General features: G+C 74.0%; 51 protein-coding genes and 1 pseudogene (1 of these 52 only partly in view). 20 read left to right on the top strand and 32 right to left on the bottom strand.

What is annotated here, in order from left to right:
- On the top strand, positions 1-619 hold the 3' portion of the coding sequence (locus tag ABZ862_RS31480) for an ATP-dependent Clp protease proteolytic subunit (RefSeq protein ID WP_360965538.1). 29 nt of this gene lie to the left of the window's left edge; the window shows 619 of its 648 coding nt (coding positions 30-648); its start codon lies beyond the left edge, outside the window; the stop codon is at positions 617-619.
- Between the two features lie 2 nt (positions 620-621).
- Positions 622-1,222, top strand: a pseudogene (locus tag ABZ862_RS31475) (ATP-dependent Clp protease proteolytic subunit).
- Between the two features lie 299 nt (positions 1,223-1,521).
- Here ABZ862_RS31475 and ABZ862_RS31470 read toward each other — a convergent pair.
- Complete coding sequence (locus ABZ862_RS31470; protein ID WP_360965535.1) at positions 1,522-1,959, bottom strand: helix-turn-helix transcriptional regulator; 438 nt, start codon at positions 1,957-1,959, stop codon at positions 1,522-1,524.
- A gap of 346 nt (positions 1,960-2,305) precedes the next feature.
- On the opposite strand from ABZ862_RS31470, the gene ABZ862_RS31465 reads away from it, so the two are divergent.
- Complete coding sequence (locus ABZ862_RS31465) at positions 2,306-3,145, top strand: SigB/SigF/SigG family RNA polymerase sigma factor (protein WP_360965664.1); 840 nt, start codon at positions 2,306-2,308, stop codon at positions 3,143-3,145.
- Between the two features lie 87 nt (positions 3,146-3,232).
- On the opposite strand, the gene ABZ862_RS31460 is transcribed toward ABZ862_RS31465, so the two are convergent.
- Positions 3,233-3,685 (bottom strand): ATP-binding protein, encoded by a 453-nt coding sequence (locus tag ABZ862_RS31460; protein WP_360965532.1) that lies wholly within the window; start codon positions 3,683-3,685, stop codon positions 3,233-3,235.
- A gap of 276 nt (positions 3,686-3,961) precedes the next feature.
- Here ABZ862_RS31460 and ABZ862_RS31455 point away from each other — a divergent pair, with 276 nt between their 5' ends.
- The gene (locus ABZ862_RS31455) at positions 3,962-5,254 is read left to right on the top strand and encodes a streptophobe family protein (RefSeq protein WP_360965529.1); all 1,293 of its coding nucleotides are present in this window, start codon (positions 3,962-3,964) and stop codon (positions 5,252-5,254) included.
- A gap of 48 nt (positions 5,255-5,302) precedes the next feature.
- Here the strand turns inward: ABZ862_RS31455 and ABZ862_RS31450 are convergent, their stop codons facing one another.
- Both ABZ862_RS31450 and mgrA read right to left on the bottom strand, forming a co-directional pair.
- Positions 5,303-5,713: a hypothetical protein gene (locus ABZ862_RS31450; RefSeq protein WP_360965526.1), complete on the bottom strand. Its 411-nt coding sequence runs from the start codon at positions 5,711-5,713 to the stop codon at positions 5,303-5,305.
- A gap of 329 nt (positions 5,714-6,042) precedes the next feature.
- Positions 6,043-7,035: an L-glyceraldehyde 3-phosphate reductase gene (gene mgrA / locus ABZ862_RS31445; RefSeq protein WP_360965523.1), complete on the bottom strand. Its 993-nt coding sequence runs from the start codon at positions 7,033-7,035 to the stop codon at positions 6,043-6,045.
- A gap of 110 nt (positions 7,036-7,145) precedes the next feature.
- On the opposite strand from mgrA, the gene ABZ862_RS31440 reads away from it, so the two are divergent.
- Complete coding sequence (locus tag ABZ862_RS31440; RefSeq protein ID WP_360965520.1) at positions 7,146-8,039, top strand: LysR family transcriptional regulator; 894 nt, start codon at positions 7,146-7,148, stop codon at positions 8,037-8,039.
- A 73-nt stretch (positions 8,040-8,112) separates the two neighbouring features.
- The gene (locus ABZ862_RS31435; protein WP_360965517.1) at positions 8,113-8,628 is read left to right on the top strand and encodes a DinB family protein; all 516 of its coding nucleotides are present in this window, start codon (positions 8,113-8,115) and stop codon (positions 8,626-8,628) included.
- A gap of 164 nt (positions 8,629-8,792) precedes the next feature.
- Here ABZ862_RS31435 and ABZ862_RS31430 read toward each other — a convergent pair whose 3' ends face one another.
- The 4 genes from ABZ862_RS31430 to ABZ862_RS31415 all read right to left on the bottom strand — a co-directional run bounded on the left by ABZ862_RS31430 (position 8,793) and on the right by ABZ862_RS31415 (position 11,016).
- Positions 8,793-9,734 carry a M48 family metalloprotease gene (locus ABZ862_RS31430; RefSeq protein WP_360965515.1) on the bottom strand — a complete coding sequence of 314 codons (942 nt, stop codon included), beginning with the start codon at positions 9,732-9,734 and terminating at the stop codon, positions 8,793-8,795.
- Positions 9,731-10,147: a BlaI/MecI/CopY family transcriptional regulator gene (locus tag ABZ862_RS31425; protein WP_360965512.1), complete on the bottom strand. Its 417-nt coding sequence runs from the start codon at positions 10,145-10,147 to the stop codon at positions 9,731-9,733. The genes ABZ862_RS31430 and ABZ862_RS31425 overlap by 4 nt, the downstream gene beginning before the upstream one ends.
- Positions 10,148-10,248: 101 nt before the next feature.
- Positions 10,249-10,674, bottom strand: a complete 426-nt coding sequence (locus ABZ862_RS31420) for a hypothetical protein (RefSeq protein ID WP_360965509.1) — start codon at positions 10,672-10,674, stop codon at positions 10,249-10,251.
- A gap of 174 nt (positions 10,675-10,848) precedes the next feature.
- Positions 10,849-11,016: a hypothetical protein gene (locus ABZ862_RS31415; RefSeq protein ID WP_360965506.1), complete on the bottom strand. Its 168-nt coding sequence runs from the start codon at positions 11,014-11,016 to the stop codon at positions 10,849-10,851.
- A gap of 277 nt (positions 11,017-11,293) precedes the next feature.
- On the opposite strand from ABZ862_RS31415, the gene ABZ862_RS31410 reads away from it, so the two are divergent.
- A complete protein-coding gene (locus ABZ862_RS31410) occupies positions 11,294-12,823 on the top strand; it encodes an SDR family oxidoreductase (protein WP_360965503.1) in 1,530 nt (509 codons plus the stop codon).
- A 464-nt stretch (positions 12,824-13,287) separates the two neighbouring features.
- On the top strand, positions 13,288-14,667 hold the full coding sequence (locus ABZ862_RS31405; RefSeq protein WP_360965500.1) for a deoxyribodipyrimidine photo-lyase: 1,380 nt from the start codon (positions 13,288-13,290) through the stop codon (positions 14,665-14,667).
- Between the two features lie 32 nt (positions 14,668-14,699).
- On the opposite strand, the gene ABZ862_RS31400 is transcribed toward ABZ862_RS31405, so the two are convergent.
- Positions 14,700-15,689: a MerR family transcriptional regulator gene (locus tag ABZ862_RS31400; protein ID WP_360965661.1), complete on the bottom strand. Its 990-nt coding sequence runs from the start codon at positions 15,687-15,689 to the stop codon at positions 14,700-14,702.
- Between the two features lie 180 nt (positions 15,690-15,869).
- On the opposite strand from ABZ862_RS31400, the gene ABZ862_RS31395 reads away from it, so the two are divergent.
- Both ABZ862_RS31395 and ABZ862_RS31390 read left to right on the top strand, forming a co-directional pair.
- Complete coding sequence (locus ABZ862_RS31395) at positions 15,870-16,517, top strand: sigma-70 family RNA polymerase sigma factor (protein WP_360965497.1); 648 nt, start codon at positions 15,870-15,872, stop codon at positions 16,515-16,517.
- Between the two features lie 30 nt (positions 16,518-16,547).
- Positions 16,548-17,132 (top strand): sigma-70 family RNA polymerase sigma factor, encoded by a 585-nt coding sequence (locus tag ABZ862_RS31390; protein ID WP_360965494.1) that lies wholly within the window; start codon positions 16,548-16,550, stop codon positions 17,130-17,132.
- Positions 17,133-17,443: 311 nt separating this feature from the next.
- Here the strand turns inward: ABZ862_RS31390 and ABZ862_RS31385 are convergent, their stop codons facing one another.
- Genes ABZ862_RS31385 through ABZ862_RS31365 form a run of 5 tightly spaced genes read right to left on the bottom strand, consistent with a single transcriptional unit; the run spans position 17,444 to position 22,923 of the window.
- A complete protein-coding gene (locus ABZ862_RS31385; protein WP_360965491.1) occupies positions 17,444-18,274 on the bottom strand; it encodes a DUF1295 domain-containing protein in 831 nt (276 codons plus the stop codon).
- Positions 18,262-19,581: a cyclopropane-fatty-acyl-phospholipid synthase family protein gene (locus tag ABZ862_RS31380; protein WP_360965488.1), complete on the bottom strand. Its 1,320-nt coding sequence runs from the start codon at positions 19,579-19,581 to the stop codon at positions 18,262-18,264. The genes ABZ862_RS31385 and ABZ862_RS31380 overlap by 13 nt, the downstream gene beginning before the upstream one ends.
- Positions 19,578-20,864 carry a cyclopropane-fatty-acyl-phospholipid synthase family protein gene (locus tag ABZ862_RS31375; protein WP_360965485.1) on the bottom strand — a complete coding sequence of 429 codons (1,287 nt, stop codon included), beginning with the start codon at positions 20,862-20,864 and terminating at the stop codon, positions 19,578-19,580. The genes ABZ862_RS31380 and ABZ862_RS31375 overlap by 4 nt, the downstream gene beginning before the upstream one ends.
- Entirely contained in the window at positions 20,861-21,634 is a 774-nt protein-coding gene (locus tag ABZ862_RS31370) for a DUF1365 domain-containing protein (protein ID WP_360965482.1), read from the bottom strand. The genes ABZ862_RS31375 and ABZ862_RS31370 overlap by 4 nt, the downstream gene beginning before the upstream one ends.
- The gene (locus ABZ862_RS31365; protein ID WP_360965479.1) at positions 21,631-22,923 is read right to left on the bottom strand and encodes an FAD-dependent oxidoreductase; all 1,293 of its coding nucleotides are present in this window, start codon (positions 22,921-22,923) and stop codon (positions 21,631-21,633) included. The genes ABZ862_RS31370 and ABZ862_RS31365 overlap by 4 nt, the downstream gene beginning before the upstream one ends.
- 203 nt (positions 22,924-23,126) lie before the next feature.
- Here ABZ862_RS31365 and ABZ862_RS31360 point away from each other — a divergent pair, with 203 nt between their 5' ends.
- Positions 23,127-23,564, top strand: a complete 438-nt coding sequence (locus ABZ862_RS31360; RefSeq protein ID WP_360965476.1) for an SPW repeat protein — start codon at positions 23,127-23,129, stop codon at positions 23,562-23,564.
- Positions 23,565-23,669: 105 nt separating this feature from the next.
- Here the strand turns inward: ABZ862_RS31360 and ABZ862_RS31355 are convergent, their stop codons facing one another.
- Positions 23,670-25,124: a hydrolase gene (locus ABZ862_RS31355; RefSeq protein ID WP_360965473.1), complete on the bottom strand. Its 1,455-nt coding sequence runs from the start codon at positions 25,122-25,124 to the stop codon at positions 23,670-23,672.
- A 281-nt stretch (positions 25,125-25,405) separates the two neighbouring features.
- Here ABZ862_RS31355 and ABZ862_RS31350 point away from each other — a divergent pair, with 281 nt between their 5' ends.
- Positions 25,406-25,669, top strand: a complete 264-nt coding sequence (locus tag ABZ862_RS31350) for a GlsB/YeaQ/YmgE family stress response membrane protein (protein ID WP_360965470.1) — start codon at positions 25,406-25,408, stop codon at positions 25,667-25,669.
- 500 nt (positions 25,670-26,169) lie between these two features.
- On the opposite strand, the gene ABZ862_RS31345 is transcribed toward ABZ862_RS31350, so the two are convergent.
- The 3 genes from ABZ862_RS31345 to ABZ862_RS31335 all read right to left on the bottom strand — a co-directional run bounded on the left by ABZ862_RS31345 (position 26,170) and on the right by ABZ862_RS31335 (position 29,341).
- The gene (locus tag ABZ862_RS31345) at positions 26,170-26,952 is read right to left on the bottom strand and encodes a GNAT family N-acetyltransferase (RefSeq protein WP_360965468.1); all 783 of its coding nucleotides are present in this window, start codon (positions 26,950-26,952) and stop codon (positions 26,170-26,172) included.
- Between the two features lie 122 nt (positions 26,953-27,074).
- A complete protein-coding gene (locus ABZ862_RS31340; protein ID WP_360965465.1) occupies positions 27,075-27,929 on the bottom strand; it encodes a GNAT family N-acetyltransferase in 855 nt (284 codons plus the stop codon).
- A 728-nt stretch (positions 27,930-28,657) separates the two neighbouring features.
- On the bottom strand, positions 28,658-29,341 hold the full coding sequence (locus ABZ862_RS31335) for a chaplin family protein (protein WP_360965462.1): 684 nt from the start codon (positions 29,339-29,341) through the stop codon (positions 28,658-28,660).
- 234 nt (positions 29,342-29,575) lie between these two features.
- On the opposite strand from ABZ862_RS31335, the gene ABZ862_RS31330 reads away from it, so the two are divergent.
- Positions 29,576-30,673 carry a chemotaxis protein gene (locus ABZ862_RS31330; protein WP_360965460.1) on the top strand — a complete coding sequence of 366 codons (1,098 nt, stop codon included), beginning with the start codon at positions 29,576-29,578 and terminating at the stop codon, positions 30,671-30,673.
- A gap of 138 nt (positions 30,674-30,811) precedes the next feature.
- A complete protein-coding gene (locus tag ABZ862_RS31325; protein ID WP_360965457.1) occupies positions 30,812-31,837 on the top strand; it encodes a Gfo/Idh/MocA family oxidoreductase in 1,026 nt (341 codons plus the stop codon).
- Positions 31,838-31,866: 29 nt separating this feature from the next.
- On the opposite strand, the gene ABZ862_RS31320 is transcribed toward ABZ862_RS31325, so the two are convergent.
- Positions 31,867-32,292, bottom strand: a complete 426-nt coding sequence (locus ABZ862_RS31320; RefSeq protein ID WP_360965455.1) for an SsgA family sporulation/cell division regulator — start codon at positions 32,290-32,292, stop codon at positions 31,867-31,869.
- Between the two features lie 469 nt (positions 32,293-32,761).
- Between ABZ862_RS31320 and ABZ862_RS31315 the strand changes: the two genes are divergently transcribed.
- The gene (locus ABZ862_RS31315) at positions 32,762-34,237 is read left to right on the top strand and encodes a SpoIIE family protein phosphatase (RefSeq protein WP_360965452.1); all 1,476 of its coding nucleotides are present in this window, start codon (positions 32,762-32,764) and stop codon (positions 34,235-34,237) included.
- Here ABZ862_RS31315 and ABZ862_RS31310 read toward each other — a convergent pair.
- The gene (locus ABZ862_RS31310; RefSeq protein WP_360965449.1) at positions 34,234-35,727 is read right to left on the bottom strand and encodes a hypothetical protein; all 1,494 of its coding nucleotides are present in this window, start codon (positions 35,725-35,727) and stop codon (positions 34,234-34,236) included. The two genes, ABZ862_RS31315 and ABZ862_RS31310, sit on opposite strands and share 4 nt — an antisense overlap.
- A gap of 232 nt (positions 35,728-35,959) precedes the next feature.
- Between ABZ862_RS31310 and ABZ862_RS31305 the strand changes: the two genes are divergently transcribed.
- Both ABZ862_RS31305 and ABZ862_RS31300 read left to right on the top strand, forming a co-directional pair.
- Positions 35,960-37,087: an aminoglycoside phosphotransferase family protein gene (locus ABZ862_RS31305; protein WP_360965446.1), complete on the top strand. Its 1,128-nt coding sequence runs from the start codon at positions 35,960-35,962 to the stop codon at positions 37,085-37,087.
- Between the two features lie 273 nt (positions 37,088-37,360).
- Entirely contained in the window at positions 37,361-39,340 is a 1,980-nt protein-coding gene (locus ABZ862_RS31300) for a peptidoglycan recognition family protein (RefSeq protein ID WP_360965444.1), read from the top strand.
- 38 nt (positions 39,341-39,378) lie between these two features.
- On the opposite strand, the gene ABZ862_RS31295 is transcribed toward ABZ862_RS31300, so the two are convergent.
- The 6 genes from ABZ862_RS31295 to ABZ862_RS31270 all read right to left on the bottom strand — a co-directional run bounded on the left by ABZ862_RS31295 (position 39,379) and on the right by ABZ862_RS31270 (position 44,466).
- A complete protein-coding gene (locus ABZ862_RS31295; protein ID WP_360965441.1) occupies positions 39,379-39,876 on the bottom strand; it encodes a hypothetical protein in 498 nt (165 codons plus the stop codon).
- 188 nt (positions 39,877-40,064) lie between these two features.
- Positions 40,065-40,310, bottom strand: coding sequence for a DUF397 domain-containing protein (locus ABZ862_RS31290; RefSeq protein WP_360965439.1), 246 nt, complete (start codon positions 40,308-40,310; stop codon positions 40,065-40,067).
- Positions 40,311-40,440: 130 nt separating this feature from the next.
- Complete coding sequence (locus ABZ862_RS31285) at positions 40,441-41,607, bottom strand: thiolase domain-containing protein (RefSeq protein WP_360965437.1); 1,167 nt, start codon at positions 41,605-41,607, stop codon at positions 40,441-40,443.
- Positions 41,604-42,653 carry a thiolase domain-containing protein gene (locus tag ABZ862_RS31280; RefSeq protein WP_360965434.1) on the bottom strand — a complete coding sequence of 350 codons (1,050 nt, stop codon included), beginning with the start codon at positions 42,651-42,653 and terminating at the stop codon, positions 41,604-41,606. The genes ABZ862_RS31285 and ABZ862_RS31280 overlap by 4 nt, the downstream gene beginning before the upstream one ends.
- On the bottom strand, positions 42,650-43,597 hold the full coding sequence (locus tag ABZ862_RS31275) for an OB-fold domain-containing protein (RefSeq protein WP_360965431.1): 948 nt from the start codon (positions 43,595-43,597) through the stop codon (positions 42,650-42,652). The genes ABZ862_RS31280 and ABZ862_RS31275 overlap by 4 nt, the downstream gene beginning before the upstream one ends.
- A gap of 62 nt (positions 43,598-43,659) precedes the next feature.
- On the bottom strand, positions 43,660-44,466 hold the full coding sequence (locus ABZ862_RS31270) for a crotonase/enoyl-CoA hydratase family protein (protein WP_360965428.1): 807 nt from the start codon (positions 44,464-44,466) through the stop codon (positions 43,660-43,662).
- 183 nt (positions 44,467-44,649) lie between these two features.
- Here ABZ862_RS31270 and ABZ862_RS31265 point away from each other — a divergent pair, with 183 nt between their 5' ends.
- Positions 44,650-46,269, top strand: coding sequence for an acyl-CoA synthetase (locus tag ABZ862_RS31265; RefSeq protein ID WP_360965425.1), 1,620 nt, complete (start codon positions 44,650-44,652; stop codon positions 46,267-46,269).
- A 156-nt stretch (positions 46,270-46,425) separates the two neighbouring features.
- Positions 46,426-47,718, top strand: coding sequence for a phenylacetate--CoA ligase PaaK (gene paaK / locus ABZ862_RS31260; protein ID WP_360965422.1), 1,293 nt, complete (start codon positions 46,426-46,428; stop codon positions 47,716-47,718).
- Positions 47,719-47,782: 64 nt separating this feature from the next.
- Here paaK and ABZ862_RS31255 read toward each other — a convergent pair whose 3' ends face one another.
- The 6 genes from ABZ862_RS31255 to ABZ862_RS31230 form a co-directional block, all read right to left on the bottom strand.
- Positions 47,783-49,333: an acyl-CoA synthetase gene (locus ABZ862_RS31255; protein ID WP_360965420.1), complete on the bottom strand. Its 1,551-nt coding sequence runs from the start codon at positions 49,331-49,333 to the stop codon at positions 47,783-47,785.
- Positions 49,330-50,448, bottom strand: coding sequence for a nitronate monooxygenase family protein (locus ABZ862_RS31250; protein ID WP_360965417.1), 1,119 nt, complete (start codon positions 50,446-50,448; stop codon positions 49,330-49,332). The genes ABZ862_RS31255 and ABZ862_RS31250 overlap by 4 nt, the downstream gene beginning before the upstream one ends.
- A 60-nt stretch (positions 50,449-50,508) precedes the next feature.
- Entirely contained in the window at positions 50,509-52,116 is a 1,608-nt protein-coding gene (locus ABZ862_RS31245; RefSeq protein ID WP_360965415.1) for an NAD(P)/FAD-dependent oxidoreductase, read from the bottom strand.
- A gap of 70 nt (positions 52,117-52,186) precedes the next feature.
- Positions 52,187-53,032 carry an oxygenase MpaB family protein gene (locus ABZ862_RS31240; RefSeq protein WP_360965413.1) on the bottom strand — a complete coding sequence of 282 codons (846 nt, stop codon included), beginning with the start codon at positions 53,030-53,032 and terminating at the stop codon, positions 52,187-52,189.
- A gap of 9 nt (positions 53,033-53,041) precedes the next feature.
- Positions 53,042-54,220: an acyl-CoA dehydrogenase family protein gene (locus ABZ862_RS31235; protein WP_360965410.1), complete on the bottom strand. Its 1,179-nt coding sequence runs from the start codon at positions 54,218-54,220 to the stop codon at positions 53,042-53,044.
- A 197-nt stretch (positions 54,221-54,417) separates the two neighbouring features.
- Positions 54,418-54,843 carry a ferredoxin gene (locus ABZ862_RS31230; RefSeq protein WP_360965407.1) on the bottom strand — a complete coding sequence of 142 codons (426 nt, stop codon included), beginning with the start codon at positions 54,841-54,843 and terminating at the stop codon, positions 54,418-54,420.
- Between the two features lie 131 nt (positions 54,844-54,974).
- Between ABZ862_RS31230 and ABZ862_RS31225 the strand changes: the two genes are divergently transcribed.
- Positions 54,975-55,334 (top strand): DUF6479 family protein, encoded by a 360-nt coding sequence (locus tag ABZ862_RS31225; protein WP_360965404.1) that lies wholly within the window; start codon positions 54,975-54,977, stop codon positions 55,332-55,334.
- Positions 55,335-55,494 lie beyond the last annotated feature (160 nt).

The raw sequence follows: 55,494 nt of genomic DNA, 5'->3' as shown, positions 1-55,494 counted from the left end.
CGCCCCGCGCGCGGAGGACGGCGACACCCCCGTGACGCGCTTCGACGAGCAGCTGGCCGCCCAGTTGCTCGCGCAGCGCATCGTCCTGCTCGGCACCCAGGTCGACGAGGTCTCCGCCAACCGGGTCTGCGCCCAGCTGCTGATCCTCTCCGCGGAGGACCCGCACACCGACATCGCCCTGTTCGTCAACAGCCCGGGCGGCTCGGTGCACGCGGGGCTCGCCGTCTACGACACGATGCGGCTGATCCCGAACGACGTGTCCACGCTCGCCATGGGCTTCGCGGCCAGCATGGGCCAGTTCCTGCTCGGCGTCGGCGCCGCGGGCAAGCGGTACGCCCTGCCGAACGCGCGGATCATGATGCACCAGCCGTCGGCGGGCATCGGCGGCACCACCGCGGACATCGAGATCCAGGCGCAGAACCTCGAGTTCACCAAGCGCACCATCGAGCGGATCACCGCCGAGCACACCGGTCAGTCCCCGGAGACCATCTCCCGGGACGGCGACCGCGACCGCTGGTTCACGGCGGAACAGGCGCGGGAGTACGGGATCGTGGACCGGGTGGTCGAGTCGTTCGCCGAGGTGCGCCCGGCCGCCTCGAGGCGACGGACGGGACTGTGACCATGGGGAGCTACACCATTCCGAACGTCGTCGAGCGCACCCCGCAGGGCGAGCGGTCCTACGACGTCTTCAGCCGGCTGCTGTCGGAGCGCATCATCTTCCTCGGCACCGAGATCGACGACGGCGTCGCCAATGTCGTCATCGCACAGCTGCTCCACCTGGAGTCGGCGGCTCCGGAGCAGGAGATCGCGATCTACCTCAACTCCCCCGGTGGCTCGTTCACCTCGCTCATGGCCATCTACGACACGATGACCTTCGTACAGGCACCCGTCTCCACGTTCTGCGTGGGTCAGGCGGCGTCCACGGCTGCCGTGCTGCTGGCGGGCGGGGATCCGGGACGGCGGTTCGTGCTGGAGCACGCGCGTGCTGCTCGGCCAGCCCGCCTCGGGCGGCAGCCAGGGCACGGTGTCCGACCTCGCCCTGCGGGCCCAGGAGATGGTACGCATCCGCGCGCAGGTGGAGGAGGTGCTGGCACGGCACACCCGTCACGACGTCGCCACGCTGCGCGCGGACATGGACCGCGACAAGGTGTTCACCGCCGGGGAGGCGGTGGCCTACGGCCTGGCCGACGAGGTGCTGAGCCGCCGCCTGGTACGGGTCTGACCGGTCCGGTGGCCACGCCGGTGGCCGGGGACCCCGCGCCGGACGGCCGGACCCCGAGGTCACCCCGCCGGGTGACCGCCGGTGACGTCACGGATCGAGCTGCCGGAACCCGCGGTCGGCGGCGGTGTCGCGGCGCGGCCGACCGGTCGGCTCGCCCCGGCAGGCGCCTCGTGCACGGCCGGCCCGGCGAAGACCGCCCGGATCCTCGTACCGGCACGCGTGACGCCCGGCCCCCGGCACCGGACACGACTCCGGCGCGTCGTGTCCGTCCGGCGGCCGGGCGGCCCGGCGGCTGCCGGTCAGGCTGCCAGGCAGAGCCCGTCGTGCGACGACGCGGACGGGCGGCGGACGGGCCGGGACGGCCGGCCACCGGTCCGCGTCAGCTCGCCGCAGGCCAGCGTCAGCAGGTCCCCCAGGCCGAGCCCGAGAGCCCGGGCGGCTGCCGCGAGGACCTCCGAGGAGGCCTCCTTGCGGCCGCGCTCGATCTCCGAGAGATACGGAACGGAGATCCGCGCCTCCTCCGCGACGTCCTTCAGTGTCCGCTCCTGCGCCTGACGCCGGCGCCGCAGCACCTCGCCGACGAGGTCGCGCCACAGGGGTTCCCGGGGCGCGGGCGCGGTGGGTGCGCCCGGCACGGCAGGGGGTGCGGCGGGTCCGGGCGCTCTCCGGCCCGCGGGCGGCGCCGCGGAACGGCGGAGGGGGATGACTCGGGCTTCGACGGGCTCCTGATGGGTCACCGTCCCAGCCTAGGAATCCGGCGCCCGGCCGGAAGGGACCGGCGTTGCGCCCTCAGAGAAGCGGCGGGCGGGCCGCGGGTGGCGGACCGGAACAAACCGGAACAACCCCCGCGCCGTGCACTGACCGCTGGAGGAGCGGTGCCGCGGGCATACGGTTCGAAACCGGCAGGCATGGGATGCCGCGTACCGGGTATCCGCACCCTCACGAATTTCTTCACACGGACCAAGGCCCGCAAGGACGCGGGGCCCGCACGGCAGAGGACGTCACAGGCGATCTTCGTGGGAGAGGCAGATGAACACCGGCACCGCCACCACCGCCACCACGGTGACCAGGACGTACGAGACGATGACCGTCGGCACGGACGACGCCGGGCTGCCAGGGGTGGCGGAACCGCGGACCGTGGCACCGCGTGACGCGCGGGCGCTGTCGCGCCAGTTCTTCCACCGGCTCACCGAGCTGGAGGAGGGCACACCGGAGTACCAGTACGCCCGCAACACGCTCATCGAGATGAACATGTCGCTGGTGCGGTTCGCGGCGGGCCGCTTCCGCAGCCGCGGGGACGACATGGAGGACGTCGTCCAGACCGGCATGATCGGTCTGATCAAGGCCATCGACCGCTTCGAGATCTCGCGCGAGGTGGAGTTCACGTCGTTCGCGCTGCCGTACATCGTCGGCGAGATGAAGCGGTTCTTCCGGGACACCACCTGGGCGGTGCACGTGCCGCGCCGGCTCCAGGAACTGCGGGTGGAGCTGGCCAGGGCCCGCGAGGAGCTGTCCAGCAGGCTGGACCGGGACCCGACGGTCGCCGAACTCGCCACGCTGATGAGCATCTCCGAGAGCGAGGTGGTCGAGGCGCAGCTGGCCGCCAACGGCTACAACTCGTCGTCGCTGGACGCCGCCCTCACCGGCGACGGCGCCGAGGAGGGCGAGGCGGTGCTCGCGGACTTCATCGGGGTCGAGGAGGAGCGGATGGCGCTGGTGGAGGACTTCCACGCGCTGGCCCCTCTGATGGCCGGCCTGGGCGAGCGCGACCGGCAGATCCTGCACATGCGGTTCGTGGAGGAGGCCACCCAGGCGGAGATCGGGGAGCGGCTCGGCTGCTCGCAGATGCACGTCTCCCGCCTGATCAAGCGGATCATCACCCGGCTGCGGCAGGGAATGCTCGGGGAACTGGGCTGCGCGTAGTCCTCCCCCGGCGCCCCGCCGGGCACCGGTCCTGTTCGGCCGCCGACCGTCGTCCGGTCGGCGGCCGAACAGGACGGCGGCGGACGGTCAGCGGCTGAGCAGGACGAAGGCGGAGACGCGCTTGCCGACCGGGACGCGTTCGGCGCGTACGTCGGCGGCCAGCGCGTGGACGATCTCCAGGCCGTGCCGTCCGATGCGCTCGGGGTCCCGGGGGAAGCGCCGCGGCAGGGCGACACTGCTGTCGAGCACGGACACCGCGACCGCGCTGTCCGTGCCCTCCAGCTCGAGGATGTACGGGCCGTTGCTGTGCCGGTCCGCGTTGGTGACGAGTTCGCTGACCACCAGCAGCAGTTCCCCGCAGGCCCGCTCGTCGATCTCGGCGCACCATTCGGTCCGGAGCTGGTCCACGAAGCGCGCCGCGAAGGCCCGCGCCTCGGCTATGCAGCCCGGCTCGCCGGTGTAGTGGGCCGCCCGCCGGAGCGGTTCAACGGGCACGTCGAAACCAGTCGGTATCACTGCCCCGTCCAGGTCTTCGGTCATGCGTTTCTCTCTCGGAAACCGGTCCGGAGGCGGCTCACCACCGGCACCGGCACTCTTACCCCACGACTGCTCGTACCCCGAGCGGCGCGCGACAGTCCCCCTCATCCACAACGACCGCGGGCCACCGCGGCAGGCCGCCGGTTCACCCGGTTACGTCCCTTTCGTCGGCCGGCCCTTTCGTCCGCCGTACGTTCCGTCGCCGACCGGGGCGGCGGCGGGGACGCGGGCGGCCCTCCCGGCGCGCGGGGCGTCCGGGTCCTGCTTAGCGTGGCAAGGGTGAGCCCGCCGAACCCGTCCGGCCCCGCCGACCTGGCCGCGGCCCGCGGGGCCCGGCACGGCTGGCCCCAGGCGCTGGCCGCGGTGCTGAGCGGGCTGGCCGCCATGGTGCTGGTCGCCTCGCTAGGACTGTGGGCGGCGGGCGCGGCGGACCTGCCGGACGCGGCCTTCCCGCGGGTCGTCGCGGCGACGCTCGTGACCGCGGTCGGCGGCACCGTCCGGCTGTCGGGCAACGCCGGCTCACTCGCCGAGACGCACGCCGGGCTGACCGTGCTGCCGCTGTCGGTGACGCTCACCGGGGCGGTGGTGCTCGCCGCGGGTTTCCTGCGCCCGCTGCGGCACCGGGCCGTGGCCGGGCCCCGCGGACTGACGGGGTGGGCGGCGCGGCTGGCGGTGCTGTGGCTGCTCGCGCTGACCGGCCTCGCCCTGGGGGCCCGCCAGACCTTCGCCGTCGATCTCGGCAACGGCACGCTCGGCGACCTCGGCGACTTCCTGGGCCTGACGCCCGAGGTCGGTTTCGCCGCGGCCGTGGTACCGACGGTGCTGTTCGGGCTGCTGTGGCTGGCCGGGGTCCTCGTGGTGGCGCTGCTGGTGGCGCGGGACGCACCGCTGCCGGCCCGGCTGCTGCGCCTTCGGACCTCCGCGCGCCCGGCGGCGCGCGCGATGGTCGTGCTGTTGTTCGCGTACGTCGTCCTCGGCGCCGTGACCGGTCTGGTGGTGGCGGCCACGCGCGGGCACGCGCCGGCCACGTTCGCGACGCTGCTGCTCGGGTTGCCGAACCTGGTGTGGCCCGCCCTCACCCTCGGTCTCGGCGCCACCTGGCACGGCAGGGTGGACGGCCCGTTCGGGCTGCCGATGCCGCAGCTGCTCGACGAGGTGCTGCGTACCGGGGACGTCTCCACCGTGAATCTGCGTACGCTCGCCGCGCACGACGGCCGGGTGTGGTGGCTGCCGGTCGTCGCGGGGGTGCTGCTGCTGGGGGTGGCGTTCCTGGCGGCGGTCCGCTCCCCGGCCGGGACACGGGCCTGGCGGCACGCCGTGCGTCTGGCGGTGGCACTGGCCCTCACGGTGCTCATGATCTGTCTGACCTGCCGTGTCGACGCGCACTACGGCCTGTCCCTGTTCGGCATCGGCGATCTCGGCGGCAACCTGTCGGGCACCGTCTTCCTGGACCCCGAGGTGTGGCCGGCGCTCGGCCTGGCCCTGCTGTGGGGGCTGGTCTGCGGTTTCCTGGGTGCCCTGCTCGCCCGCGCGGCGGGGAAGGCCCGGCCGGCGGCGAGGACTGCGGCGTAGCGGCACCCGCGGGTGCCGGACCGGGTACGGGGCGGCCGGCCCGGCGGGTCAGGCGACCGGGACGACCAGGGTGGGCAGGGTGCGCTGCATGCGGAGCGCGTCCACGGACTCGGCGAGCAGTTCGTACTCGGTGGTGTCGTCGGCGGCCGCGACCCGCACCAGGCGTCCGGCGGCCAGTATCTCGGCGACGAGTTCCTGCCGTACGTCGTCGCCGCACCAGGCTCGCAGCACCTCCGGCACGTCGGGCACCGAGGGGCCCACCGGGACGAGGGAGTTGGGCGGGTACTGGGGGCGGTCGGGCTGCGGGTCGAGCCGGTCGGCGATCCACAGGGCCCGGTCGCGCAGCCACCACAGGGCCAGGGCCAGGGTGGGCGCCCGGTAGGTGCCGAGCGGTACGCCGATGCGCATGCCGTCGCAGACGCCGTACGCGGTGACATGACACAGGAATTCGTCGTGCACGATCCACTCCCCCGCTGCCAGGCTCGTCAGCCGGTGTGCCGGCCCCTCGCTTTCCGTACGGCTCGGAATGTCCCGGGTGGGGCGCCCGTAAAATCCAAGGTGAAGTTCCCTGGTAGTCGAGTATGTTCACTTCTGAACCACTGTCACCACTTCATTTTGGCCAGTCTCCCGGGCAATGCGGCGTGGTTCTTGGCCGGAATGCGCACCCCGTCCCCGAGAGGGTCCGATGCGCCGGGGGAACGCTACGGCGCACGCGGGCGCGCGAAAAAGGGGGCGCTTTCCGGTGGCCCGGGAAGCGCCCCCTTGCGGGTGCGGAGAACGGTCTGCCGCTACGGCGCCACGATCGCGTCGATCCGCGCCAGTTCCTCCGCGTCGAAGTCCAGGTTGCCGATCGCGGCGACGCTGTCCTCGATCTGCCGCGGGCTGCTCGCGCCGACCAGGGCCGAGGTGACCCGCCCGCCGCGCAGCACCCAGGAGAGCGCCAGCTGCGCCAGGCTCTGGCCGCGGGACTTGGCGATCTTGTCGAGGGCGCGCAGCTTGCGGACGAGGTCCTTGGTGACCGCGTCGGAGCTCAGGAACGGGCTGTCGCTCGCCGCGCGCGAGTCCTCCGGGATGCCGTCGAGGTAGCGGGAGGTCAGCAGCCCCTGCTCCAGCGGGGAGAACACGATGGAGCCGACCTGGAGCTCGTCCAGCGCGTCCAGCAGGCCCAGCTGCTCCGGGCGCCGGTCGAGCATGGAGTAGCGCGGCTGGTGGATGAGGAGGGGGGTGCCCAGCTCGCCCAGGATGCGGGCGGCCTCCCGGGTCTGCTCCGCCGAGTAGTTGGAGATGCCGACGTAGAGGGCCTTGCCCTGCTGCACCGCCGTGTGCAGGGCGCCCATCGTCTCCTCCAGCGGAGTCTCCGGGTCGGGGCGGTGCGAGTAGAAGATGTCGACGTACTCCAGGCCCATGCGCTTCAGGCTCTGGTCGAGCGACGACAGGACGTACTTGCGGGAGCCCCATTCGCCGTACGGGCCGGGCCACATGAGGTATCCGGCCTTGGTGGAGACGACCAGCTCGTCACGGTAGGGCGCGAAGTCCGCCTTGAGGGCCTCGCCGAAGGCCGACTCGGCGGCGCCGGGCGGCGGGCCGTAGTTGTTGGCCAGGTCGAAGTGGGTGACACCCAGGTCGAAGGCGCGGCGCAGGATGGCGCGCTGGGTCTCGACCGGGCGGTCGGGGCCGAAGTTGTGCCACAGTCCGAGCGACAGCGCGGGAAGCTTCAGACCGCTGCGTCCGGTGCGCCGGTAGGGCATGTCCGCGTAACGGTCGGGGTGTGCGGTGTACAACGCGACTCCAGGGGGTTGGCACACGATCTACCGGTGCCACTCTTCACCAGGGACGCGGCAGCGGTCCAACCGGAGAATCCGATGGAATTCAGCGGATAAGCTTCTCAATCATGGAACTGCGTCACCTCCAGCACTTCGTCGCGGTCGCCGAGGACCAGCATTTCACCCGGGCCGCGGAGCGGCTGATGGTGTCCCAGTCCGGTCTGTCGGCGTCGGTGCGGGCGCTGGAGCGGGAGCTGCGCGCGCCGCTGTTCGTGCGGACCACCCGGCGGGTGACGCTCACGGAGGCCGGGCGCGCCCTGCTCGTCGAGGCGGAGCGGATCCTGGCCCAGGTCAGAGCGGCGCACGAGGCGGTGGCGGCGGTGCAGGGCGTGCTGCGCGGCACCTTGGTCCTCGGCACCGAGCAGTGCATCGCCGGGGTGCATGTGGCGGGGCTGCTGGCCGCGTTCCGGCGGTGCCATCCCGACGTGGAGATCCGGCTGCGGCAGACCGGCACGGGCGCCCTGGTGGAGGAGGTCGCGGCCGGGCGGCTGGACCTGGCGTTCGCCTACCGCACCGAGGAGGGCACCGGGCCGCTGCGCACGGTGGCGCTGGCCGGTGAGCCGATGACGCTGCTGTGCCATCCGGGGCATCCGCTGGCCGGTGCCGCCGCGGTGACCGCGGAGGAGCTGGACGGCGAGGTGTTCGTCGACTTCCACCCCGACTGGGGCCCGCGCCGCGCCACGGACGCCGCGTTCAGCGCGTGCGGGATACGGCGCACGGTCGCCCTCGAGGTCAACGACGTGCACAGCCTGCTCGACCTGGTGGGCGAGAACCTCGGGGTGGCGGTGGTACCGGCGCACTTCCGGCACAAGCGGCCGTCGCTGACCGCGCTCCCGGTCAAGGGCACCGACGAGACGGTGTACGAGACGGCGGCCCTGCTGCCGCCCCCGGAGGCCACCAGTCCGGCGGCCCGCGCGCTGATGGCGCTGCTGGAGAGCGGGGACGTGGCGCGCTGCCGCTGAGCCGGGCCCTGCCCGCCGGCCGGGGTCCGCGGTGCGGACGACAGCGGTGGGGCGGATGCGCGAAGGTGGACCCATGCATGCGCAGGAGATCCTCATCGACGGCTTCGGCCGTGTCAGGGAAGAAGTCCATGCCACCGTCGGCGGTCTGGCGCCCGACGTGCTCAACACCGGCCCGGGTCCCGGCGCCAACTCGATCGCCTGGCTCGTCTGGCATCTCACCCGGGTCCAGGACGACCATGTCGCCGACGCCTTCGGCCTCGACCAGGTGTGGCTCACCCAGGGCTGGGAGAAGAACTTCGGGCTCGCCCTGCCGTCCCACGACACCGGGTACGGCCACGGCCCGGCGCAGGTGGAGAAGGTGCGCGTCGGCTCCGCCGACCTGCTGACCGGGTACTACGACGCCGTCCACGAGCAGACGCTCCAGGCCCTGGGCGGTCTCGCGGCGGAGGACCTGGAGCGCGTCGTGGACGAGCGGTGGGACCCGCCGGTCACCCTGGGCGTCCGGCTGGTCAGCGTTCTCTCCGACGACCTCCAGCACATCGGGCAGGCCGCCTACGTGAAGGGCCTGGCGGGGCGCCCGGCCACCTAGTGCCGCGGCAGGCAACGTTCGCCCCGTCGCGGGGCGCTGCCCGGGTCCCCGCTCCTCAAGCGCCGGGGGAGCTGTCCCCGGCCTGTCGGGGGACGGCCGCGACCGGGGGCCGCGGCCTTCGGGGGCGGGAAGCGGCTGCGGGGGCGGGTGGTCCCGCCGACGGGTCAGCCGGGCTCGTCGCCCTGGGCGACCTCCACGCGGTGGTGCACCTCGATCATCCCGGTCGCCGACGCCCCGAAGGACAGCACCGTGCACGCGGCGAGCAGCACGGCGATCCCGGGGACGGCCCGCCGCGGGGCGCGCGGCGCGGCCAGCAGCGCGGTGACCCGCCGGGGCACCGGCCCGGAGGTCGCGGCGGCCACGAAACCCGGCCGCGCCCCCTCGGCCGCGTGCCCGGCGAGCGCGGCACGCGCGATGGCACGGGCGGTCAGCCGCCGGTCGCCCACCACGGTGGCGGCGGCCTCGTCGGCGGCGCGCTCGGCGGCGAGCCGGACGGCCTCCCGGACGGGGCGCAGGGCCGGGTGGCAGAGGGCGGCGAGCTCGGCGGCGGCGAGGAAGTAGTGGTGGCCGCCCGCGTTGTGGGCGCGCTCGTGGGCGAACAGGGCCTCGCGCTCGCCGGGGTCGAGGCTGCGCAGCATGGCGGTGGTGACGACGATGCGGTGCGGACGTCCCGGCAGGGCGTAGGCGTCGGGACGGGCCGAGTCGACGACGCACAGATCGCCCGCCGGGGGCCGGTGCCCGGCCTCGGTACGGGCCGCGCGGAAGGCGCGGGTCTGGCGCAGCACCGAGCGCGCCAGGGCCCAGCCGCACACCGCGAGGGCTCCCACGGAGGTCGCGGCGGCGGGGACGACGAAGGCGTCCCAGGTGGTGCGCAGCGGGTGGATCAGCTCGCCGAGGGCGGCGAAGAAGGGCATCTTCAGCAGCCCGACCAGCACGAAGGCGCCCAGCGCGGCGAGTGAGGAGCCCGCGAGGACGACCGCGCCGACGACGAGCAGCCACAGCGCGGCGGCGGGCGCCAGCCGGTCCACCGCGCGCCGGGCCAGCGGCGGTACGACGCACGGCACCGCGAGCGGCAGCAGGAGCAGCAGAGCCGGGAGGAGGGTCATCGGCGGTCCGGGGGGCCCGGGTGATCACGATGGTCCGGGTGATCGGGGTGGTCCGGCTCCAGCAGGTCGCGCAGGATGCGCTCGTCGTCCGCGCTGAGCTGGGCGACGAAACGGGCGAGCACCGTCTCCCGGTCGCTGTCACGGTCCAGTTCGGTGTGCATCCGCCGGGCGGTGAGGCCCTGGGCGTCCTGGACGGGCCGGTAGGCGTAGCCGCGGCCCTGGCGGCTCCGGTCCACGACGCCCTTGTCGTACAGCCGGGTCAGGATCGTGGTCACGGTGGTCCGGGCCAGGCCCGTGCCGAGGCTGCGCTGGACCTGGCCGGGGGTCTGGGGCACGCCCGCGGCCCACAGCGCGGCCATGACGCTGGCCTCCAGTTCGCCGGCCGGGCGGCGTTCGTCCTTCGCGTCGACCATGGACGCCCCTCACCTCACCCTGCTCCACCGGTCCGGTACGGACCCGGCCGCAGCTCGTACGACGGGCCCGGGCGCCGCCGGTACGACGGTTCCCGCACCCATTATCGCCGTACGCGCCGGACACGGTCCCCGGGGTTTCCGGACGGTCGCGAATCCGGGGCCGGTCGCGTGGGTCGGTCCGCGTGCCCGAACGGCCGCAGCTCGACGGGAAGGGTGGTGGCGAGGGCGGCCTTCCGGGCCCGGCTCAGGGCCTCGTCGCGGTCCGCCGCGCTGATCAGGCAGAGCCCGGCCAGGTACTCGTCGCCGGGCGGGGCCCGGGGACCGTCCGCCACGCGTACGCCGTCACCGCCGGGGCGCAGCACGGTGGCCGTCCCGGGGCCGTCCAGGCCCCCGGCGAAGACCATGGCGCCGGCGTCGCGCAGTTCCGTGTCGAACGCCTCGACGTCGCGCGTGATCGCGTCGAGCCGCTCGGCCGCGGGCGGCTGTCCGCCGGCGGGCTGGACGACACTGAGCAGGTGGTACGGCATGGCGTCCTCCTGGGGGCCGCGTCGGGGCGGCCGTCGGGATGCGGTCCCGGTGCGGGTGGCCGCGGGCCCGGCGGCCGACGGCGGGACGGACCCCGCACCGGCCGGTACCCGGCCCGCTCCGACCATGGCACCGCACGACCCGCCCGGCGCGCACGCCGGGACGTCCCGGCCGGGTCAGTTCTCGTCGCGCGGCGGCACGACCACCAGGAACGCGTCCGACTCGAGGTCCATCACCACCGTCGCCGGCTGCCCCTCGGCCCGGCGACGCGCCGCGTACTCCTCCGCCGGCCACGATCCACGCGGAGCTCCGGCGGGGAACCGCTGCAACACCTTCGCACCCATCCGACGTACACCTCCTGCTACCGGTTGCCGACCGCGGGTCACCTCCCGCGCCGGGGCCGTGAGCGGCCCGTACGCCCCGTCTGCCCGCCGGCGGCGCGCCCATGCCCGCCGTGCCGGACGTCACGGCGCCGCGGGACGGACGAGGGCTGCGCAGCGTCGCCCGGGAAGCCGTCCGGCAGAGCCGCATCCGGTGTGACCGCCGCCGATGAAGGAACTCGTGTCGGACCGGCCCCGGAACCGGCGGCCGGCGGACGCGGGAGAGACGAACGGTGAACCGATGAACGACGACGGACCGCGGGACCGCCCGCTCTGCCTGGTGACCGGCGCCACCGGGTACATCGGCGGCCGGCTCGTGCCCGAGCTGCTCCGCTCCGGGTACCGGGTGCGCTGTCTGGCGCGCTCCCCCGGGCGGCTGCGCGACCAGCCGTGGGCGGGCGAGGCCGAGGCCGTACGGGGCGACGTCACCGACGCGGCCTCGCTGGACGCCGCCCTGCGCGGCGTGGACGTGGCGTACTACCTGGTGCACGCCCTGGGGACCGGCCCGGACTTCGAGGAGACCGACCGGCGGGCCGCGCGGACCTTCGGTGAGCGGGCCAGGGCCGCCGGGGTGCGCCGCATCGTGTATCTCGGCGGGCTCACCCCGGCGGGCGTGCCCGAGGCGGAACTGTCGCCGCATCTGCGGTCCCGGGCGGAGGTGGGCCGCATCCTGCTGGCCTCGGGCGTGCCGACGACCGTGCTGCGCGCCGCGGTGATCATCGGATCGGGTTCGGCGTCGTTCGAGATGCTGCGCTATCTCACCGAGCGGCTGCCCGTGATGGTCACCCCGCGCTGGGTGCGGACCCGGATCCAGCCGATAGCGGTACGGGACGTGCTGCGTGTCCTGGCCGGCTGCGCGGCCCTGCCGGACGACGTGAACCGGGCCTTCGACCTCGGCGGGCCGGAGATCCTGACGTACCGCGAGATGATGACGCGGTACGCGGCCGTGGCCGGGCTGCCGCGCCGGCTGGTGCTGCCGGTGCCGGTCCTCTCCCCGGGTCTGTCCAGCCACTGGGTGGGGCTGATCACGCCGGTGCCCGCGGGTATCGCCCGGCCGCTGACCGAGTCGCTGCGTCACGAGGTCGTCTGCCGCGAGAACGACATCGCCCGGTACGTGCCGGACCCGCCGGGCGGGCGGATCGGCTTCGACCGGTCGGTGCAGCTCGCCCTCCAGCGGGTGCGCGAGGCGAAGGTCACCACCCGGTGGTCCAACGCGTCGGTGCCCGGTGTGCCCAGCGATCCGCTGCCCACCGACCCCGACTGGGCGGGCGGCAGCCTGTACACCGACCGGCGGGAGCGGGCCGTGGACGCCTCGCCGGAGGCACTGTGGCGGGTCATCGAGGGCATCGGCGGCGAGAACGGCTGGTACTCCTTCCCGCTGGCCTGGTCGCTGCGCGGCCGGCTGGACCGGGCCGTCGGCGGGGTGGGGCTGCGCCGCGGGCGGCGGGACGCGCAGCGGCTGCGGGCGGGCGACTCCCTGGACTTCTGGCGGGTGGAGGAGATCGAGCAGGGACATCTGCTGCGGCTGCGGGCCGAGATGCGGCTGCCGGGGCTCGCCTGGCTGGAGATGTACGCCGAGCGGGAGGGCGACGGCCGGGCCCGCTACCGGCAGCGCGCCCTGTTCCACCCGCACGGCCTGCTCGGCCACGCCTACTGGTGGTCCGTGGCCCCGTTCCACGCGATCGTCTTCGGCGGCATGGCCCGCAACATCGCCCGCGCCGCCACCAGGACCCCGGCCGCCCCCGCCGGGGAACCGGTCCGGAGCCCCTGACCCGTCCGGCCGCCCGCCCCGGCCGTACCCCGCCCGGAGCCGCCCGTGATCACCCCGACGCACCCGCGAGCGCCCCCGTCGTGCCACGCCGCCGGCGGCTTCCGGGGCACGCCCCGCCGCCGGAGCCCCGCCGCCGGCGTCACCACCGGGCCCGGCGGCCCGACCGGTACCCCGGGCCGGTCCGGCTCCCGGCAACCGGCCGCGCTCCGCCCGTGCCGTGCCCACCCGCACGGCCACCGCCCCGGCGGATCCCGCCTGCCCGGCCGGTCCGCGCCCCGGCGACAGCGCCCCGGCATCGGCCGGCCCTCCGCCCTCCCTTCGTCCTCTGCTCTCCCCTCCCCTCCCCTCACCCGGCCGGGCGAACGGCCGCACGCTCCGCTGACCCCCGCATCCGCCGGTGCGGGCGGGACGGAAGCACCTCGGCGTCCGTTCCGTCCAGCCCCGTCCGCCCCAGGAGCAGCCTCATGAACGTCAACGTCTCGGTCGTCCTGTTCACCGCCGATCTGCGGCTGCACGACCATCCGCCGCTGCGGGCCGCGCTGGACGGCGGGCGGCAGGTGGTGCCGCTGTTCGTGCGGGACCGGGGGGTGACGGAGGCGGGGTACGGGGCGCCGAACCGGCTGGCGTTCCTCGCCGACTGCCTGCACGACCTGGACGCCGGGCTGCGGGAGCGCGGGGGCCGGCTGGTCGTGCGGTCCGGGGACGTCGTCGACGAGGTCGTCAAGGTGGCCGCCGAGGCCGACGCCGACGAGGTGCACCTGACCGCCGACGTCAGCGCCTACGCCCAGCACCGGGAGGCGCGGCTGCGCCGGGCGCTGGAGGCGGACGGCCGGCGCCTGCACGTGCACGACACGGTGGCGTCGGCCGTGCCGCCGGGGACGGTGACACCGTCCGCCTCGGACCACTTCGCGGTGTTCACGCCGTACTACCGGCAGTGGGCGCAGCAGCCGTTGCGCGACGCCCTCAGCGCGCCCCGCGCGGTACGCGTCCCGGACGGTGTCGGCTCCGAGGAGCTGCCCTCCCGGGCCGGGGTGACCGGCGTGTCGGAGGGGCTCGCGCGGGGCGGCGAGGCGGAGGGCCGCAGACGGTGGGCGAACTGGCTGCGCGGCGGGATCGCCCGCTACGAGGAGCGGCACGACGACCTGGCCGGTGACGCCACCTCACGGCTCTCCCCGCATCTGCACTTCGGCACCCTCTCCCCCGTCGAGCTGGTCCACCGGGCCCGCCGGGCGGGCGGCCCGGGTGCCGAGGCGTTCGTACGGCAGCTCGCCTGGCGGGACTTCCACCGGCAGGTGCTCGCGGCCCGGCCGGGCGCGGCCCGCGCCGACTACCGCACCAAGCACGACCGCTGGCGCACGGAACGCACCGCCCACGACGACATCGAGGCCTGGCGCCAGGGCCGTACCGGCTATCCGGTGGTCGACGCGGCGATGCGGCAGCTGCGCCACGAGGGCTGGATGCACAACCGGGGACGGCTGCTCGCGGCGAGTTTCCTGACGAAGACGCTGTACGTCGACTGGCGGGTCGGCGCACGGCACTTCCTCGATCTGCTGGTCGACGGGGACGTCGCCAACAACCAGCTCAACTGGCAGTGGATGGCCGGCACCGGCACGGACACCCGGCCCAACCGGGTCCTCAACCCCGTCACCCAGGCCAAGCGCTACGACCCCGACGGGGCGTACGTGCGGCGCTGGGTCCCGGAACTCGCGGGTCTCCCGGCACCGGCGGTGCACGAGCCGTGGCGGCTGCGGGGCCTGGACCGGGCCGCCGTGGACTATCCGGAGCCGGTGGTCGACCTGTCGGACGGCCTCGCCCGGTTCAGGAGGGCCCGCGAGCGCGGGTGAGCGCCTCTCGCGGCGCGGGCCGGGAGTGCGCGTCAGGACGGTGCCGGGCCGTACGCGCCGGACAGCACGGCCAGGGCGTCGCCCAGGGTCGTGGGGCGCGGCATAGCGGGCGACCGGGTCCCCGTCCAGCCGGGGCCGCCGAGCATGACCAGCGGCCGGGTGCGGGCGCCCCGTACGCCCCAGCGGGTGCCGCCCAGCTGACGGGCCAGGGCAGGGCTCGCGGTGGAACGGGCCTGGGACCACAGCACCACGGCCGCGGGCCCGAGCCGCCCCACCGCCGCCGTCAGCGCCTCGGCGGGGACGGCGGCCCCGAACATCCTGGTGGGCAGGCCCAGTTCGGTCAGGCCCGCGTTGAGCGCCTCCAGGGGCAGGGTGTGCTGCTCACCGGGCACACAGGCCAGTACGACGGGGGCCGCGGCCGGTTCGCCGGGCGCGCTGGCCGGGCGGGTGCGGCGGCGCAGCACGGTCGAGACGTGCCAGGACAGCAGATGCTCGACCTCGACGTAACGGTCCCCGGAGGACGCCCACTTGCGGCCCACGGCGTGCAGCGTCGGCACCATCACCTCCTGCCAGGCGACGGCCACGCCGTACTCCTCGACGGCCGCGGCGAGCCGGTCCTCGACGGCGGGGGCGTCGAGCCGTACGGCGGCGCGGGCCAGCCCCCGGCATTCCTGGCGCACATCGCCCAGCGGCAGCGGACCGGCGGCGCGGGAGCGCGGGGGCGGCGGCGCGGCGGGCCGGGCGGACGGTGTGTCGTCCGCGGCCTTCGCGAGGCGGGCCGCCTCGGCGGGCGGCACCCCGGCCGCGGTGAGGCGGCACATCTCCTCCAGTACGGCGATGTCGCGCGGGCTCCAGCGGCGGTGCCGTCCGTCGGCGCGCTCGGCGGGGCCGAGGCCGTAGCGGCGGTCCCAGGAGCGGACGGTGGTGGGCGACACGCCGAGTCTGCGGGACAGGGCGCCGGTGGTCAGGCCCGCTTCCGCCGGTCCTTCGGGCGCCTCCCGCGGTGCCACGGTCCCGGTCATGCCGCTGATGTCGCTCATGTCCCGACTCTACGGCCTGTGCGCGTCATACGACGCAGAATCGATGCAAGTTGATCCGTTTGCTCGGCTCCTCGCACGATGACGGCACCGGATCGACCCGGTAGGCCCGGGTTCGTCCGGTACCGCAGCACCGCCGCACCGCCGCGACAGGGAGCCGTCGTCATGAGCCCGCACCCCACCGCCGTACCGGCCCCGGCCTCCGCGCCGCCGTCCGTCCCGGCAGCCGTACCGGCGCCGCAGCGCCCGGCGGCCGAGCCGCTCGCGGACGACGATCTCGCGCGCGGACTCGTCGCGGGCGACGACGCCTGTCTGACCGCCGCCTACCAGCGCTGGTCCGGTCTGGTGAACACCTTGGCACGGCGCTCGCTCGGGGACCCCAAAGAAGCCGAGGACGTCACCCAGCAGGTGTTCCTCGGTGTATGGCGCGGCCGGGGCGGCTACCGGCCCGACCACGGGCCGGTGGCCGGGTGGATCGTCGGCATCACCCGGCACAAGATCGCCGACGCGCTGTCCGCCCGCACCCGGCGCGGCGACCTGGTCACCTCGGCGGGCGCCGCCCTCCAGCTCGCCGACCCCGCCGCCGGACGCCCCGAGGCCGCCCTCGACCGGGTGCTGATCCGGCACGAACTGGACCTGCTCCCGGCGGCCCAGCGCCAGGTGCTGAGCCTCGCCTTCTACGAGGACCTCACCCAGACGCAGATCGCCGACCGCACCGGCTGGCCGCTGGGCACGGTCAAGAGCCACACCCGGCGCGGCCTGCACCGGCTGCGCCACCGGCTGACCGGGGAGCACCCGTCGCCCGGCAGCTGACCGACCGCCCGCCCTCCACGAAGGAACCCCGTGAAAGAAGCCGTGTCCATCGGCAGCAGGACGACGTCGGAACCGGATCTCCAGGAGCTGATCGGCAGTGTGGCCCTCGGCGACCACGACGCCTTCGCCGCCGTGTACGACGCGGTGGCCGGTCCCGTGCTCGGTGTGGTGCGCGCCGTGCTGCGCGACCGGGCACAGTCGGAGGAGGTCACGCAGGAGGTGCTGGTGGAGGTGTGGCGCACGGCGCCCCGTTACCGTCCCGAGCGCGGTACGGCGATCAACTGGATCCTCACCCTGGCGCACCGGCGTGCCGTCGACCGGGTCCGCTCGGCCCAGGCGGCCGCCGTCCGCGACCACCGGGCGGCCTTGCTGGACCGCACCCCGGAGTACGACGAGGTGACCGAGCAGGTGGAGGCGAGGCTGGAGCGGGAGCAGGTACGGCGCTGTCTGCGCATGCTGACCGACATCCAGCGGCAGGCCGTGGAGCTGGCCTACTACCGGGGACTGACCTACCGGGAGGTCGCCGAGGAGCTCGCGCTGCCGCTGGGCACGGTCAAGACCCGGCTGCGCGACGGGCTGATCCGGCTGCGCGACTGCCTGGGGACGGCCGGCTGACGACTCCGGCCCCGCACATCCCGGCGGGCGGCCGGTAAGCCCTGACCGACGACCTGCCCGCCCCGGCCGGCGAGGAGCGGCCGTCTCGACGGCTCTCGACGGCGCGGGACCTGCCGGCGGCCGACCTTCCCCCGTGACCGGGCAGCGGGTGCCTCCCGGCCGCACGCCGCGCGGCGGGAAACGCCCGGTCCGGCCACCGTCACACGCCCCTACCGGGCCGGGCCAGGGGCTGCGGCCCGGGAGGACGCGGGCCGGTCCCGGTGCGCAAAGGAGCCGGGTGCCGCCCGCCGGGACCGGCCAGACGCCCGGTGTCACCGCTTCCGGCGAGGGGGTCTCGGGAAGAAGCCGCTGGTGCGGGCGACGTACTCGGCGTACCCGGGGCGGGTGGCCATATGGCGTTCCAGCAGGGGTTTCCCGCTCCCGTTGATCAGCAGGTAGCTCATCACGAGCGGTGACACCCAGGACACCGCCGCCGCGGAGGCGGAGTCGCAGGCGATGAGGAACAGTCCCCACCAGACGCAGAAGTCCCCGAAGTAGTTGGGGTGCCGGGTCCAGCTCCACAGCCCGCGGTCCATGACCCGGCCGCGGTGCGCGGGATCGGCCTTGAAGCGGGCGAGTTGCGCGTCGCCGACCGCCTCGAAGAACAGCCCGCCCGCCCACAGCGCCGTACCGGCCCAGGCGAACGCGCCCGGGCTGCCGGGAACGTACTGCGCGGCCTGCACCGGCAGGGACACCAGCCACACCAGGGCGCCCTGGAGCAGGTACACCATGCGCAGGGCGTAGGCGTTCCGGCTGCCGGGGGCCTTGGCCAGCATGGCGTCGTAGCGCGGGTCCTCGCCGTGGCCCCGGGCGCGGCGGGCGATGTGGGCGGCCAGCCGCAGTCCCCAGACGGAGGTCAGGGCGGTGACCAGGATCCGCCGCCCGGTGTCGCCCTCACCGGCGGAGGCCGCGCAGGTCACCAGGGCGACCGCGGTGAAGCCGATGCCCCAGGCGATGTCGACCACGCGGTGCACGCCCTTGCGGACGGCGATCGCGAAGGTGACCAGCATGACGGCGAGGGCCGCGGCGGCCGCCCAGCCGAGGTTCGCGGCGAAGGTCGCCCACGGGTAGCCGGTACCGGCGGCGGCGGTCACGGCAGCCACGGCCCCTCCGGCCCCGCGTACCAGCCGGCCGGGGTGTCCGGCATGCCGGCGGCGCCGGTGGCCGTGCGGCGGACGGAGAGGATCTGGTCGACGCCCATCCGGCCCTCCTCGAACGCGAGTGCCCCACCGGTGAGGTACAGCCGCCACACCCGGGCGTTCTCCTCCCCGACCAGGGCGACGGCGTCGCGCCACCGTTCCTCGAGGGTGCGCCGCCAGGCGCCGACGGTGCGGACGTAGTGCTCGCGCAGCGACTCCACGGACCGCACCTCGAGCCCGGCCTCCTCCAGCAGTCCGACGGTCTCGCCGAGCGGCCGCATGTGCATGTCGGGGGCGATGTACGTCTCGATGAAGGCGCCGCCGCCGGGGGCGGTGCGCCCGCGGGACATCTGCTGGACCAGGACCCGCCCGAGCGGCCGGACCAGCCGGTGCAGGGCGGCGGCGAACGCCGGGTACTCGTCGTCGCCGACGTGCTCGCCCATCTCGACCGTGGCGACGGCGTCGTAGTCGCCGCCGCCGATGTCGCGGTGGTCCAGGCACCGTACGTCGACGCGGTGCTCCAGCCCCCGGGCGCGCACCTGTTCGCGGACGTACGCCGCCTGCTGCCGGGCCAGGGTGACCGCGGTGACCTGGGCCTTGTGCTGTTCGGCCGCGTACAGGGTGAGGGAGCCCCAGCCGCAGCCGATGTCGAGCAGGCGGCTGCCGGGCACGACGGCGAGCTTGCGGCAGATCAGTTCGAGCTTGGCGCGCTGGGCGTCGGCGGCGGTGAAGCCGGGCTCGTCGCTCGCCCAGTAGCCGCACGAGTAGGCCATGGTGTCGTCGAGGAGCAGCCGGTAGAAGTCGTTGGAGAGGTCGTAGTGGTGGCTGACGGCGGCCCGGTCGCGGGAGCGGCTGTGCAGACCGCCCCGCAGCCGGGCGCGGGTGGCGGGGGCGGCCGGGCGCGGGCCGAGGACGCCGAGGCGGGCGGCGACGGCGAGGGCGCGGGCCCGGTCGGCGAGAGCGGGCGCGGGCAGGTGGGCGCCGCGTTCCCGGGCGGCGGCCCACAGGGCGCGCAGGCCGTCGGCGAGGTCACCGTCGATGTCGAGGTCTCCCGCGATGTACGCCTGGGCGAGGCCGAGTTCGCCGGGTTCCCAGAGCAGGCGGCGCAGGGCGCGCCGGGACCGCAGGACGACCACGGGGGCGCCGAGGGGTCCGGCCTCGCTGCCGTCCCAGCAGCGCAGCCGGAACGGGAGCGGGCCGCCGAGCACGTCCGCGGCGAGTCCGGCGACCCGGTGGGCGGCGCCGGGGGCGGCGATGCGGAGGGTGGTCATCGTGCGGGGGTCTCCTCGTCGGCGGTGGCGGGCTTGGTGAGCAGGTACTGCTGGACGTCGAGGTAGCCGGAGCGGAATCCGGCCTCGGAGTAGGCGAGATAGAAGGTCCACAGGCGGCGGAAGGTGTCGTCGAAGCCGAGGGCGGCGACGTCGTCGGCGCGTTCGGTGAACCTCTCCCGCCACAGCCGCAGGGTCTCGGCGTAGTGCGCGCCGAAGGCGTCGCGGCGGGCGACGGTCAGGCCCGTGTGGTCGCGGACGGTCCCGGCGACGGCCTCCGTGGAGGGCAGCAGGCCGCCGGGGAAGACGTACTTCTGGATCCAGGTGAAGGTGTCGCGGGAGGCGAGGAGCCGGTCGTGGGGCATGGTGATGGCCTGGAGGGCGATCCGGCCGCCGGGGGCCAGCCGTGCGTCGAGGGTGCGGAAGTAGACCGGCCAGAACTCCTCGCCGACGGCCTCGATCATCTCGACGCTCACGACGGCGTCGTAGGTGCCGCCGGCCTCGCGGTAGTCGCACAGCTCGATGCGGACGCGGTCGTCGAGCCCGGCCTCCCGCACCCGCCGCACGGCGAGGTCGCGCTGGGCGGCGGAGAGGGTGAGCGAGGTGACGTGGGCGCCGCGGGCGGCGGCGCGGATCGCCAGTTCGCCCCAGCCGGTGCCGATCTCCAGGAGGCGGGTGCCCTCGCTCACCCCGGCGAGGTCGAGCAGCCGGTCGATCTTGCGGTGCTGGGCGGCGGCGAGCAGTTCCCGGCGGGCGGGGAAGCCGCGGAAGAGGGCCGAGGAGTAGCTGAGGGTGTCGTCGAGGAAGAGGGCGAACAGATCGTTGGACAGGTCGTAGTGCCGGCTGATGTTGGTGCGGGCCGTGCCGGGGGTGTTGCGGCGGCTGGCGGGGTGGCGCGGCGCCCACAGGCCGCGCAGCCGCTGGAGCGGGGCGGGGATCAGCTCGGCGGCGTGGCCGGCGAGCACGGTGAGGGCGCCGGTCAGGTCGGGGGCGTCCCACTCCCCGGCCATGTACGACTCGCCGAAGCCGATGAGGCCGTGGGTGCCGATCCGGGCGTGGAAGCGCCGCGGGTCGTGCACGTCGATCAGCGGGCCGCCCCGTCCGGCGGGGGTGGCTCCGGCGAACCGTACCCGCAGCGGCAGCCGGTCCAGGGCCCGCCGTACGACCGCCTCGGTGACGGCGGTGCGCGCCCGCGAGGCCCGCGGCGGCGTGGCGACGTCGGGCCAGCGGCCCGGGTCCACGGCGGCGCCGGCCGGCCGGGGGGTGGGGAGCTCGGCTGTCGTCATGGGGTCCTCTCCCGGGAAGGGTCGTGGGGGCGGGGCTGGACGGGCAGTCCCCGCAGATACAGGCGGATGCCGTGCAGCCGGATGGCGGCCGACACGGCGGCGGTGGACCAGGGGTGGCGCAGCGCCAGCCCGAGGAGCGTCCGGGCCGTCGCGTCCCGGCGGACACCGCGCACGGTCGCGGTGAACGGACGGCCGTCCGGCCTCTCGAGGCGCACGGTGAGGTTCAGGCTCCGGTCGGGGGGCGGCAGGCGCATGCGGTAGCGGCCGTCGACGGGGTAGAACGGCGAGACGTGGAACGTCTTGTCGGTGTGCGCGGTGCCGTCGGCGCCGGGGTGCAGCAGATAGCCGTGGCGCTGCCCGTAGGTGTTGTGCACCTCGGCGACCACGCAGCGCAGGTCGCCGCCGGGGCCGTGGCACCAGTAGAGGGTGAGCGGGTTGAAGACGTGGCCCAGGACGCGGGCGTGGGTGAGCATGGCGACGGGTCCGCCCGCCAGGTCCACGCCGTGCCCGGCGAGGAACGCGTCGAGTCCGGCGCGCAGGGTCGGCGCGTCACCGGTGAAGTGGTCGCGCGGGTCGAACCGGGCCAGCGGGCGCAGGGCGCGCGGCAGCCGGGGCGGGTGGTCGGGGTCGATCAGCCAGAGGTAGGTGCGGTGCCGCACGGTGTGCCGGACGGGCGCGGTGCGTACGTGGGTGATGGCGCAGGGGTAGAGGGCCGGGGTGCGGACGGGTGCCGGCCGTGGTGTGCGGGGGCGGGCGGGGACCCGGGTCACCAGCGCACCCCCAGGCTCTCGGCCGCCCGTACCCCGGAGCGGCAGCCGTCCTCGTGGAAGCCCCAGCCGTGGTAGGCGCCCGCGAACGCGCTGACGCTCGTGTCCAGTTCGGGCAGCCGCTGCTGGGCGGCGACCGACTCGGGCGTGTAGACGGGGTGCTCGTAGACCATGCGGGCCAGGACCCGGGCGGGGTCGACGCGGTCCTCGCCGCCGAGCGTGACGACGAACGTCTCGGGCGCGTCGAGGCGCTGGAGGCGGTTCATGTCGTAGCTGACCCGTACCCGGTCCGCGCCCGACGTGCAGGACGGCATGAGGTAGTTCCACGAGGCGCGGGCGCCGCGGGAGCGGGGCAGCAGGGCGGTGTCGGTGTGCAGGAGCGTGGTGTTGCGCGAGTAGCGGAACGCGCCGAGCACGTCCTTCTCCAGCGGCGTGGCGTCGGCGAGCAGCCGCAGTGCCTGGTCGGGGTGGACGGCGACGACCACGGCGTCGTACGGCTCGGTCGTGCCGTCGCCGGTGGTGACCTCGGCTCCGTCGGCGTGCCGTCGCAGGGTGCGGACGGGGGCGGCGGTGCGGACGGCACCGAGGCGGCCGGCGACGCGGTCGACGTAGCTGCGGGAGCCGCCGGTGACGGTGCGCCACACCGGGGAGCCGCCGACCGAGAGCATGCCGTGGTGGGCCAGGAAGCGGAAGAGATAGGCGGCCGGGTAGCGGGCCGCGGTCGCCGTGTCGCAGGACCAGACCGCCGAGACCAGCGGTGTGGCGAAATGGGCGCGGAAGTACGGGGAGAAGCCCTCCCGGTCGAGGAACCCGCCCAGGGTGAGGGTGTCGTCCGCGCCCCGGTCGAGCAGCCGGCGGCCCGCCCGGTGGAAGGCGGGGACCTCGGTGAGCATCCGCAGATAGGCGCCGCGCAGCGCGTTGCGGGGCCGGGCGAACAGTCCGGCGGGGCCGCGCGCACCGGCGTACTCGAGGCCGCAGCCCTCGCAGCGCACCGACATGCTCATCTCGGACTCCTGCGTCTCGACGCCGAGTTCGCGGAAGAGGCGCAGCAGGTGGGGGTAGGTGCGGCGGTTGTGCACGATGAAGCCGGAGTCGACGCGGCGCTCCCGGCCGTCGGACGCGGTGAGGTCGTGGGTGTGGGCGTGTCCGCCGAGCCGGCTGTCGGCCTCGTAGAGCGTGACGTGGTCGGTGCGGGCGAGCAGGTAGGCGGCGGTCAGTCCCGCCACGCCCGCGCCCACCACCGCGATCCGCCGTCCGGCGCCCGCCCCGGCCGCCCCGTGTGTCTGCCCCATGGCTGTCTCCTCCGCCCGGCCGTGATCAGGCCTGTCGCGGGTAATCCGAAGCCGGGGGCGGGGCGGATTGGCGGAGATTCGGAGGCGATGAGCCGGTCCCATATCTACACATAAGAGAAAAATAAGAGCAAAATGAAGATATGCGGCTGATGTCTCACACCGCACCCGACACGGTCGGTCCTGCAAGTCGAAGGAGACCAGTCATGGCCGATGTCTCGCACCGTGGTGACATGACGAGTCACCCTGACATGACCGAGATGCGGGCCCGCTACGCCCGTGTGCTCGGTGGTCGCGACGTGGCGCTGGTGGACGGGCCGGTGTTCCTGCTCGGTATCTACTGCGCGGTGTCGCCCTGGATCCTGCACTACACGACGAGCCAGCCCGCCCTGGTGGCGCACAACCTGATCGTGGGCATCGCCATCGGTCTGCTGGCTCTCGGGTTCACCGCCGCTCCGGCCCGGATGTACGGGCTGAGCTGGGCCATGTCCGCGCTGGGCGTGTGGATGATCATCGCTCCCTGGGTCGTGGGCACCAGCCCCGACACCGGTGTGGTGCTGAACAACGTCATCATCGGCGGCCTCGCCGTCGTCCTCGGGCTGATCTGCGTCGGCTCCTCGGCACGCACCACGCGCGCGCCGTAGGCACGGCGGCTCCGAGGCTCCGAAACCCCGGGAGAGGAAAGAAGAGAACAGCGGCCGGTCCACCAGGGTGGACCGGCCGCTGCTCTCCGTCTGCCCGGCCAGGTCTCAGCTGACGTTCAGGGCGGTGTCGTCGATGACGAACGACGTCTGGAGGGTGGAGCCCTCGGTGCCGGTGAACTTCAGGGTGACGGTCTGCCCGGCGTAGGACGCCAGGCTGAAGCTGCGCTGGGTGTAGCCGCTCGCCGCGTTGAGGTTGGAGTAGGTCGCCAGGGTGCTCAGCACGGTGCCGGAACTGTTGAGGACCTGGACCTTGAGCGTGTCGTAGGCGGTGCTGGTGGTGGTCTCCGCCGTGTCGATGTGCAGATAGAAACTCAGGGCGGCGGTGGTGCAGCCGGACGGGACGGTCACCGACTGCGAGAGGGTGTCGGTGGTGGCGGTGCCGTAGCCGTCGAGCCAGGCGTAGTACGAGCCGGTACGGGCGGACTCGCTGCTGGAGTTGGTGATGACGCCGCTGCTGGCGCTCCAGGTGGTGCCGCCCGACTCGAAGCCGTTGTTGCCGAGCAGCTGGGCGGCCGTGCAGGTGCCGCCACCGCCGCCACCGCCACCGCTGCTGGTGCCCTCGCCGGCGAGCCACGCCGTCGCGTTGAGGGCGAGGGCGGCGTTGGTGGCGCCGGAGTCGTTCCAGCCGTCGTACAGCGTGTTGCCCGACTGGCCGGTGCCGTCGTCGATGGGTGAGCTGTCGCCCCAGAACGCGACGCGGCCGCTGCCGAAGGTGCTGGTGGCGAAGAACGCGCCGGTGTTGCCGGAATAGCCGGTGCGGTAGAGCAGGCCCTTGACCGCCGAGTTGTCGGCGGGCTTGAGCGTGGCGGTCGTCCCGCTGGCGATGAGGCTCTTGGAGACGGTGCCGAAGGATCCGTGCAGCACGGGGTCGGTGCTGTCGCTGATGGCGGACGGGTAGTCGGAGCTGATGCTCAGCGAGTCGATGGAGAAACCGAACGGGTCGGTCGAGTCGACGCTGTTGTTCGTCATCAGGTCGTTGAGGATCTCGACCGCGTCGTAGCCGTCGTTGTTGCGGTCGGCGCCCGTGTGGTCGGAGATCATGAAGAGACCGCCGCCGTTCTTCACGAAGGTCATGATCGCCGTCTTCTCGGCGGTCGTGAACATCGTGTTCGGCTCGGGCAGGACCAGCGTGTCGAAGTTCGACAGGTCGGTGGCCGCGGAGCCTCCGTAGCCGAGGCTGGAGCCGGAGGGCAGCGTCTTCAGGCTGTAGCCGCCGGTCTTCTGGAGGGCGACGCCCCAGGAGGACAGGGCGCCGGTCCAGTCCGACTCCGCCGACGGGGAGGAGTCCTGGCCGAGCGGGTCGGGCTGGCTGGTGGAGATGATCCAGTCGGCGTTGCCCGCCGTCTCGGCGTGGGCGTTGTCGAACAGCACGCGGTGCGTGGTCGCCGCGTGGGCGGGCGCGGCACCGGCGGAGATCTGGAACGCGGCCCCGGTGACGAGCAGTCCGAGTCCGGCGAGGGCGGTGGTCAGTCTGTGACGGGACCTTCTGGAACCGAGCATCCGGCGAACCTCCGGTGATGGGGGTGGGGTGGCACGGCGGTGGGGGCGCCGATTCTGCGCGCGTAGAACGGGACTCAGAGTTCTACACGCGTTGAACACTTGAAAGGTACATGGCATGTCGGGGTGGTGAACAGAAAATCCCGGCAAGAAGTCGCACCGGACGGCGGGTCGGACCGGGAGCGGGCGTACCCGCACCGCGCGCGGGCAACCGGTGCGGTACGGAGTGCCTCCGTCGAGAACGGGCAGAACACCCGTGCGGGGGTCGGACAAGAGGGGCGGAGATGGAGATCTCAGGCATCATCAGTGCCATTGTCATCGGCATCATCATCGGTGTGCTCGGCCGGCTCGTCGTGCCGGGGCGTCAGCACATCGGCATCCTGCTGACGATCGTCGTCGGCATCGTGGCCGCGCTGATCGGCTCGGCGATCGCGGCGGGGCTCGGCGTCGCGAACACCAACGGCGTGGACTGGATCGAGTGGCTCATCCAGATCGGCCTCGCGGCGGTGGGTGTGGCCGCACTGGACAGGTCGAGGGTACGGCGCTGAGGCCGGGAGTCCCGGACACCCGGCGCGGCGGGCAGGCGGAGCGCTCCGGGGCCCGGCGGGCGCCTGGAGCGGATCGGGACGGCGGCGCGGAGTGGCGCCGCGCGACGGACGAGGGGCGGCGCGGCGCCGGGCCGGCCGCCCCTCACCCGCGTCGGGGCACGAGGTCCGGCGCCGTGGGCCGTACCGGCCGGGGCCGGGGCGAGGCCGCCCGCGGCACGCCTGACCCGGGCTCGCACCGGATCGCCGTGCGGGGCTCAGGACTTCAGGCCCGCCGACGCAGCTCCCCTCGGCTGTCGGCGGGCCTGTCGCCTCGACCGCGGGCTCCGGACGGGAGAGCCGGGCGCCGCGGGAGGCGGATCCCCCGGTGGGCGACGAGCGCCTCACTTCGACACATTCCCACCGGGTGGCCCGGTTCACGTGGGCCGACCGGTCTCTCTTCACGGCCCGTTGGGCCTGTGTTCACCCAACTGTGCGTTTCCTGAGGCAGGTTGCGGCCACAGTCACCGCTGAGGCGTGTAGACGTACGGAGTTGTCGTGGTCAGCGGTACGAAGCCGAGCCGCTCGAGCACCGGACGGCTCCGCCGCGAGGCGTCGACCTGGAGATAGCGGTAGCCGCGGGCCACGGCGGCGCGGGCGCGGTGCGCCACGAGCGCGCGGTAGACGCCCCGGCCGCGATACCCCTCCACGGTACCGCCGCCCCAGAGCCCGGCGAAGCGTGTGCCGGGCACGAGTTCCATACGGGCCGCGGCGACCGGCTCGTCCCCGGCGAGCGCCACGACGGCCACCATCGTGCCGGGGTCGGCGGCGAGCCGTTCGAGCAGCCGGTGCCGCAGCCAGGTGCCCTCCCTGTCGAACACCTGCTCGTGCACGGCGACGACGAGATCGACGCCCTCGGCATCGGTGACCGGCAGGATCCGGATGCCCTCGGGCGGCTCGGCACCGCGGGCCAGCGGAGCGGCCTCGCCGATCATCAGGGTCTCCTCGGGCTCGGGCGTGAATCCGGCCGACACGAGCCGCTTACCGAGATCGACGGGGCGGTCGTGGCCGTACAGCTTCCATTCGAAGCCGAGGCCGAGGCCGGTGTAGTACGCGATCTGCTCCGCGATCGCCGCGTCGGCGCCCGACTCGTCCAGCGCGGACCAGACGACGCCGTTCCAGCCGAGGGCACCGGCGACCTGGCGGACCACACAGCCGGTCCGCTCGACCCGGGCACCGGGACCGTCCGGGCGGGCGCCTTCCCGCAGGTCACGGTCATGGAGGGCGAGCAGCGTGGCGTGATCCATGGGCACACTCCAGCATCCGGACGCGGGCGGGGCAACGGGATTACGGCACAGCGGGTCGAACAACGGCGGACGGGTGGGTGAACGGGTCCGTGCCCGCCGGCCGAGGTGAACGGGTCGGCCGGTCAGCCGAGTTCGAGTGTGGTGATACCGAAGATCCGGTCCTGGGCGTGCGGGCGGACCGGTCCCGTGTACATCCGGGCGGTCTCGAACGAGGGGGCGAAGCCGGCCTCCTCGACCATGGCGACGGCCGCCTTGTGGGGTTCCGGCACGTCGATGGCGACCGCGGTGCCGGGGAACGCTCCGGTGAGGGCCGCGAAGAGGGCGCGGGCGTCGTCCGGGGTGTCGGCGAACAGCGGTCCGATGCGGGGGCGGTCGTGGCCGGGGCGGATCACTCCGTAGCCGGTGACGCGGCCGCCGGAGCGTCTGGCGAACGCCCGGTGTCCCGGACCGGTGAGCCAGCGGGACAGGAAGCGGGGGCGGTCCGCGGGGGTGCAGGCGCTGTCGTACGCGATGAGGTCGGGCAGGTCGGCGGAGCTCACCGCGCGGACACCGGACGGGATCCCGGCGGTGGGCGCGATGCCGGTGAACCGGGCCGTGCGGTGGGCGAGTTCGAAGCCGGAGCGGCGGTAGTTGGGCTGCTGGGCGACGACCCCGTCGAGGCCGACGGTGCGGTTGCCCGCGTGGGCCAGACCGGCCCGCCAGGTGGCCAGACCGTAGCCGTGGCCGCGGAGATCGGGGCGGACCAGGTAGCAGCCGAGGAAGGCGTAGCCGGTGCCGTAGGTGACGACGGAGATCGCGGAGACCGGCTCGCCGCCGACCCGGCCGAGGAAGAAGCCTTCGGGGTCCTGGGCGAAGAACACGGGGCCGTCGGAGGCACCGGGGTTCCAGCCCTCGTCGGCCGCCCACCCGCTGATCACCGCCCAGTCACCGGGTACGGCCTGGGTGACGACGAGGTCGTGCGGGGGCGTCGGGGCCATCGCTGCGCTCCATCGGGTCGGGACGGACTGCTGCGTGCGGTGGGCGGGAGCCCGAGGGGCAGGGCGTCCGGCGGAACCCGTCGGGCCGGGAGGACACCACCGGGAGGGCCGGGAAGGACCACCGGGGCGGCCGACGTGGTGCGCCCGGCCGCGGCCTTCGGGTCCGCGGGAGGAGAGACGGCGGTGCCGCACCGTCCCGCCGCGGCCCGGTCCGGCGCGCACCATCCTTACCGGGTTCCACCGGCCGCGCCACGGCGGGATCAAGCCTTCCGCGGGGCGTGGCGGCGCCGGTGGCCACCGGTGCGGGCGGCTGACGGCCGCGCGTCGCAGGTCCGTACGACCGGCGGCCTCGACGGGACGTGGGCCGCAGACGTCACAACCGGCCTCGGCACGGCCGGGTTCAGCATGGCCGGGTCCGGCATGGCGGAAGTCGATACGGCCGGAGGTGGACATGGCCGTGGTCGGCGCCGCCGAAGGCCCGGCGCGCGAGCCGGAGGACCGGGCGAGCGGGGCCGGGAGCGGCTGCCGGACGCATGTTCCGGTCGCCGGCGGCCCCAGGTACCGGTGGCCGGTTGCCGGGCGTCGGCAGGCAGGCGGCGCCGGGTGTCACGGCTGACGGCTGCGGCGTGGCCCCACCGGGCACGGGCTCGGCGGGACCGCACACCCGGTGTCCGGCAGGGCCGCGCACCCGCTGTCCGGCAGGGCCGCGGCTGCGCCGACCGCGTGTGTCAGCGGGTCCCCGCCGGGCGGGAGCGCCGGTACAGCACCATGCCGCCGAGGACCAGCGCGGCGGCACCGCCCAGCAGCGGCATGGTCTGGTCCGCTCCCGTGTGCGCGAGGGACGACGCGGCCGGCGGCGCCTTGGCGACGGTTGTCGGCGGCGTGTGCGCCATGGGCGGTTTCGGGGCCGGTGCCGTGGGGCGGACGGGGTGCCCCCGGTGCGCGGGACGCACCGGATGGACCGGCCGGTCGCCCGAGGTGTTGACCGACGTGTTGCCGAAGACCGGGTTGGCGATGCCGACCGCGTTCGCCGAGTTGCCGCTCACGTTCACCGGGGAGTCGACCGGCAGTTGCACCCCGTTGCCGGAGACCACGCCGGGTGAGTCGTGCACGACACCGCCCGCCGTGGCGCCGCCGGAGTTCGACGCACCCGTTCCGGGCCGGTGGGCGTGCCCGCTCGTGTTGGCGCAGCGGTTGCCCATCGCCGGGTTGAGCAGCCCGATCACGTTCACGGTGTTGCCGCACACGTTCACCGGTACGTGCACCGGGAGTTGGACGGTGTTGCCGGAGCCGACCCCGGGCGAGTCGGTCGTGACGCCGCCTGCGACGGAGTCGGCGTACACCGGCATCGTGACGGCCATCGCGCCGGAGACGGCGACGCCGATGACCCCGGTTCGGGTAACCCGCCTCATACGGTTCCCTGCCTTCCAGACTTGGTGCGAGCAGTCGCCCGCACCGGATAGAACGCTCCTGGACACGCATGAGTTATGGCTTGGCGCGCATTCACTCCATCGAGCACATCCGACGCATCATCGTCAAAATCCACCGTTCTCCACAAAAACATCTCGTACGACTCGACAGCACCCACCCCTTCTCTACCTTTCATCCCAAATGCCCGGTCCGGGAATCGGCCCTATGGTGCTGTTATGGAGCACGCACTCAGTCCGACGACCCTCGCCGAGCTCCGGCGCCCGCGCCCCTACCCGGCGGTGTCGGTGCTGACGCCGACGCACCGCCGCGAGCCGGACAACGCCCAGGACCCGGTACGGCTGCGCAACGCGGTGGCCGAGGCGAAGAAGCAGCTGGAGGCCGATCCCGCCGTCACCCGGGACCGGCGGGCCGATGTGTCCCGGCAGCTCGACCGCGCCCTCGCCGAGGTGGATCTCGCCCACACCGAGGACGGTCTGGTGATCTTCGCGGCGCCGGGCGAGCACCAGGTGTGGTCGCTGGCCCGCAGCGTGCCGGAGCGGGTGGTGCTGTCCGACACGTTCCTCACCCGGAACCTGGTCTCGGCACAGGCCGCCGAACGGCCGTTCTGGGTACTGTCGGTCTCCCCCCACCGCGTCACCCTCTGGAGCGGCGGCACCGACCGCGTCACCGAGGAGAGCACCGCGGGCTTCCCGATGACCAGACCGGTCGAGAACTTCGACCCGGAACGCCAGATGCAGATCGGCGACACCCCGAGCGCCTACCGCGACGAACGGACCCGCGGCTTCCTGCGCGAGGCCGACATCGCGATGGGCAAGATCCTGCGCGAGGACCCGCGCCCGCTGTACGTCACCGGCGAGCAGGCGGCGCTGTCACTGCTGGACGAGGCGGGCGCGGTGGCCGCGACCGCGGTGCACGTCCCGCACGGCGGTCTGGCGCACGGCACCCGGGACGCCGTGTGGCAGGCGGTGCACCCGGTGGTCGAGGCGGAGGCCCGCAGGAGCGCCGACGGCGTGGCGAGGGAACTCGACACGGCACGCGGGCGGCGGGCGTTCGCGGCCGGCGTGGACGAGGTGTGGCGCAGCGCCCGGGAGGGCCGGGTGCGGCTGCTCGCCGTCGAGGAGAACTACCAGGTCACGATGCGCGACGACAGGGGCGACCATCTGGTCCCGGCGGAGAGCGGCGAGACCGGCGCCCGGGAGGACATCGTGGACGAGATCGTCGAGCAGTGCCTGGAGACCGGGGCCGAGGTCCGCTTCCTGCCCGACGGCACCCTGGACGACGCCGACGGCATCGCGGGCGTGCTGCGGTACTGAGCCCCCGCTCGCCCCCTCCGGCTCCCCCTCGCTCCCGGCCGTGCGGGACGGCAGGCGGCCCGTGGCCCGCGGCCCTGCCGGGCCGTTCCCCGCTGATCTACGCTACGGCGGAGTCGGCCGGGGCGAGGGAGAACGCACGTGGGTGAGCTGCTGGGCGTGGCGGTGCTGGGCGCGGGTCACATGGGAGCCGATCATGTGCGGCGGCTGGCGTACCGGGTGAGCGGGGCGCGGGTCGTCGCCGTGGCCGATCCCGACGGCGCCCGGGCCGAGGAGGCGGTGGCCGGGATCGACGGGGTCACCGTGCACACCGGGACGGAAGCCGCGCTGGACGCCCCGGGGGTCGGGGCCGTGCTGGTGGCGTCACCGGGTCCGGCGCACGAGCAGGCGCTGCTCGCCGCGTTCGCCCGCGGGCTGCCGGTGCTGTGCGAGAAGCCGATGGTGCCGGACGCGGCGGGGGCGCTGCGGGTGGTGGAGGCGGAGGCACGGCTCGGGCGGCGGCTGGCGCAGATCGGCTTCATGCGGCGCTACGACGCCGAGTACGGCCGTCTCAAGTCCCTGCTGGACAGCGGTCGGCTGGGCCGCCCGCTGATGCTGCACTGCGTGCACCGCAATGTGTCCTCGCCGCCCGGGTTCACCAGCGCCATGCTGATCGACAGCTCGGTGTCGCACGAGATCGACGCGGCGCGCTGGCTGCTCGGCGAGGAGCTGACGGCGGTGACCGTGCTGCGTCCCCGGGCCGCCGCGGGCGCTCCGGAAGGGCTGGCCGATCCGCAGTTCGTGCTCCTCGAGAGCGAGCACGGCGCCCTGGTGGACGTCGAGGTCTTCGTCAACTGCGGTTTCGGCTACCAGGTGCGCTGCGAGGCCGTGGGCGAGAAGGGCAGCGCGCGGATCGGGGAGGGGCACACCGTGCTCGTCACCTCCGGGGGCGTGGCCGGCGAGGAGGTGCCGGCGGACTACCTGGTGCGGTTCGCCGACGCCTACGACCGTGAGGTGCGGGCGTGGGTCGACGCCACCCGGCGGGGCCGGGTCACCGGACCCTCCGCCTGGGACGGGTACGCGGCCGCGGCCGTGGCGGAGGCGGGGGTGCGGTCGCTGGAGGGCGGCGGCCGGCAGACCGTCGTACTCGCCCCGCGCCCCGGGCTGTACGGCGGCGGGAGCCGCTGAGGCGGCGGGGAGGGCGGACCGGGCCGGGTTCACACGCTGCCGAACAGCGAGCTCAGCCCGCGTTCTATCTCGGCGCCGAGGTCCTCCTGCCCGGAGGGCACCACGGCGTAGGACCGCAGCAGGAAGCGGCGCAGCGCGTCGGTGTCGAACTGCAGCAGCGCCAGGCCGAACGGTGAGTGGAACTCGATGACCGTACGCGCCCGGCCGCACGGCCAGATGTGCACGTCGCCGCTCCCGGCGGGGCCGTCGACACCGGCCTCCAGCAGGGTGCGGGCGAAGGTCCAGGTGACGGGATCGCCGTCCAGGGCCACCTCGGCCGGGAAGTCGAGGTGCACGGCCAGCGGGTCCGCGGCGGTGTAGCGCAGGCTGGCGGGCACGGGCAGTTCGCACTCGTCGGGAGTGACCAGCTGGGCGTGGGTGGGCTGTTCGAAGGTGATGTCCGTGCTGTCGTCCATGGTCGTCTCCACTGCGGGCGAGGGCGGCCGGTTTTCCGGCGGCTGTCTTTACGACCCCGGAAGGGCCGTTCGCATTACGCCCGGAGCCCGGCGGATCCTGTGAACTGCGTCACCCCCGGGAGGTGGACAGGACGGTTCCTGCCAGAATCGGCGGCCGCCGGGGTCCCGGTGGCCGGGACCTGTCGGCGCCCGCGGGGACGTACCGAACTGGTGACCGTCGAACGCCCGCCTGACCCACGTCCGCCGACCGCACCGGGTACGTCATCTCTCGTACCCGGACTACGACTTGGCCGCCTCGCCGCGTACTCCGTCCGGCCCGGCCGAACGCCGTACCAGGACTCTGGCACATGCCAAAAGCATCACCGGTCCGGGTGTTGCCAAATCCCTTACAGCGCGTCGCGGGCTGTGCCAGAGTCGTGACGGTCCTTCTGTCCCCACCAGCCGCTCGTCCCCCGCATCGGAGTGCGTCATGCCGTCCCCCCGGTCCGCGGACCGCCCCGCCGCCCAGCCGCCGGCGCGCGGCTCGGTCGACGAGCTGATCACGCGGACCCGGCGGCTGCGGACGGACATGGACGCCGTACGGCAGGGCGCCCTCGGCACCGGACCGGACCCCCGGCACCCGCAGGATCCCGAGGACCCCCGGGAGCGCTGGCAGCGCGCCCTGTGCGAGCTCGCCCTGCGCCAGCTCGACGACCTCGGCGCGCATCTGGCACAGCTGCGGGAGGGCCCGCCGCCGGTCGCCGAGGAACCGCCCGGGGCCGGCGCGGCCCCGCGCCCCGCGCCCGGCTCCCCGCTCACCAGGGTCGGCAGCGCCGAATGGAATCTGCTGACGGACGGGGCCGACTGGTCCGGCGAGCTCTACGGGATCCTCGGCCGCGACCCGGCCACCGCCCCGCTCACCCTGGACGAGCTGCCCTCCCTGGTGCTCGACGAGGACCGCCCCGCCCTGACCGCGATGGTCACCGACTGTCTGGTCGACGCCCGGCGCATCGACGGGGAGTTCCGGGTCCTGCGGCCCGACGGCACCGTACGGACCGTGCACATGATGGGCGAGCCCGTGCTCGGCGCCGACGGCGGCACCGTCTCGATGTGGGCCGTCCTGCGGGACGTCAGCGAACTGCGGCGCCGGCGGCGGACGGTGCGCGAGAGCGGTGACGCGCTCCAGCTGCACCGGCAGCGCGCCCAGACCGAGCGCCGGCTCACCGTGGAGCTCCAGGAGTCCGTGCTGCCGCCGTGGCGCGGCGCCCTGCGGCTGCCGCACCGGGGCCCGCGGGCGCTGGACCTCGCGGCCCACTATCTGCCCGCGGCCACCGGCCCGCTGATCGGCGGCGGCTGGTACGACGCCCTGGAACTGACCGACGGCGACACGCTGCTGAGCGTCGGCGACCTCACCGGGCACGGGGTGACCGCGGCCTCGGGCATGGCCATGCTGCTCGGGGCGCTGCGCGGCATGGCGATGGCCGGCACCCGGCCCGGCGAACTCCTGGGCCTGCTCAACCGGTTGCTCGACGCCACCGTGCAGCCCGCGCTCGGCAGCACCGTCTGCTGCAGCTACCGTCCCGCCACCCGCACCCTGCGGTGGGCGCAGGCGGGACACCCCGCCCCGCTGCTGTTCCGGGGCGGGGCGGGACGCGTGCTCGGGGCACCCGGAGGTGTCCTGCTCGGCGCGACGTCGGGCGCCGTGTACGAGGAGGCCGAGGAGACCCTCGAACCCGGCGACCTGCTGCTCCTGCACACCGACTCACTGGCGCCCCGGCACTGGGACTCCTCCCGCCCGTACGGCAGCGGGGCGGAGACCACGGCGGCGCACCGGCTCCTCGGGCTGGCACCCCGCCTCGGTGAGGGCCGCACGGCTCAGGACGGTCTCCGTGCGGTCGTGGAGGAGTTCGGTGAGAGCGAGCGCCAGGACGACGCCTGTGTGCTCGTCGCCAGGGTGACGTCCTAGACGGCCGTGCTGTCGCCGCCCTTCCCCCGGGCCCTCGGCAGGGCCGTCCGGATCTCCTCCCGCAGCTCCCCGATCCTCGGGCAGTCGGCGTACTCGGCGGTGAGCCGGTACATCTCGCGCAGCCGGTCCCAGGTGCGGTGCGAGGAGTTGGAGCCCATGGACACCAGCGCGAGACGCGCGTACCGGTCGGCCTGTTCGGGGTCGTCCGCGATGAAGCAGGCGGAGGCCATGGACAGATAGTCGAAGATCTTCGACCGCTGCCGTCCGTCGACGCGCAGGGCGAGGGCCTTCTCCGCGAAGTGCTGGGCGTGCACGGCCGCGCCCGGCTCGTGCTCGGCCAGCGTCCGGTAGGCGAGGGCCTGCATGCCGTACAGGTCCTCCTCCTTGAACGTCTGCATCCAGCTCGGCGGCGGCACGTCGCCGCGGTCGGAGACGAACAGGTCCTCCGCCATGCCCAGGGTCCGGCGCATCGCCTGGCCCCTGCCCATGGACGCCTGCGCCCAGGCCTCGACGGTGTGGAGCATCGCCCTGGTGCGCGGCAGCACCTCGTCGCCCGAGCCGGACCGGGCGAGCTTCATCAGGTCGAGGGCGTCGTCGGGACGGCCCAGGTGGACCATCTGGCGGGCCGCCCGGGACAGCGCCTCTCCGGCGCGCGGCCGGTCACCGCCCTCCTTGGCGGCGTGCGTGGCGATGACGAAGTACTTCTGGGCCGTGGGCTCCAGGCCGACGTCGTGCGACATCCAGCCCGCGAGGACGGCGAGATTGGCGGCGACGCCCCACAGGCGCCGCTGGAGATGGTCGGGGTGCCGGTAGGCGAGCATGCCGCCCACCTCGTTGAGCTGGCCCACCACGGCCTTGCGCTGCAGTCCGCCGCCGCGGGCGGCGTCCCAGGCGCGGAACACCTCGACCGAGCGCTCGAGTTCGTCGACCTCCTGCGCCCCGACGGGGGCGGCCTCGTAGCGGTCGTACCCGGCGGGGTCGGCGTGCAGGGGGTCGGTGGAGTCGGGGGCGTCAGCCCTGAGAACCGGATCGGAGTGCAGCCAGTCGTGCATGGCGCTGCTGAGTGCGGATCCTGCGGCGAGCGCTGCACCCGCACCCACCAAGCCGCGTCGGTTGAGCATGAGGTCCATTCCCGTGAATTCGGTGAGGACCGCGGCGGTGCGTCCGGGCGCCCACGGCACTCCGTCGGGATGCTCCGTGCTCCCGCCGGACGGCCGTCTACCCGCACGCCCGTGCCGCACCAGACCGAGGTCCTCGATGGTCACGACACGGCCGAGACGCTCGGTGAACAGGACCGCCAGCACCCGCGGCACCGGATCGCGCGGGATCTCTCCCGTGTCGATCCACCGCCGGACCCGGGAGGTGTCGGTCGACAGCTGCGGATGGCCCATGGCCGCCGCCTGTCTGTTGACCAGCCTCGCGAGTTCCCCCTTGGACCAGCCGGCCAGGCCGAACAGGTCCGCCAGGCGGGTGTTGGGTTGTCCGCTCACATCAAGCCCCCAGGTACTCGGCTGAGTTGACAGTAGCCCGGCAGGACATGCCGGGCGACTATTCGCCAGGGTTCGCCAGGGTGCGCCAGATGGTGTGCCAGTGGCCGTCCGGTGTCAGGTAGGAAAGCGCCACCCCGACCCGGCCGCCGGGGGACATTCCCCAGGGTGTCCGCCGGCACCGGGCCGGGCAGCGCACTGACGTCGCAGGCACACGAAGGGATCTGTTCCGCCCATGTACGCAGCATCGTCCTCCGTGTCCGCCCCGCCCCGGCCGCTGCGCCCCCGCCCGGCGGGCAGCGGCCCCTATCAGGACCCCGCACGGCCGCAGGCGGCCCCCGCGCTCGGCGCGGCACGGACGCTGCGCGGCCCGGGGGCCGGCACCCAACCGCTCAGCGGGAGGATCGACCTGTCCGGCCCTCAGGGCGCGCAGCTGCGCGCGGCCATCGCCGCCGTGCACCGCATCTGTCCGGAGTTCGCTCCGGTGCAGGTGCTGCGCCGCAGCGGACGTTCCGTACTCCTGGTCGGCACGACGGGACGCAGCACGGCCGTCGCGAAATGTTTACTCGACCACTCCCCCGCCTGGGCGGAGCACATCCGGCACGAGATAGCCGCGTACCGCGCGTTCGTCCGGCACCGCCCCCCGGTGCGGGCGCCGAGACTGATCGCGGCGGACCCGGACAACTGCACACTGGTCATCGAGCGCATGCCGGGCCGGCCGGCGGCGTTGCAGCGGCACCCTGTGGAGTCGCCGCCGCGTCCCGACATCCGGGCCGCGCTGAGCGCGATCTGCCGGCTGAACGCCTGGCGCCCGCCGGCGGGCACGTTCGGCGCTCCGCTGGACTACGCCGCCCGGATCGCCCGCTATCACGAGCTGGGGCTGCTCACCGACCGCGACATGGGCGATCTGCAGAAGCTGCTGCACGGGATCGCGCACTCCGCGGGCCGGCAGGGCATGGGTCAGTTCTGTCACGGGGACGCCCTGCTGTCCAACATCCTTCTGTCACCGGCCGGTCCCGTGCTGGTGGACTGGGAGCATGCGGGGTGGTACCTGCCGGGGTACGACCTGGCGACGCTGTGGTCGGTGCTCGGGGACGCACAGGTGGCACGCCGTCAGATCAGCCAGCTCGCGCAGAACGCGGGGCCCGCGGCACGGGATGCGTTCCTGGTGAACCTGATGCTGGTGCTCACCCGGGAGATCCGGACGTACGAGACGGCGGTGCAGCGGTCGCTGACGGACACGGCGCCCCTCCAGCCGGGCGGTATCGCCGCCGGGGAGGAGCAGCGGCTGCTGCTGCGGCGGCTGCACGACGACTGCCAGCTCGCCCGGCGCGCCGTACGGGCGGCGGTGGGAACGCGCTGACGGCCCGGTGCGAGCAGGGGGCGCCGCCCCCTGTCGGCCTCTGCGCTCTCTGCGTCACCTCGCGTCTCCCCGCGTCTCCTTGTGTCTCCCACCCGCCCGGCTCGGTCGGCTGAACGGGTGTCATGTCGGTCCACCGCGTCGCGTGGCGGGCGGGCGGAGGTCCGGGATCCAGGGGTGGAGCCGCCCGGGGGTGGGTGATTGACGGACCGTCGGCAACGCGGTAGCTCTTGGCGCCGTACGGCACGTCATGACCGTCCGCCCCAGGAGGCCGTCTTGTCAGGTTCCGCAACCGAACACTCCTCCCCGCCCCCGCGCAGACGGGTCCGCAGGACCGCCGGCGCCCTGGCCTGCGCGGCCTTACTGCTGCCGCTGCTCGGCGCCGCCCCGCCCGCGACCACCGCGCCCGCCGCCGGATCGCTGCAGCGGGCGTTCGCCTCGGCGTCCGCCGCGTACCACGTGCCGCAGAGCGTCCTGCTCGGCGTCTCCTACCTCCAGTCCCGCTGGGACTCCCACGCCGGTGCGCCGAGCGTGAGCGGCGGCTACGGCCCGATGCACCTCACGGACGCCCGCACCGCACTGGAGGCGGCCGTCTCCCACCACGGCGAGGGCACCGAGGACGCCCGCGGCGACACCGCCCGCGCCGCTCTCCGCCCGGCCGTGACGACTACGGTCCCGCAGAACGCCGCGCTCCCGGCCCGGCTCCGGACGCTGCCGAAGGCCGCGGAACTGACCGGGCTCGGCGCGGCGGAGCTCCGCGGCGACCCGGCCGCGAACGTGGCGGGCGGCGCCGCTCTGCTGGCCGCGGCGCAGCGCGGGCTGGGCGAACCGCTGAGCGCGGACCCCGCCGACTGGTACGGCGCGGTCGCGGAGTTCTCCGGTGCCGACGACTCCGCGACGGCGGCGGCGTACGCGGACGACGTGTACGACGTGATCCGGGGCGGCGAGCGGCGCACCACCGACGCCGGGCAGCAGGTCACGCTCACGGCGTCCCCCGCGCTCGCCCCCGACACCGGGCAGCTGGGCCGGACCGGGCTGCGCACGGTGTCCGACGACAACACCGAGTGCCCGCGGTCGGTGTCCTGCGAGTGGGTCCCGGCGCCGTACGAGGAGTTCGGCGACAGCGACTACGGCAACCACGACCTGGGCGACCGCCCGGCGTCGCAGAGCATCAGGTACATCGTCGTGCACGACACCGAGGGCGCCTGGGACGGGGTGCTCAACCTGGTGCAGGACCCGACGTACGTGTCCTGGAACTACACGATCCGCTCCACCGACGGGCTGATCGCGCAGCACGTCAGGGCGAAGGACGTGGCCTGGCACGCCGGGAACTGGTACATCAACGCCAAGTCGATCGGCATCGAGCACGAGGGCTTCCTCGCCGAGCCGGACGCCTGGTACACGGAGGCGATGTACCGGGCGTCGGCGCGGCTGGTGCGGTATCTGGCGCAGCGGTACGGCATCCCGCTGGACCGGCAGCACATCCTGGGCCACGACACCGTGCCGGGCCCGACCGGCTCGTACATCCCCGGGATGCACACCGACCCGGGCCCGTACTGGGACTGGCGGCACTACTTCGAGCTGCTCGGCCGGCCGCTGCACACGACGGCGGGCCCGCACGGCGGTCTGGTGACGATCCTGCCGGACTACGCCGCCAACCAGCCGGAGTACACGGGCTGTGTGACCGCGGGCGAGGCGTGCGCGGCCCACGGGTCGGGCGAGGTGCGGCTGTACTCCGGGCCCGGTGAGTCGTATCCGCTGATCAAGGACATCGGTCTGAAGACCGACCCCACGACCGGGGTGAACGATCTGTCGTCACGGGTGTCGACCGGGCAGCAGTACGCGGTCGCCGGCCGGCAGGGCGACTGGACGGCGATCTGGTACCTGGGCCAGGAGGCGTGGTTCAGGAACCCGGCGGGGCCGGGGCGCACCGCGGTGAACGCCGCCGGTCTCGTGGTCACGCCGAAGGACGGGCTGGACAGCGTCCCGGTGTACGGGCGCGCGTACCCGGAGAAGGAGGCGTACCCGGCGGGCGTACCCGCCCAGGCGGTCACACCGCTGCCGTACCGGCTGCCCAAGGGGCAGAGGTACGCGGTCGGTGACGAACTGCCGGGCGAGTACTACTACTCCGTGACCTTCACCGCCGACTCGCACCAGGTGGTGACCGGGAACGACAAGTACTACGAGATCCAGTACGGCCACCGGGTGGCGTACGTGCGTGCCGCCGATGTGACGGTGGAGCGCTCCGGCTCCTGACCCGCCCGGCTCGCCCCCGCCTGTTCGGCCCCTCCTGCTCAGCCCTGCTGGAACAGCTCCGCCGGGAGCGGCTTCAGCAGGGTGTACAGGTCGTCGGTGATGGGGCGGTCCCAGGCCGCGATGGTGACCAGGACGTTGTCGCTGCGGTCGAACTGGACGCAGGAGATACGGCCCTCGGACAGCTTGAGGCGGCGCACGATCAGCAGGTTGTCGCCCTGCAGCACCGGGATGTCCTCGGTGCCGACGACGGTCACCTCCTCCTCGTTCTCCAGCGCGAGGAGGAGCTGTCCGACCTCGAAGGGGATCTCGTCCTCGGCGACGTCGCGGGCCGGGGAGCCCTCCGGCAGATTGCCGATGATCATCGCGGGGCCGCGGCCGCCGAACAGGTCGTAGCGCAGGAAGACACCCTGGCAGGTGCCGTCCGGGGCGGGCAGCAGGCCCGCGCCCAGATTGCCGGGCCAGTCGCCCGGGTCCATGGCGAGAACGTCGAAATCTGGGCCCGCGGGTGAGGCGCTGCGGCGGCGGAGGAACGACATGCGGCCATGGTACGTGCCCGGCGCGGCCGACGACTGCGGGGAGGCTCTCCGGGGTGGCCTTCCCCTGCCCGGCCCTGGGGGCTGTGCCCCCGGACCCCCCTGTCGGCCCTGGACGGGCCTCGTCCTCAATCGCCGGACGGGCTGTTTTCAGCGCGCCCGGCGATTGGGGAGCGAGGGTTCGGGCGTCGTCAGGTCAGGTCGAATTCGCCTTCTCTGGCTCCCGACACGAAGGCTCCCCATTCCGCGGGGGTGAAGATCAGGGAAGGGTTCTCCGGGTGGCCGCTGTTGCGCATCGCGATGAAACCTTCGACAAAGGCGATCTGGACATCCCCGAGGCCGCGGCTGCTGGACTGCCAGTCCGCCTTGCTCAGGTCCAGCTCCGCCGGCTTGTCCCAGCCGGCTGCCCGGTGCTGCTGGATGGTGCTCTCGGCCACGTCCGTGCTCCTCCCGGTTCGTCGTCCGCGGCCAGCCTAGCGATCGGTCCCGGCGCCGGACAGGCCACGTGAGGGGGACCTTCCCCGGGGCCCCGGAAGGATGGGTTCCGGGACCCGCGGGAGACATGGGTCAGGAGTCGGGCGGCCGGTCTCCGACCAGCCACATCGAGAAGAACTGCGATCCGCCGCCGTAGGCGTGGCCCAGCACCCGGCGGGCGCCGTCGACCTGGTGTTCGCCGGCCCGGCCGCGCACCTGGAGGGCGGCCTCCGCGAAGCGGATCATCCCGGAGGCGCCGATCGGATTGGCCGACAGGACTCCGCCCGACATGTTGACCGGCAGGTCGCCGTCCAGCTCGGTCACCCCGGACTCGGTGAGCTTCCAGCCGCCGCCCTCCTCGGCGAAGCCGAGGTTCTCCAGCCACATGGGCTCGTACCAGGAGAACGGCACGTACATCTCGACGGCGTCGATGTCGCGGCGCGGGTCGGTGATGCCGGCCTGCCGGTACACGTCGGCGGCGCAGTCCTTGCCCGCCTGCGGGGACACGAAGTCCTTGCCCGCGAAGAGGGTCGGCTCGCTGCGCATGGCGCCGCCGAGCACCCAGGCGGGCGGGTGGGGCGCGCGGGCGGCTCCGGCGCGGTCGGTGAGGACCATGGCGCAGGCGCCGTCGGAGGACGGGCAGGTCTCCGAGTAGCGGATCGGGTCCCACAGCATCGGCGAGGACTGCACCTTCTCCAGGGTGATGCCGTGCTCGTGGAGGTGGGCGTAGGGGTTCCTCAGGGCGTTGCGCCGGTCCTTGTACGCCACCAGCGAGCCGACCGTGTCCGGGGCCCCGCTGCGTCGCATGTAGGCGCGTACGTGCGGGGCGAAGAAGCCGCCCGCCCCGGCGAGCAGCGGCTGCTGGAAGGGGATGGGCAGGGACAGTCCCCACATGGCGTTGGACTCGGACTGTTTCTCGAAGGCGAGGGTGAGGACGGTGGTGTGGACGCGGGCGGCGACCAGGTTGGCGGCGACGAGGGCGGTGGACCCGCCGACGGAGCCGGCGGTGTGGACGCGCAGCAGGGGCTTGCCGACGGCGCCGAGGGCGTCGGCGAGGTACAGCTCGGGCATCATGACGCCCTCGAAGAAGTCGGGCGCCTTGCCGATGACGACGGCGTCGATGTCGGCGTAGGTCAGCCCGGCGTCGTCCAGGGCGCGTCCGGCGGCCTCCCGGACGAGGCCCGCGATCGACACGTCCCGGCGGGCGGCGACGTGCCTGGTCTGGCCGATGCCGGTGACGGCCACGGGCTCCTTGCTCATCGCGGATCCCCTTCGAGTACGGCGACCAGGTTCTGCTGGAGGCACGGGCCGGAGGTGGCGTGGGCGAGCGCCCGGTCGGAGGCCCCGCGGTGGATGCGGGCGGCGGCCTCGCCGATGCGGATCAGTCCGGCCGCCATGACCGGGTTGGCGGCGAGCGCGCCGCCGGACGGGTTCACGGCGACGTCGTCGCCGAGCCTCAGCGCCTTGCGGAGGATCACTTCCTGCGCGGTGAACGGCGCGTGCAGCTCGGCGGTGTCGACGGGCCGTTCGAAGGCTCCGGCGCGTTCGGCGGCGAGGCGGGTGGAGGGGGAGTCGGTCAGGTCGCGGACGCCGAGCGCGTGGGCCTCGGTGCGGTGGTCGATGCCGCGGATCCAGGCGGGTCGGTCGCACAGTTCGCGGGCCCGGTCGCCTGCGGCGAGGATCACGGCGGCGGCGCCGTCGCCGACGGGCGGGCAGTCGCCGGTGCGCAGGGGCCGTACGACGTAGTCGCCCTGCGGGACCGGGCCGCGCAGCTGGGCGTGGGGGTTGCCGGCCGCCGCGGTCCGGTCGCGGGCGGCGACCGCGGCGAGGGCGGGCTCGTCGGCGTCGCCCGCGTCGATGAGGGCCTGTGCCTGGAGGGCGGCCAGGGCCACCGGGTCGGGCCACAGCGGGGCGACGTAGTAGGGGTCGAGCTGCCGGGTGAGGACGTCGCGCAGCGGGCCGGGCGAGGACTTGCCGTAGGAGTAGACGAGGGCGGTATCAACGTCGCCGGTGAGCAGTTTGGTCCACGCCTCGTACAGGGCCCAGGCGCCGTCCATCTCGACGTGCGACTCGGAGATCGGCGGCCAGGCGCCGACACCGTCGAGGGCGAGGGTGAAGGAGAAGGCGCGGCCGGCGAGGTAGTCGGAGGAGCCGGAGCAGGTGAAGCCGATGTCGGCGGTCCTCAGGCCGGTCCGGTCGAGCACCTCGTGCAGCACGGGCATCAGCATCTCGACCTCGGACTGCTCCGGGGTGGCCCGCCGGTGGGCGGTCTGGGCGAAGGCGACGACCGCGATGTCCCGGGTCACAGCAGCTCCTTGTACGTGTCGTAGTCCGCGTCGGGCTCGCCGGTGGGCCGGTAGTGGTCGGGGTGGCGGGCGCCGGGTGTCCACACGGGCTCGACGCGCAGGCCCATGCGGACCTGGTCGTAGGGGATGCCGCCGATCCGGCCGTGCAGGGCGAGGTCGGCGCCGTCGAGGGCGATGTGGGCGTAGACGTAGGGGACGTCGATGTCCAGGTTCTTCGCCTTGATGTTGACGACGCAGTACGTGGTGACGGTGCCGCGCGGGCCGACCTCGACGCGTTCCGCGGTGGCCACCCCGCAGGTGGGGCAGGCGCCGCGGGGCGGGACGTAGACCTTGCGGCAGGACGGGCAGCGTTCGCCGACGGTGCGCTGCTCGGACAGCGCGGTGATGTACGCGGTCTGGGCGCGGCCGGGCGAGTAGGTGTAGTCGAGGCGGGCCTCGGCGACGATGCCGGTGACCGGATCGGCGAACACCCCGTCGTGGCCGGTGACCTGGGCGGGTCCGCCGTCGTACGGCTCGAGGCAGGCGATGTCGGTGATCGCGCCGGTGCGTTCGGCGGCCCAGCGGACGCGGACGCGCATACCGGTGTGCACGGCGTCGGGGCCGGGGGCGTCGAGGGCGTGCAGGAGGGCGGTGTCGGCGCCGTCGAGGCGGACCAGGACCCAGGCGAAGGGGGTGGCCAGGGGCTGGCCCCGGCGGGGGGCGTGGTTCCAGGCCCAGGTGGTGACGGTGCCGGTGGGGGCGACCTCGGTGAGGTCGCGGATCTCCTCGGCGGTGACCGGGTCGTACTCGACGGGCGGGACGAGGGTGCGGCCGTCGGTGGTGCGCACGCCGAGGACGACGCGTTCGCGCAGCCCGGTGAGGAAGGCCGACTGGACCGGGCCGAGGGAGCGGGTGAAGGGGAACTCGACGACCAGGGGCGCTTGGAGGAGTGGGGCTTCGGGCATCCGGGGTCTCCTTCGGGTGCGGGCGGGCGCGCGGGTCGGTGGGACGGCTGCCGGGCCGGGGCTCAGGCGCGCCGGTAGACGGGCGGCCGTTTCTCCGCGAAGGCGCGGGCCCCTTCCTTGGCGTCGGCGGTGTCGAAGACGGGCCAGCCGCGGGCGAGTTCGGCGGCGAGACCGGCGGTCTCGGTCAGCTCGGCGGTCTCGTAGACGGACGCCTTGACGGCCTCGACGGCCAGCGGGCCGCAGGAGTTGATCTGCTCGGCGATCTCCAGCGCCCTGCCGAGCGCGGTGCCGTCGGGGACGACGTGGCCGATCAGTCCGATGTCCGCGGCCTCGCGGGCGGTGTAGGGGCGGCCGGTGAGCAGCATCTCCAGGGCGTGGGTGCGCGGGATCTGGCGTTGCAGCCGGACGGTGGAGCCGCCGATGGGGAAGAGCCCGCGCCGCACCTCGAAGAGGCCGAACGTCGCGGACTGCCCGGCGACCCGGATGTCGGTGCCCTGGAGGATCTCGGTGCCGCCCGCGACGCAGTACCCCTCGACGGCGGCGATCACCGGTTTGCGGGGCCGGTGGTGGCGCAGCATGGCCTTCCAGTGCAGATCGGGGTCGGCCTTGAGGCGGTCCCTGAGGTGGGCGCCCTCGCCCGCCATGCCGTGGCCGGCCAGCGCCTTGAGGTCCATGCCGGCGCAGAAGGCGCCGCCCGCGCCGGTGAGCACGACCGAGCGGACGGTGTCGTCCGCGTCGGCCGCGAGCCAGCCGTCGTAGAGGCCGACGAGCATCGGCAGCGAGAGCGCGTTCTTCGCCTCGGGCCTGTTGAGCGTGAGCACCAGGGTGGCGCCCTCGCGCCGTTCGGTGAGGTGTTCCGTGCCGCCCATCGGGCTCTCCCTCCGGCAGACCTCCGACAGAACGAGAACAGGTTGCAGGAGAGGCGGAGGCACTTCAAGGGTTTTCTGACAGTCAGTCAGATTTTCTGTCCGCGGGCCCTTCCCACTTGCGTCCGCCTTTGCTCTGATGACCGGCGGACGCGAAGGGCGGACGCACCGGGGTCAGGAGGAGCGGTGGAGTACAACATTGCCGACCTGTTCGAGTCGGTCGTCGACGTGGTCCCGGACCGCGAGGCGCTCGTCTGCTTCGATCACCCGGGCACGGGTGCCGGACGCAGACTGACGTACGCCGGACTGGACGCGGCGGCGAACCGGGTGGCCCACCATCTGATCGACAGCGGCATCCGGCCCGGCGAGCATCTGGGCCTGCACCTCTACAACGGGGTCGAGTACCTCCAGACCGTGTTCGGCTGCCTCAAGGCGCGTGTGGTGCCGGTGAACGTCAACTACCGCTACGTCGAGGACGAACTGGCCTATCTCTACCGGGACGCGGACCTGGCGGCGCTGGTCTGGGACGCCGAGTTCACCGACCGGGTGGCGGCGGCGCTGCCGCACGCTCCGGCACTGCGGCACCTGGTCCGGGTCGGGACTCCGGCGCCGGGTGCGGCCGAGGTGCCGGCCGTCGCGTTCACCGAGGCGGAGGCGGCGGCGTCACCGGAGCGGGGGTTCGGACGACGGTCGGGCGACGACCAGTTCATCATCTACACCGGCGGGACCACCGGGCTGCCGAAGGGGGTGATGTGGCGTCAGGAGGACCTGTTCTTCGCCGGACTGGGCGGCGGCGCACCCACCGGCGAGCCGGTGGGCCGGCCGGAGGAACTCGCCGAACGGGTCGCGGCCGGCGGGGCGGGGATCACCTTCTTCCCCGCTCCTCCCCTGATGCACGGCACCTCGACCCTGACCGCGCTGATCGGCTTCAACTTCGGCCAACGCGTCGTACTGCACCGGAAGTTCACCCCCGAAGAGGTCCTGCGCACCATCGCACGGGAGAAGGTCACCAGCATCTCCCTGGTCGGCGACGCGATGATCCGGCCGCTCGTCGACGCCCTCCGCGGGCCGATGAGAGGCACCGACACGTCCTCGGTGTTCAGCGTCTCCTCCTCCGGCGCCGTCCTGTCCGAGACCGTACGGCGGCAGTTTCGCGAACTCCTCCCGAACGCCGTGCTGCTGAACAACTTCGGCTCCTCCGAGTCCGGCTTCAACGGCACCGCGACGGACGACTCCGGACCGGACCGCGGCTTCCGCATCCGCGTCAACTCCCGTACCAGGGTGGTCGATCCGGCGACCCGTGAACCCGTCGCACCCGGTGAGATCGGCCGGGTCGCGCAGTGCGGCCATGTGCCGCTCGGCTACTACAACGACCCGAAGAAGACGGCGGAGACCTTCTTCGAGAAGGACGGCGTGCGCTGGGTGCTGCTCGGCGACATGGCCACCGTCGACGGGGACGGTGTCGTCACCGTGCTCGGCCGCGGCTCGCAGTGCATCAACACCGGCGGCGAGAAGGTGTACCCGGAGGAGGTCGAGCAGGCCCTCAAGTCCCATCCGGACGTCTACGACGCCCTGGTCGCCGGGGTGCCCGACGTACGCTGGGGCAGCCATGTGGCGGCGGTGGTGCAGCTGCGCGACGGGGCCGCGCCGCCCTCGCTCTCCGACCTCCAGGACCACTGCCGCGCCCGGCTCGCCGGCTACAAGATCCCCCGCCAGCTGGTGATCACCGACACCGTACGGCGCTCCCCCAGCGGCAAGGCGGACTACCGCTGGGCGCGGGACGTCGCGGTGGCGGCGGACGGCTGAGCCGCCTCTTCACCCCCGGCACGCCGCAGAAAGTACCCGCACCCCTCTTGCCCCGCCCCGGGCCGCCTGGATTACTGATCCGGGCGGATCGACCGAATGATCGGTCGTCCGTTTTCGTGTGTACGGTGACATGAGGGCGGCGAGGGAGAGAGTCCCATGATGGATACGGCGAAGCTGCTGGACGCGGGGGAACGGCTCGGCACGGAGGAACTGCGCGCCCTGCAGCTGGAGCGGCTGCGCGGCACCCTGCGGCACGCCTACGCGAACGTGCCGCACTACCGCCGCTCCTTCGACGCGGCCGGTGTCCGCCCCGACGACTGCCGCTCGCTCGGCGACCTGGCCCGCTTCCCGTTCACCACCAAGGCGGACCTGCGCGAGAACTATCCGTACGGCATGTTCGCCGTGCCGCGCGACCGGATCCGCCGCGTCCACGCCTCCAGCGGCACCACCGGCCGCCCGACGGTGGTCGGCTGCACCGAGCGCGACCTCTCCGTGTGGGCCGACCTCGTCGCCCGCTCCCTGCGCGCGGCGGGCGCGCGGCCCGGCGACACGGTGCATATCGCGTACGGGTACGGCCTCTTCACCGGCGGGCTCGGCGCGCACTACGGCGCCGAGCGGCTCGGCTGTACGGTCGTCCCGGCGTCCGGCGGGATGACGGCCCGGCAGGTGCTGCTGATCCAGGACCTGCGGCCGGACGTGATCATGGTGACGCCGACCTACATGCTCACCCTGCTCGACGAGTTCGAGCGCCAGGGCGTGGACCCGCGCGGGACCTCGCTGCGGGTCGGGGTGTTCGGGGCGGAGCCGTGGACCGAGGAGATGCGGCAGGAGATCGAGGAGCGGTGCGCGCTCGACGCCGTCGACATATACGGGCTGTCGGAGGTGATGGGGCCGGGGGTCGCCCAGGAGTGCGCGGAGACCAAGGACGGGCTGCACATCTGGGAGGACCACTTCCTGCCGGAGGTCGTGGACCCGTTCACCGGGGAGGTGCTGCCGGAGGGCGAGGAGGGGGAGCTGGTGTTCACCTCGCTCACCAGGGAGGCGATGCCGGTGGTGCGGTACCGGACGCGGGACCTGACGCGGCTGCTGCCGGGGTCGGCCCGGCCGGCGTTCCGCAGGATGGCCAGGATCACCGGGCGCAGTGACGACATGGTCATCCTGCGGGGGGTGAACCTCTTCCCGACGCAGATCGAGGAGATCGTGCTGCGCACGCCGGGGGTGTCACCCCATTTCCAGCTCCGGCTGACCCGGGAGGGGCGGATGGACGCGATGACCGTCGTGGCCGAGGCGCGGCCGGGGACGGGGCCGGAGGTCCGTGCGGAGGCCGCGCGGGCGGTCGCCGAGGCCGTCAAGGACGGGATCGGGGTGACGGTCGGGGTCGAGATCGTCGAGCCGGAGTCGCTGGAGCGGTCCCTCGGGAAGCTGCGGAGGATCCGGGATCTGCGGTAGGCGTCCCGGGGGCGGGGGCATGGGCCCCGCACCCCGGAGGGTGCGGGGTACCCCGCACGCGGGGCTACACCGCCCGGTCGCGGCCCTCCCAGTACGGGTTCCGCAGGCGGCGTTTGTAGAGCTTGCCGTTGGGGTCCCTCGGCATGTCGGCGACGAAGTCGATCGTCCTCGGGCGTTTGTAGGCCGCCAGGTGGGCCGTGCAGTGGTCCAGGAGGGTGCGGGCCAGGGGCTCGCCCGGTGTCCGGCCCTCCGCCGGTTCCACCACCGCCTTGACCTCCTCGCCCCAGTCGTCGTGCGGGACGCCGAAGACGGCGGCGTCGGCGACGGCGGGGTGCGACAGGAGCACGGCCTCGATCTCGGCGGGGTAGATGTTGACCCCGCCCGAGATGATCATGTCGATCTTGCGGTCCCGGAGGAAGAGGTAGCCGTCCTCGTCGAGGTGGCCGAGGTCGCCGACGGTGAAGAAGTCGCCGATGCGGTTCTTCCGGGTCTTGGTCTCGTCCTTGTGGTAGGAGAAGCCGCCCGTGTTCATCTTCAGGTAGACCGTGCCCAGTTGCCCCGGGGGCAGGCGGTTGCCGTCGTCGTCGAAGACCGCCAGTTCGCTGATGGGCCAGGCCTTGCCGACCGTGCCGGGTTTCTTCAGCCAGTCGGCCGCCGTGGCGAAGGCTCCGCCGCCCTCACTCGCGGCGTAGTACTCCTCGACGCACGGGCCCCACCAGTCGATCATCGCCCGTTTCACATGGTCGGGGCAGGGCGCGGCGCCGTGGACGGCGTGCCGCAGGGACGAGACGTCGTAGCGGGCCCGGACCTCCGCGGGGAGCGCCAGCAGGCGGTGGAACTGGGTGGGGACCATATGGGTGTGGGTGCAGCGGTGGGTGTCGATCAGGCGGAGCATCTCCTCGGGCGTCCACTTGTCCATCAGCACCAGCGGGTGGCCGATGTGCAGGGCGGCGCCCGCGAACTGGAGCACGGCCGTGTGGTAGAGCGGCGAGCAGACCAGGTGGACGTTGCCGTCGAACGGCTTGATGCCGAAGATGCCGAGGAAGCCGCCCAGGTAGGCCTCCTCGGGGAGCTTGCCGGGCAGCGGGCGGCGGATGCCGCGGGGGCGGCCCGTGGTGCCCGAGGTGTAGTTCATGACCCAGCCGAGGGTGCGGCCGGCGGGGGGCGACTCCGGCTGTCCGGCGAGGAGTTCGGGGTAGGGGCGGAAGCCCTCGGCGGTGCCGACCGCGTACCGCCGCCCGGGCGGCAGTCCGGCCTCGTCGGCGGCGGCGCGGACCGCGTCCGCGAACCGTTCGTGGGTGATCAGGACCTTCGCGCCGGAGTCGGCGACGATCCAGGCGATCTCCGGCCCGACGAAGTGGTGGTTGACGGGGACGAGGTAGAAGCCGGCCTGGCTGGCGGCGAGATAGGCGGTGAGGAACTCGGCGCCGTTGGGCAGGACCACGGCGAACGCGTCGCCGCGTTCCAGGCCCGCGGCGCGCAGGGCGTGGACCAGACGGTTGGCGTCGGCGTGCAGGCGTCCCGCGGTCCACCCGGTGCCGTCCGGGGCGACGAGGACGCGGCGGCCGGGGTCGGCGGCGGCCTGGGCCCAGAATCCGGTGGGAGGCGTGGTCACGGGCGGTCGCTCCTTCCGGCGGCGGCGATACGGCCGAGGCGTGCGACGGCCTTCTCGAAACCGCGGGTGAGGTCGTCGACGACGTCCTGGACGGCTCGTTCGCTGTTCATCCGGCCGACGATCTGGCCGACGGGCGTACCGAGCAGCGGCTCGACCTCGTACTTCTGGATGCGGGAGAGGGCCTCGGCGACCAGCAGCCCTTGCAGGGGCATGGGCAGGGTGCCGGGGCCGTCCGGGTCGTCCCAGGCGTCGGTCCATTCGGTACGGAGCTGACGTGCGGGTTTCCCGCTCAGGGCGCGGGAGCGGACCGTGTCGCCGGAGCCGGCGGCGAGGAGTTTGCGGGTGAGGCCGGGCGAGTGGAGCTCGGCCTCGGTGGTGGTCAGCCAGACCGAGCCCAGCCAGGCGCCCTGGGCGCCGAGGGCGAGCGCGGCGGCGACCTGCTCGCCGCCGCCGATGCCGCCGGCGGCCAGGACGGGCAGCGGGTCGACGGCCTCGACGATCTCGGGGGTGAGCACCATGGTGGCGATCTCGCCGGTGTGGCCGCCCGCCTCGTAGCCCTGGGCCACGATGACGTCGATCCCGGCCTCCCGGTGCTTCACGGCGTGCCGTGCGCTGCCCGCGAGCGCGGCGACGCGTACGCCCTTCCCGTGGGCGCGGTCGACGACGTCGGGCGGCGGGGAGCCGAGGGCGTTGGCGAGCAGCCGGATCGGGTAGTCGAAGGCGACGTCGAGCTGGGTGCGGGCGACCTGTTCCATCCAGCCGGTGATCCGCCACCCGGACGCCTCGCCCTCCGGGAGTTCGGGGACGCCGTGCTTGGCGAGGGTCTCGGTGACGAACCGCCGGTGCCGCTCGGGGATCATCGCCTCGATGCCGGCCTCGGTGACGCCCTCGACCTTTCGGGCCGGCATGACGACGTCGAGGCCGTAGGGCTGCCCGCCGGTGTGTGCGGCCAGCCAGTCGAGGTCGCGTCTGAGCTCGTCGGGGGCGGTGTAGCGGACCGCACCGAGCACCCCGAAGCCGCCCGCCCGGCTGATGGCCGCGGCGACGGCGGGGAACGGCGTGAAACCGAAGAGGGCGTGCTCGATGCCAAGGGATGCGCTCAGCTCCGTCTGCATGGGCGCAGGATGCCGCAGTCCTCCGGACGACGGAAGACCTTTTCTGATGCTCCGTCAGATCTACTGCGCCGGGAGCGGCTCGCCGTCCGCCTCCAGCACCGCCATCGCCGCGTTGTGCCCCGGCACCCCGCTCACCCCTCCCCCGCGCACCGCGCCCGCCCCGCACAGCAGCACATTGGCGTGCCGGGTCTCCACACCCCACCGGCCGGTGCCGTCCTGGGCGTACGGCCAGCTGAGCGCGCGGTGGAAGATGTGGCCGCCTGGCAGTTTGAGGTCGCGTTCCAGGTCGAGCGGGGTCTTCGCCTCGATGCAGGGGCGGCCGTCGGCGTCGGTGGCGAGGCAGTCGGCCAGCGGTTCGGCGAGGTGGGCGTCGAGCTGGGCGAGGGTGGCGGCGAGCAGTTCCTCGCGCACGGCGTCGTTGTCCCGGTCGAAGAGACGGGCGGGGGTGTGCAGTCCGAAGAGGGTCAGCGTCTGCCAGCCGCGCCCGGCCGGTCCGGGGCCGAGGATGCTCGGGTCGGTGAGGGAGTGGCAGTAGATCTCGGAGGGCGGGGCGGCGGGGAGGGTGCCGGCGGCCGCCTGGGTGTGCGCGACGGCCAGTTGCGTGTAGCCCTCGGCGATGTGGAAGGTCCCGGCGAACGCCTCGCGCGGGTCGACCGCCGGGTCGCGCAGCCGGGGCAGCCGGGTGAGGAGCATGTTGACCTTGAGCTGGGCGCCCTCGGCGGGCTCGGGAGGTTCGTCACCGGTGAGCGCGGCGAGTTCCCGGGGCGAGGCGTTGACGAGGACGTGCCGGGCGGCGACGACGCTCTCCCCGCCCTCGCCGCCCTCGCCGCCGGTGGTGCGGTAGGTGACCTCGGCCCGCCGTCCGTCGGTGTCGACCCGGACGGCCTCGTGCCCGGTGAGGATCACGGCGCCCGCCGCGCGGGCGGCACCGGCGAGGGCGTCGGTCAGGGCGCCCATCCCGCCGACCGGCACGTCCCAGGCGCCGGTGCCACCGCCGATGACGTGGTAGAGGAAGCAGCGGTTCTGCGGCAGTTCGGGGTCGTGGGCGTCGGCGAACGTGCCGATGAGGGCGTCGGTGAGGACGACGCCGCGCACCAGGTCGTCCGTGAACTCCGCCTCGATCGCGGCGCCGATCGGTTCCTCGAACAGCGCCCGCCAGGCGTCCGCGTCGTCGACACGGCGGCGCAGCTCCTCGCGGGTGGGCAGCGGCCCGGTGAGGGTCGGGAAGACCCGCCGGGCGACGCGGCCGGTCATGCCGTAGAACCGCTGCCAGGCCGTGTACTCCCGGTCGGAGCCGGTCAGCCGGGCGAAGGCCTCCCGGGTGCGCCGCTCGCCGCCGCCGACCAGCAGCCCGGTGGGACGTCCGTCGCGTTCGGCGGGGGTGTACGACGACACGGTCCGCGTCCGCACCCGGAAGTCCAGGCCGAGATCCCGCACGATCTTGTCCGGCAGCAGGCTGACCAGGTAGGAGTAGCGCGACAGCCGGGCGTCGACCCCGGCGAACGGCCGGGTCGACACCGCCGCTCCCCCGGTGCCGCCGAGCCGCTCCAGCACCAGCACGGACCGTCCGGCGCGGGCCAGATAGGCGGCCGCGACCAGCCCGTTGTGCCCGCCGCCGACGACGACGGCGTCGTAGTGACCAGGTCCTTGTTCCCGGGGTGCGGTCATGGTCCTTGTTAGCACGGGACGATCTACGGCGGCCAGGGCGGGGGCGGCGCCGGTCCGGCCGCCGCACCGGTCAGTACCGCGTCGGCCGTGCCTCCGGCCCCAGGCGGGCCGTCGCGCGGAGGATGTGCTGCGGGGGCAGCCGCCGGCGCAGCCCGGCGGGGACCGCGCGCAGCAGGGCCCCGGTGCGGCGCAGCCGCCGGGTGACGACGGCGGGGGCGGGGGCGGGTCTGCCGTACAGCTCGTGGGCGTACGGCGGCAGGGAGGCGTAGGCCAGGTCCGCCACCCGCCGCCACAGCAGGGCGCGGGCCGGGACCAGGAGCGGGTGGACGGGTGGGCGGCGCAGGAAGTCGTCCACCTCGTGCGCCTCGGGTCCGGCGGCGAGCTGCGGCCGGACCCGTGCGAAGTAGGCGGTCATCTCGGCCCGGGAGCCGGGTACGGCATCGGGGTCGAGGCCGACGAGCCGGGCGCTGACCCGGTGTTCGGCGAGGTAGCGGTCGGCCTGTTCACCGGTGAGGCGGAAGCCGGAGCGGCGGGCGACGTGCAGATAGGAGTCGATCTCGGCGCAGTGCACCCAGAGCAGCAGTCCGGGCTCGTCGACGCCGTACCGCTCCCCGGTGTCCGGGTCGGTGGCGCCGAGCATGCCGTGGATCCTCCGGATCCGGGCACCCGCGCGTTCGGCGGCCTCGGTGGTGCCGTACGTGGTGGTGCCGACGAAGTCGGCGGTGCGCAGCAGGCGGCCCCAGGCGTCCGTGCGGAAGTCGGAGTTCTGCATCACTCCGCGCACCGCGCGCGGATGCAGTGCCTGGAGGTAGAGGGCACGGATGCCGGCGACCCACATCATGGGGTCGCCGTGCAGCTGCCAGGTCACCGTCGCGGGCCCGAACAGTCCGGGATCCCCGGTCTGCGTGGCGGTCATACCGGCAGGCTAACGCCGGACGCGTGGCATCCCCAGGCCGATCCAGGAGATGATCTCGCGCTGGATCTCGTTGTTGCCGCCACCGAAGGTGAAGATCACCGCCGAGCGGTAGCCGCGTTCCAGTTCGCCGTGCAGGACGGCGCCCGCGGAGCCCTCCTGGAGCGGGGCCGCGGCGGCGACGATCTCCATCAGCCAGGCGTAGGCGTCCCGGCGGGCCTCGGAGCCGTACACCTTGACGGCGGAGGCGTCCTGCGGGGTGAGGGTGCCGTCCTGGACGGCGCCGACCATCCGCCAGTTGAGGAGCCTGAGGGCGTCGAGGCGGGTGTGCGTCTGAGCCAGGCGGCGGCGTACCCAGGGCAGGTCGATGACGCGGCGGCCGTCGGTGAGTTTGGTCTCCGCCGCCCAGTGCTGCACGTCGCGCAGGGCGCGGATCGCCATGGTGCCGTGGGCGGCGAGGGTGACGCGTTCGTGGTTGAGCTGGTTGGTGATCAGCCGCCAGCCCTGGTTCTCCGCGCCGACCCGGCGGGAGACGGGGACGCGGATGTTCTCGTAGTAGCTGGCGGTGGTGTCGTGGGAGGCGAGGGTGGTGATGAGGGTGCAGGAGTAGCCGGGGTCGGTGGTCGGCACCAGGAGCATGGTGATGCCCTTGTGGGGCGGGGCGCCGGGGTCGGTGCGCACCGCCAGCCACACCCAGTCGGCGGTGTCGCCGTTGGTGGTCCAGATCTTCTGCCCGTTGACGACGTACTCGTCCCCCTCGCGCACCGCGCGGGTCTTCAGGGCGGCGAGGTCGGTACCGGCGCCGGGCTCGCTGTAGCCGATGGCGAAGTCGATCTCGCCGGACAGGATGCGGGGCAGGAAGTACGCCTTCTGCTCGTCGGTGCCGTACCGCATGATCGTCGGGCCGACGGTGTTGAGGGCCATCAGCGGCAGCGGGACGCCGGCCTGGGCGGCCTCGTCGAAGAAGACGAACTGCTCCGTGGCGGTCAGGCCGCGGCCGCCGTACTCCTCGGGCCAGCCGACGCCGAGCCAGCCGTCCGCGCCCAGGCGCCGGATCGTCTTCCGGTAGAAGCGCTTCTGCGCGGCGTGTCCCACGTGCTCCGCGTGGGAGCCGGGCGGCACCAGCTCCGTGAAGTAGGCGCGCAGTTCGGCGCGCAGCCGGTGCTGCTCGGGGGTGTGGTCGAGATGCACGGCGCCTCCAGGCCAACCAGGCGGTCCTGTCGGCGCACACGGTAGAACGTGTTGCAGAAATTGGGAATGCCGGGGAGCCGACGGAGACGGCCGGGCGGCGGGCGCGGGCCGGCCCGGGGCCAGGGCCGGGGCCGGGGCCGGGGCCGGGGACGGGGCCGGGGCCGGGGACGGGGACGGGGCCGGGGCCGGGGACGGGGTCAGCGCAGGGTGGTGAGGAAGTCCGTGCAGGCCTGGGCGCAGGCGCGGCAGGCCGTCGCGGCGTCCTCCGCGCCGGGCACCGCGGCGAACACGTCCGCCGTCTCCTCGCACACCGCCCGGCACCACTCCACCTGGACCCGGATGCCGTGCTCGTCGCGGCTGGTCTCCTCGGACAGCAGACGGCAGGTGGCGTCGCACACCTCGGCGCACAGGATGCCCCGGCGCCGTACGGACTCCCGCCGTCCTGCCCCGTTTCTCTGATCCGGGAGGAGGTCGACGTCCGGGTCCAGCAGGGCGGCCCGGACCGCACAGGCGTGGGCGCACTCCGTGCAGGCCTGCGCGCAGGTGAAGCGGTCCTCCAGGAAGCGGACGAGCTCCTGCCGGGTCGTCGCGGGTGCCGGCGGGGATGTCGCGGATGTCGTCATGGCCACAGGAGGCGGTTAACCACGGAGGGCTCCGCCAAACCGGGCCCGTCGCGGCGGTACGGCGCGGTGAGCGGGCGGTCACGGTGGGCGACGTTCCGGTTGACGTCCGGATCGGGGGGTATTGGGGTGTTATGGGTACCGCATCGATGCAGCTGGCCGCCAGCGGCCTGCTGAGCATAGGTCTGTTCGCGGCGGCCGTGGCCGTCGTCGTGGTCCTGGCCGGTGGCGCCTGGCTGACCTCGCGGGTGAAAGCCTCCGAACCGCCCCGGCCGCGTCCGGAGGAACAGCCGCACCTCCCGGAGGGCGGAGCCGTTCACGAGGTACTGGAGAACCGGGAGTCCGAGGAGGTGGTCATGCCGGAGGGCGGCCGTCCCTACACGCCCTACGAGCTGAGCAACCAGCAGACCCGGCCGAGCGCGGAGACGAAGCGCCCGCGGTGGAGCCGGGGCTCCAGCGGATCGTTCGGCGGTGGCGGACTGGGGGCCCACTAGCCAGGGCCTGGACGGCCCGGACAGGGCCCGGACAGCCTGCCGGCCGCGTACGTTCCCCGCATGCACGCGGGGAACGTACGCGGCCGCACGCAGAACGGCCGGGTGGCCGCCGGCGGCGGACAGCAGCGGGTCGGTGTCCCCGAGGTCGAGGTTCCACTTC

The organism is Streptomyces sp. NPDC047000 (assembly GCF_040644295.1).
Classification (GTDB): Bacteria; Actinomycetota; Actinomycetes; order Streptomycetales; family Streptomycetaceae; genus Streptomyces.
This window is presented reverse-complemented; position numbering and strand designations above follow the sequence as displayed.

Excerpts from the sequence above, each read along its gene's own strand:
- ABZ862_RS31275 (WP_360965431.1), bottom strand. The coding sequence starts at position 43,597 with ATGCCCGAAGCCCCACTCCTCCAAGCGCCCCTGGTCGTCGAGTTCCCC.
- ABZ862_RS31295 (WP_360965441.1), bottom strand. The coding sequence starts at position 39,876 with ATGTCGTTCCTCCGCCGCCGCAGCGCCTCACCCGCGGGCCCAGATTTC.
- ABZ862_RS31435 (WP_360965517.1), top strand. The coding sequence starts at position 8,113 with ATGCATGCGCAGGAGATCCTCATCGACGGCTTCGGCCGTGTCAGGGAA.
- ABZ862_RS31355 (WP_360965473.1), bottom strand. The coding sequence starts at position 25,124 with ATGCTCGGTTCCAGAAGGTCCCGTCACAGACTGACCACCGCCCTCGCC.
- ABZ862_RS31460 (WP_360965532.1), bottom strand. The coding sequence starts at position 3,685 with ATGACCGAAGACCTGGACGGGGCAGTGATACCGACTGGTTTCGACGTG.
- ABZ862_RS31315 (WP_360965452.1), top strand. The coding sequence starts at position 32,762 with ATGCCGTCCCCCCGGTCCGCGGACCGCCCCGCCGCCCAGCCGCCGGCG.
- ABZ862_RS31240 (WP_360965413.1), bottom strand. The coding sequence starts at position 53,032 with ATGACCGCCACGCAGACCGGGGATCCCGGACTGTTCGGGCCCGCGACG.
- ABZ862_RS31405 (WP_360965500.1), top strand. The coding sequence starts at position 13,288 with ATGAACGTCAACGTCTCGGTCGTCCTGTTCACCGCCGATCTGCGGCTG.
- ABZ862_RS31305 (WP_360965446.1), top strand. The coding sequence starts at position 35,960 with ATGTACGCAGCATCGTCCTCCGTGTCCGCCCCGCCCCGGCCGCTGCGC.
- ABZ862_RS31415 (WP_360965506.1), bottom strand. The coding sequence starts at position 11,016 with ATGGGTGCGAAGGTGTTGCAGCGGTTCCCCGCCGGAGCTCCGCGTGGA.
- ABZ862_RS31440 (WP_360965520.1), top strand. The coding sequence starts at position 7,146 with ATGGAACTGCGTCACCTCCAGCACTTCGTCGCGGTCGCCGAGGACCAG.
- ABZ862_RS31225 (WP_360965404.1), top strand. The coding sequence starts at position 54,975 with ATGGGTACCGCATCGATGCAGCTGGCCGCCAGCGGCCTGCTGAGCATA.
- ABZ862_RS31410 (WP_360965503.1), top strand. The coding sequence starts at position 11,294 with ATGAACGACGACGGACCGCGGGACCGCCCGCTCTGCCTGGTGACCGGC.
- ABZ862_RS31430 (WP_360965515.1), bottom strand. The coding sequence starts at position 9,734 with ATGACCCTCCTCCCGGCTCTGCTGCTCCTGCTGCCGCTCGCGGTGCCG.
- ABZ862_RS31380 (WP_360965488.1), bottom strand. The coding sequence starts at position 19,581 with ATGACCACCCTCCGCATCGCCGCCCCCGGCGCCGCCCACCGGGTCGCC.
- ABZ862_RS31250 (WP_360965417.1), bottom strand. The coding sequence starts at position 50,448 with ATGCAGACGGAGCTGAGCGCATCCCTTGGCATCGAGCACGCCCTCTTC.
- ABZ862_RS31335 (WP_360965462.1), bottom strand. The coding sequence starts at position 29,341 with ATGAGGCGGGTTACCCGAACCGGGGTCATCGGCGTCGCCGTCTCCGGC.
- ABZ862_RS31340 (WP_360965465.1), bottom strand. The coding sequence starts at position 27,929 with ATGGCCCCGACGCCCCCGCACGACCTCGTCGTCACCCAGGCCGTACCC.
- ABZ862_RS31395 (WP_360965497.1), top strand. The coding sequence starts at position 15,870 with ATGAGCCCGCACCCCACCGCCGTACCGGCCCCGGCCTCCGCGCCGCCG.
- ABZ862_RS31245 (WP_360965415.1), bottom strand. The coding sequence starts at position 52,116 with ATGACCGCACCCCGGGAACAAGGACCTGGTCACTACGACGCCGTCGTC.
- ABZ862_RS31420 (WP_360965509.1), bottom strand. The coding sequence starts at position 10,674 with ATGCCGTACCACCTGCTCAGTGTCGTCCAGCCCGCCGGCGGACAGCCG.
- ABZ862_RS31270 (WP_360965428.1), bottom strand. The coding sequence starts at position 44,466 with ATGGGCGGCACGGAACACCTCACCGAACGGCGCGAGGGCGCCACCCTG.
- ABZ862_RS31230 (WP_360965407.1), bottom strand. The coding sequence starts at position 54,843 with ATGACGACATCCGCGACATCCCCGCCGGCACCCGCGACGACCCGGCAG.
- ABZ862_RS31400 (WP_360965661.1), bottom strand. The coding sequence starts at position 15,689 with ATGACCGGGACCGTGGCACCGCGGGAGGCGCCCGAAGGACCGGCGGAA.
- ABZ862_RS31350 (WP_360965470.1), top strand. The coding sequence starts at position 25,406 with ATGGAGATCTCAGGCATCATCAGTGCCATTGTCATCGGCATCATCATC.
- ABZ862_RS31365 (WP_360965479.1), bottom strand. The coding sequence starts at position 22,923 with ATGGGGCAGACACACGGGGCGGCCGGGGCGGGCGCCGGACGGCGGATC.
- ABZ862_RS31425 (WP_360965512.1), bottom strand. The coding sequence starts at position 10,147 with ATGGTCGACGCGAAGGACGAACGCCGCCCGGCCGGCGAACTGGAGGCC.
- ABZ862_RS31465 (WP_360965664.1), top strand. The coding sequence starts at position 2,306 with ATGACCGTCGGCACGGACGACGCCGGGCTGCCAGGGGTGGCGGAACCG.
- ABZ862_RS31345 (WP_360965468.1), bottom strand. The coding sequence starts at position 26,952 with ATGGATCACGCCACGCTGCTCGCCCTCCATGACCGTGACCTGCGGGAA.
- paaK (WP_360965422.1), top strand. The coding sequence starts at position 46,426 with ATGATGGATACGGCGAAGCTGCTGGACGCGGGGGAACGGCTCGGCACG.
- ABZ862_RS31320 (WP_360965455.1), bottom strand. The coding sequence starts at position 32,292 with ATGGACGACAGCACGGACATCACCTTCGAACAGCCCACCCACGCCCAG.
- ABZ862_RS31360 (WP_360965476.1), top strand. The coding sequence starts at position 23,127 with ATGGCCGATGTCTCGCACCGTGGTGACATGACGAGTCACCCTGACATG.
- ABZ862_RS31375 (WP_360965485.1), bottom strand. The coding sequence starts at position 20,864 with ATGACGACAGCCGAGCTCCCCACCCCCCGGCCGGCCGGCGCCGCCGTG.
- ABZ862_RS31285 (WP_360965437.1), bottom strand. The coding sequence starts at position 41,607 with ATGAGCAAGGAGCCCGTGGCCGTCACCGGCATCGGCCAGACCAGGCAC.
- ABZ862_RS31330 (WP_360965460.1), top strand. The coding sequence starts at position 29,576 with ATGGAGCACGCACTCAGTCCGACGACCCTCGCCGAGCTCCGGCGCCCG.